The organism is Pseudomonas sp. F9001, assembly GCF_013385435.1.
Taxonomy (GTDB): Bacteria; Pseudomonadota; Gammaproteobacteria; order Pseudomonadales; family Pseudomonadaceae; genus Aquipseudomonas.
Genome location: NZ_JACAPX010000024.1, coordinates 106,185 through 163,855, shown reverse-complemented (window position 1 = coordinate 163,855; position 57,671 = coordinate 106,185). Strand labels below are relative to the sequence as shown.

Genomic DNA, 57,671 nt, shown 5'->3' with positions numbered 1-57,671 from the left:
GCGCGCGTTTCTTCGCCAGCAACATGTCCATCATTTCCGAGGTGGCGGCGAAATCTTCCAGGGTCAACTGCACCAGGCGCCGGGTGTTCGGGTCCATGGTGGTTTCCCGCAGCTGCGGCGGGTTCATCTCACCCAGGCCCTTGAATCGGGTGACCTGCGGCTTGCCGCGTTTCTTCTCGGCCACCAGGCGATCGAGGATGCCATCGCGCTCGGCTTCGTCCAGGGCGTAGAAAATCTCCTTGCCCAAGTCGATGCGGTACAAAGGCGGCATGGCGACATAGACGTGACCGGCATCCACCAACGGGCGGAAATGCTGGACGAACAGTGCACAGAGCAAGGTCGCAATGTGCAAGCCGTCGGAGTCGGCGTCGGCGAGGATGCAGATCTTGCCGTAGCGCAGCTGACTCATGTCCGCCGCGCCCGGGTCGACACCGATGGCCACGGCGATGTTGTGCACTTCCTGGCTGGCCAGCACTTCGCTGCCGTCGACTTCCCAGGTGTTGAGAATCTTGCCCCGCAGCGGCAGGATCGCCTGGAATTCCTTGTCCCGCGCTTGTTTGGCGGAACCGCCGGCAGAATCACCTTCCACCAGGAACAGCTCGGAACGCATCGGGTCTTGCCCGGCACAGTCCGCCAGCTTGCCAGGCAGTGCCGGGCCCTGGGTAATGCGCTTGCGTTCGACTTTCTTGCTGGCCTTCAGGCGACGGCCGGCGTTGTTGATCGCCAGCTCCGCCAGGGCCAGGCCCAATTCAGGGTGTTCGTTGAGCCACAGGCTGAAGGCATCCTTTACCACCCCGGAGACAAACGCCGCTGCCTCACGGGACGACAGGCGCTCCTTGGTCTGGCCGGAGAATTGCGGCTCCTGCATTTTCATCGACAGGACGAACGCGATCCGCTCCCAGACGTCTTCCGGCGCCAGCTTCACGCCGCGCGGCAGCAGGCTGCGGTATTCGCAGAATTCGCGCATGGCATCCAGCAAGCCCTGGCGCAAACCGTTGACGTGGGTACCGCCCTGGGCCGTCGGGATCAGGTTGACGTAGCTTTCCTGGACGCTGTCGCCACCTTCCGGCAGCCACAACAAGGCCCAGTCCACGGCTTCTTTATTACCCGCCAGGCTGCCGCAGAACGGCTCGTTCGGCAGGCGCTCGAATTCGCTGACAGAGTCTTCCAGGTAGGAACGCAGGCCGTCTTCGTAATGCCACTCGACCTTTTCGCCGGTGCCTTTGTCTTCAAAGCTGACCAGCAGGCCCGGGCACAGAACAGCCTTGGCCTTGAGCACATGCTTGAGGCGGCTGATGGAGAACTTGGGTGAATCGAAGTATTTCGGGTCCGGCGCGAAGTACACGCTGGTGCCGGTGTTGCGCTTGCCGACGGTGCCGATCACTTCCAGGTCGGTGGCCTTGTAGCCATCGGCGAAAGTCATCTGATACTCGTTGCCGTCGCGCTTGACCTTGACCCGTACGTGGTTCGACAGGGCGTTGACCACGGAAATACCCACACCGTGCAAGCCACCGGAGAACTGGTAGTTCTTGTTGGAGAACTTGCCGCCGGCGTGCAGCTTGGTGAGGATCAGCTCGACGCCCGACACACCCTCTTCCGGGTGAATGTCCACCGGCATGCCACGACCGTCGTCGGACACTTCCAGGGAATGGTCGGCGTGAAGGATGACTTGTACCGACTTGGCGTGCCCGGCCAAGGCTTCGTCGACGCTGTTGTCGATGACTTCCTGGGCAAGGTGGTTCGGCCGACTGGTGTCGGTGTACATGCCGGGGCGTTTGCGCACCGGGTCGAGGCCCGAGAGGACTTCGATGGCGTCGGCGTTATAAGAGCTAGCGCTGGGAGTGGCCATGGGGTCTCGTCGTGAGTCGTTCGATTAAAAAGTAACCTGCGGTTTCACAATGCGGTGAAATCGAAGGATTGGTACTGATCGGAGCCTATGCCGGCAAAACTCAACAGCGCCGGTAACTGTTGGGCGAAGCCCTGGTAACCGTGATCGCCACCGGCCTGGATGCGCAAGGCACAGGCCCGGTAATACTGCTGGGCGAGGCGATAATCCAGTGTTTCATCGCCGGTCTGCAACCACACCTGATAACGCTGGGCGTCCTGGGGCGCCGGCACTTCCAGCTCGGCCAGGGCCGCGACGTGGTCGTGGGTCAGCTCCCAGGTCTCATCGGTGTAGAGGTTCTTCTGGGTGCCCAGGTAACCGTCGAACATCCGATGAGGGCTGACTGCCGGGTTGACCAGCAAGGCGTTGAGGCCATGGCGTTCGGCAAGATGGGTTGCATAGTAGCCGCCGAGTGAGCTGCCTACCAGCAGTGGCCTTCCGAGGTCACGGATAGCCGCCTCCAACTGGGGGATCGCCTGGCGGGGGTGGTGATGCAGGGCCGGCACGCGCAGTTGGTCGGCCAGACCGAGGCTGTCCATCACGGTGATCAACTGGCTGGCCTTGTTGGAGGCTGGTGCGCTGTTGAAACCGTGGATATACAAGATCGATGCGGACATTCCGGGGCCTCTGTGGGTCAGCCAAAGAGGCGCAGTTTACAGGGAAATCTCAGTAGCCGTTGCTACCGTAATCCACCTGAAACGCGAAGCCCTGCACCCGCTCCACACCGGTTTCCAACCGCCCGTCGGCATGCAACCGCAGCCAGCGATACCCGGGTGCCTGCTCACTCACGCTGAAATCCTCACTCCCGGGAGCGAACTGAATACAGGTAGAAGGCGAAGCCAACAAACGCACCCCATTGCGCTCCCGGTCAATTTCCTGATGCACATGCCCCCAAAGCACCGCCCGCACCTGCGGAAACCGATCCAGCACCGCAAACAACGCCTCAGGATTGCGCAAACCGATGGGCTCCATCCAAGCGCACCCAATCGACACCGGATGATGGTGAAAACACACCAGATGATGCCGAGCCGGCGCCTCACTCAACGACTGCGCCAGCAATTGCAGCTGCTGATCCTGCAAATACCCCGGCACCGAACCCGGCACCGCCGAGTCCAGCAGGGTAATGCGCCAGTTGCCCACATCCACCACCGGTTCCAGCAACGCGCTGTTGACCGCCGCCTGCTGCATCACCTGCGGCTCATCGTGATTCCCCGGGATCCAGCGCGCCGGCGCCTGAATCTGCCGCGTCATGTCACGAAACGCCTGATACGACTCCAGCGTACCGTCCTGGGACAAATCCCCGGTGGCCAGCACCAGATCAATCTGCGGCTGCTGCACCAGCACCGTGTCGATCACCCGTTGCAGGCTCTCGCGGGTATTCATGCCCAGCAGGCCGCCGTCCGCCTCGGCAAACAGGTGACTGTCGGACAACTGCACCAGCAACGCCGAAGCGTCAGGGTTCAAGGCGGATACGCTCGGCAAGGCGTTCTCCCAGGGCGTGATCACAGGAATGGACATTTGAGGCGATTATGCTGGGGCAGGACACAAAGAGGAAACCCGTGAAGCGGACGCAGTTCACATCTATCGAACGACTTCGAACTCGTGGCCCAGGGCCAGGCAGTGACTCAACCATTCACCGAGGAACACATTGAGCTGTGCTTTCTCATCGGGTTGGTGCATGAACACGTTGGGGTAAGGATAGATGCTGCGAAAGCGTCGTGCATGTTCGGCGCTGATCACTTCGGCCATGCGTGCGTCGTGGTACACCTGCACTTCCAGCTGCGGCACCGGCAGCCACGGCAGGCTGTGCTCCTGACGCACCCGCAAAGTGGTGGTGTACGGGCAGTTCACGATCACTTCCAGGGTCAGCACGCCGAGCATCTGGTCGCCGTGGGTCACGGCAATGCGCCGCGCCTCGGGGGTGTGGCGCATGTCCGGCAGCAGCCGCATCAGCCGTGCATAGTTGGCCTCGCAGGCTGCTTGCAGCCCGATCAGGTCAACCCGATATCGCTCCCGTGCCTTTACTGCCATAACCCCCTCACTTCCGCGCGATTAAGCGCAAGCCATTGCAGGGCAATAATGCTCGCTGCGTTGGAAATTTTACCGTCACGTACCGCCTGCAGGGCGTCTTCAAAGGCCCAGACGGTGACGCGGATATCTTCGGCTTCCTCTTCCAGTCCATGGACGCCACCGGCCCCGGCGCTTTCGCAACGGCCCAGGAACAAGTGGACAAATTCGGTGCTGCCACCCGGCGACGGAAAGTACTTGGTGATCGGCCAGAGTGCGGAGAAGGTAAGGCCAGCTTCCTCCTCGGCTTCGCGGTGTGCAACCTCCTCCGGTTGCTCATCCTTGTCGATCAGGCCAGCGACCATTTCGATCAGCCACGGGTTGTCGGTACGCCCCATGGCGCCGACGCGAAACTGCTCGATCAGCACCACTTCATCGCGCTGCGGGTCGTAGGGCAGTACACACACGGCGTCATGACGCACAAAGACTTCGCGATTGAGTTCACGGCTCATGCCGCCATCAAACTTCTCGTGCCGCAGTTTCAGCCGATCCAGTTTGTAGAAGCCCTTGTAGGCATTGTCGCGCTGAACAATCTCGACCTTGCTCGGCGTCGATTTCGCTGTGTCCGTCATATCAACCCTCGTTTATTGCCTTGCGGTGTCGAGGCGGCCTCGACATCGCGCCATCCTAACGCGCTCGTGCCCCTTGATGCAGCCCCTTTCCGGTTGCCGGGATAGACGGCGGGCGTCAAACTCACTCTAATCAGCTTAGTGGCGAACTGACTGCCTTGTCGGGAGTCGAAGCTCCACATTTTCACCTTTCCTCGATTTATGAAGGACACACATGTCGCTTTTAAAAATCGCCTCCGTGGCCTGTATCGCCTTGACCCTGGGTGCTTGCCAGAGCCTGTTCCAGCCGAGCTACCTGAAGCCGCTGGACACCACCGCCGACGCCTCCGAGCAGATCAAACCCGGCTGCAGCAGTCCGGATTGCCCGCTGGTAAACATCGACACCGTGCACTTCCCGTCCGAGCCGCAACTGGACCAGATCATCGAACAGCGCCTGCTGCAGATGGCCCGCACTTCACCTGGCCAGGCCATGCCCGCCACCCTGAACGCCTACCGCGACAAGTTCTTGCGTGAGTCCCCGGACCGCAACAGCATGTACTTGCAGGCCAAGGTACGTGAGCAGCATGACGGACTGGTGATCATCGAAGTGTCCAGCTACCTGGACACCGGCACCGCCCACGGCGAGCCGGGCCGCGGCTTCATCAACTATTCACGCCTGCTGCACAAAGAGCTGAGCCTGACCGACATGCTGTTGCCGGGCCAGGAAGATGCATTCTGGAAGACCGCGAAAGTCGCCCACAACAACTGGCTGATCAACTCGCAGATGGACCGTGACCCGGAGTTCGTGAAGAACTGGCCGTTCCAGAAAACCCCGAATGTGGCGCTGACCAGCAATGGCGTGGTGCTCAAGTACAACGTGACCACCATCGCGCCGTACGCATTGGGGCTGATCGAAATGACCATCCCCTATGCGCGCCTCACCGGCGTGATCAAGCCTGAGCTGGTGCCCGCACGCCACTGAAGGCCCGGCCCAGGATAAAGTGCAACAGCCCTGCCAGCACCAGCGCCGGCAGGGTCGCGCCGACATCCGGGTACAGATTCGCCAACAGGTGATAGGTGCTGATCCCTCCAAGCCACGCCAGCAGTGCCGGCCAGCGCAGGTTGGCGGCAACACCATGGCCACGACGGCGCAGGATGAAGTGATCCACCAGCACCACGCCGAACAGCGGCGCGAACACCGAGCCGATCAGCAGCAGGAAGTTCTGGTACTGCGCCAACGGTGCAAAGCAGGCGATCAGCGTGCAGATAACGCCAATGGCCAATGCCAGGTGCTCGACTTTCAAGCGCAACAGAATCCCGCTGGACACCGCCGCCGAGTGAATATCGGCGAACGCGTTTTCTGATTCATCCAACAGGATCAGCAGCAGAGGAATCCCCAGGCCGGCTCCGGCCAATGCCAGCAGCAACGCATTCACTTCACCGCTCGGCGCAAACGCCAGGGTGTAGGCCACGCCAAGGCTCATCAGCCAGAAGTTACCGATGAAGAAACCCAGTGCCGTGCCGCCGAACACGTTTTTCGCGCGTTTGCCGAAACGTGAGTAGTCGGCAATCAGTGGCAGCCAGGACAGCGGCATGGCAATCGCGATATCGAAGCCAACGGCAAACGGCATCGAACCGTCACCAGCCTGGGCCCAGAGAGTGGCCAGGTCGGCCTTGGCAAACAGGTTCCAGGTCAGCCACAGGCAGGCGGCCAGCAGCAGCCAGATGCCCCACTTGCGCAGGATCTGCCGCACGAAGGTCAGCGGACCGCTGACGGCAAGCAAGGTCGCGAGGGCGCCGAATACCAGGGTCCAGAACAATGGGCTGGTCAGCAGGCTGCCTTCGCTGAACGCGCGGGCGCCCAACAGGCTGGCGGCGTCGCGCATCACGATGATTTCGAATGAGCCCCAGCCGATCAGCTGCAGCAGGTTCAGCAGCGCCGGCAGGCTTGCACCCTTGGTGCCGAGGCTGAGTTTCAGGGCGGCCATGGATGACAGGCCGGTATCGCTGCCGATCACGCCGACGGCGGCCAGCAACAGCACGCCGACCAAAGTGCCGAGGAAAATTGCCAGTAAGGAACCGGAGAGGCCCAGGCCCGGCGCCAACAGTGCACCGGTTTGCAGGACCATCAGGCCGATGCCCAGGGAGAACCACAGGGAAAAGAGATCGCGGGCGCCGAAGACGCGTTTGTCCAAGGGGACTGCGATGTCTGGGGAATAGGTGCTGGGTTGAATGCTCAAGGGTGTTATCTCAGAGGGACACTATTATTTGAATCAGCAAAGTCCCCTGTGGCGAGGGAGCTTGCTCCCGCTGGGCGGCGAAGCCGCCCCAAAACCTGCAACTGATCAGTGTCAGTTAAAACACCGATCCAGATTCCGGGAGCGCTGCGCACTCCAGCGGGAGCAAGCTCCCTCGCCACAGGTTCTGATTCAGACCTTTTTGTACAGCTGGCTACCTTCCTGCTTGAACCGCTCCGCCTGCTCCGCCAGTCCCTTGGCCACGTCCACATCCACCGCTTCAATGCGCTGGTTGGCCGCGTACTCACGCACTTCCTGGGTGATCTTCATCGAGCAGAATTTTGGCCCGCACATCGAGCAGAAATGCGCGACCTTGGCCGAGTCCTTCGGCAAGGTTTCGTCGTGGTACGAACGCGCCGTGTCCGGGTCCAGGCCCAGGTTGAACTGGTCTTCCCAGCGGAATTCAAAGCGCGCCTTGCTCAACGCGTTGTCACGAATCTGCGCCCCCGGATGCCCCTTGGCCAAGTCCGCCGCATGGGCCGCGATCTTGTAGGTGATGATCCCGGTCTTCACATCGTCCTTGTTCGGCAGGCCCAAATGCTCCTTCGGCGTGACGTAGCAGAGCATCGCGCAACCGAACCAGCCGATCATCGCCGCCCCGATGCCCGAAGTGATGTGGTCATAACCCGGGGCGATGTCGGTGGTCAGCGGACCGAGGGTGTAGAACGGCGCTTCGTCGCAGCACTCCAGCTGCTTGTCCATGTTCTCCTTGATCAACTGCATCGGCACGTGGCCCGGGCCTTCGATCATGGTTTGCACGTCGTGCTTCCAGGCAATCTTGGTCAACTCACCGAGGGTTTCCAGCTCGCCGAATTGTGCGGCGTCGTTGGCGTCGGCAATCGAGCCCGGGCGCAGGCCGTCTCCCAGGGAGAAGCTGACGTCGTAGGCCTTCATGATTTCGCAGATTTCGTCGAAATGGGTGTAGGTGAAGTTCTCTTTGTGGTGCGCCAGGCACCACTTGGCCATGATCGAACCACCACGGGACACGATGCCGGTGACGCGCTTCGCGGTCAGCGGTACATAGCGCAGCAATACGCCGGCGTGGATGGTGAAGTAGTCGACGCCCTGCTCGGCCTGTTCGATCAGGGTGTCGCGGAACAGCTCCCAGGTCAGGTCTTCAGCGGCGCCGCCGACTTTTTCCAGGGCCTGGTAGATCGGCACGGTACCGATCGGCACCGGCGAGTTGCGGATGATCCACTCGCGGGTTTCATGGATGTGCTTGCCGGTGGACAGGTCCATCACCGTGTCCGAACCCCAGCGAATGCCCCACGTCAGTTTCGCCACCTCTTCTTCGATGGACGAACCCAGGGCGCTGTTGCCGATGTTGCCGTTGATCTTCACCAGGAAGTTACGGCCGATGATCATCGGTTCCAGTTCGGTGTGGTTGATGTTGGCCGGGATGATCGCGCGGCCACGGGCGATTTCTTCGCGGACAAATTCCGGGGTGATGATTTTCGGCACGCTGGCGCCGAAGCTGTGGCCGGCGTGTTGCTGGTCCAGCAGGCCGGCGGCGCGGGCCTCTTCCAGCTTCATGTTTTCGCGGATGGCGACGTATTCCATCTCGGCGGTGATGATGCCTTTGCGGGCGTAGTGCATCTGGGTGACGTTGGCCCCGGCCTTGGCACGGCGCGGGTTTTTCACGTGGGCAAAACGCAGCGCGGTCAGCTCGGCATCGCTCAGGCGCTGTTGGCCGAAGTGCGAGCTCAAGCCCGACAGGCGCTCAGTGTCGCCGCGGGATTCGATCCACGGCGAGCGCACATCGCCCAGGCCTTTGCGCACGTCGATGATCACGTTCGGGTCGGTGTAGGGGCCTGAGGTGTCGTAGACCACTACGGGCGCATTGATTTCGCCGCCGAAGTCGGTGGGGGTCACGTCGAGACTGACTTCGCGCATCGGCACGCGGATATCCGGACGGGTGCCCTGAACGTAGATTTTTTGCGAGCGGGTAAACGGCTGCACGGAACCGGAGTCGACCTTGGCCGATTCACTCAAGTGCACGGTGTTTTTTGATTTTTGGCTTTTTAATTCGATGCTCATCACGGGCTCTCCAACTATCCAGGCGGTGGATTTTTGTCGGAGTGAACCTGTGACGGATGGACGCACTGTGACAGTGCTGTGCTTGGCGCACGGGCTGTTCGATTGTCGAACAACATCCCGGACGAAGCACAAGAGGACTCGCCGGGTGACGAGAAATCTTGTTCCCTACGCAGGCGCTAACCTGATCAGGTTCAACGGGATCCGGTATTTACCGATCTCAGCCTTCCAACAAGGCACCCCGACAAGAACGCGGCCAGTCTAGACCATGGAGCAGGCAAATTGCCAACGGCGGTGCATTCATCGTGATGAATGGCGTAATTACAGGATTGTTGTGCCGTGATAGCGCCACTACACTCGGTGACTGCCTGAGGTCTTGACGCCAGGAATGGGCCGCCTTAGCCTTGGGCACCAAATTATCGCCGTAATATTTAATCTAGGGATCGCCTCATGCTGCGCAAACTTTCACTGGCTCTCGCCGTGTCTTGTGCGACCAACGGACTGGTCTGGGCAGCTGAAGCGCCCCTGACGACCAAAACCGACCTGGTCAGCGTCTACCAGGAAGCGGTGGACAACAACGCCGACCTGGCCGCCGCCCGCGCCCAATACGGCGCGCAGAAAGAAGTGGTGCCCCAGGCCCGCGCCGGGTTGCTGCCGAACCTGTCGGCCGGTGCCGACATCAACAATGTGCGCACCCAGCTGGACCAGCCCGCCGCCACGGTCAACCGCGACGCCCATTCCTGGCGCGCGACCTTGAGCCAGCCGCTGTTCCGCGCTGATCGCTGGTTCCAGCTGCAAGCCGCTGAAGCCGTCAACGAGCAGGCCGCGCTGCAACTCTCGGCCACCGAACAGAATCTGATCCTGCAAAGCGCCGAAAACTACTTCGCCGTGCTGCGAGCCCAGGACAACCTGGCGTCCACCAAGGCCGAAGAAGCCGCGTTCAAGCGCCAGCTGGACCAGTCCAACGAACGCTTTGACGTCGGCCTGTCGGACAAGACCGACGTGCTGCAATCCCAGGCCAGCTACGACACCGCACGGGCCAATCGCATCCTGGCCCAGCGCCAGGTGGACGACGCCTTCGAAGCGCTGATCACCCTGACCAACCGCCAGTACAACTCGATCCAGGGCATCGTCCACACGCTGCCGGTGCTGCCACCGGCGCCGAACGACGCCAAGGCCTGGGTCGAAACCGCCGGCCGCCAGAACCTGAACCTGCTGGCCAGCAACTATGCCGTCACCGCCGCCGAAGAAACCCTCAAGCAACGCAAGGCCGGCCACGCGCCGACGCTGGATGCCGTGGCGCAATATGAAAAAGGTGACAACGACGCCCTGGGCTTCAGCAACCCGAGCGCCTTTGGCCAGCCGTATCACGGTGACGTGTCGCAACGCACCGTAGGCTTGCAGTTGAGCATCCCGCTGTACAGCGGCGGCCTGACCAGCTCGCAAGTGCGCGAATCCTATTCCCGCCTGGGCCAGACCGAGCAGCAGCGCGAAGGCCTGCGTCGCCAGGTGGTGGAAAACACCCGCAACCTGCACCGCGCGGTGAACACCGATGTGGAGCAGGTACAGGCGCGCCGCCAGTCGATCATCTCCAACCAGAGCGCGGTGGAAGCCACGGAAATCGGTTACCAGGTGGGCACGCGCAATATCGTCGATGTGCTGGACGCCCAGCGCCAGCTGTACACCTCGGTGCGCAACTACAACAACAGCCGCTACGACTACATCCTCGACAACCTGCGCTTGAAGCAGGCGGCGGGCACATTGAACCCGGGGGACTTGCAGGATCTGGCGCGTTACCTGAAGGCCGACTACAACCCGGACAAGGACTTCCTGCCGCCGGACCTGGCCAAGGCCGCCGCGGCGCAGCTGAAGGCTAACCCGGGTTATTAAAGACAACACATAACCCATGTGGGAGCTGGCTTGCCTGCGATTGCATCACCTCGGTCTGATTGATGTACCGAGGTGCCTGTATCGCCGGCAAGCCAGCTCCCACATTTGATTTGTGTTGTTAGACGTTAAGCAGTCTGCCCAACCCGTCCAGCAAACGCTTCAACGCCCCCTGATTGGCGCGCATCACCGCCAGCCCCGCCTGCCCCATCTTCTGCGCGTCCTGCGGCAGCTCGAACAAACGCTGCACCGCCACCGCCAAACCCTCGGCATCGTCCACTTCCTGCAACGCGCCGGCGTCGCGCATCATTGCGCTGATTTCCAGGAAGTTGAACACGTGGGGCCCGCAGATCACCGGCTTGGCCAAGGCCGCCGGCTCCAACGGGTTATGCCCCCCCGTGGCAACCAGGCTACCGCCGACGAACGCGCTGTCGGCCAGGGCATACAGAAACAGCAACTCGCCCATGGTGTCGCCCAGCAACACCGAGGTTTGCGCCGTCACCGCCTCGCCGCTGGAGCGACGCACCGTGGCGAAACCCTGTTGCTGGCACAGCTCGAACATCGGGTTGAAGCGCTCCTGATGGCGCGGCACCAGGATCAGCAACGCATTGGGATAACTGGCAAGCAACTGGCGATGGGCAGCGAGCACCACTTCGTCTTCGCCTTCGTGGGTGCTGGCGGCGATCCACACCGGGCGTTCACTGGCGTGCCACTGTTCACGCAACGCGGCGGCGCGCGCCAGCAGTTGCGGGTCGATGGCCAGGTCGAACTTGATCGAGCCGGTGACTTCGACAGTCTCGGGCCGTGCACCCAGGCTGCGAAAACGCTCGGCCTCGGTTTCGGTCTGGACCGCGAACAGGCTCATTTCCGCCAGCATCGGCGCGGTCAGCCTGGCGAAACGCCCGTAGCCCTTGGCCGAGCGAGCCGACAGCCGCGCGTTGGCCAATGCCACGGGAATCCCGCGTTTGGCGCACTGGTGAATATGGTTGGGCCACAGTTCGGTCTCCATGATCACCGCCAGTTTCGGCTGCACGCGATCGAGAAAACGCTTGGCCGCACAGGGCAAATCGTACGGCAGGTAGCAGTGCTGGATGCGCGGCTCGTTGGCGAACAACGCCTGGATGCGCTCGGAACCTGTAGGCGTCATGCAGGTGACGGTGATCGGCAGCTGTGGATAACGTTCCAGCAGCCCGCGAATCATCGGCGCAGCGGCGATGCTTTCGCCCACCGACACCGCATGCACCCAGATCCCGCCGGGTTGCATCACCGGCAAGCCCCAGGAGAAGCGTTCTCCCACGCGCTTCGCGTAAGCAGGCGCTTTGCGGGCTCGCAGCCACAGACGTAAAGCCACCAACGGCAGCGCCAGGTAAAACAGACAGCTGTAGAGAGTTCTATTCATGGCGGCGGAGTTTATCGGCTTTTTCAGTCGATCGCCTGCAAGCACTCGGCAAAACGTTCGGCGAGGAAACGCGCGGCCGGGCCGAGGGGCTCGTCGCGACGCCAGACCAGCTCCACCACCAGCGCCGGCGGGGTCCATTCGCTGTTCAGTTCGACCATCTGGTTCTGATAGGCCGGATACTGCACCACATGCCGCGGCAACCAGGCCCAACCCAGGCCGCGCGCCAGCCACTCGGCCAGCACGTAGAAACTGTCAGCCCGCCACACTTGCGGGCTGGCGGCCTCGCTGCCGGGATACACACTGGTCTGGGTCGCCATCAGCAATTGGCGAAACTGTGCCAGGCGCTGGCAATCCACGAACTGCTCCTTGGCCATGGGATGCCCGATACCGCACACGGTCACCATCTCCACACTGCCCAGCGCGCGGCGCTCCAACGCTTCGGGGATCTGATCGTGATAGAACAGCAGGCCCAGATCCGCCTTGCGCTCCACCAGCTTGCGCGCGACATCGCCTTGGGCGGCGCTGGACAACTGCACTTCCAGGCTGGGAAATTTTCCCGCCAGCGCTTCGAGGCTATCGAGCACCGGCTGATAGAGCATGGCTTCATCCTGGGCCAGGCGCAGGCGCGCCTCTTCACCGCGCATCAATGACAAGGCACGGCCATTCAGGCGCTCGCACTGGCGCAAGACTTCCCGCGCCTCCTCGAGCAACGCGGTGCCGGCCTCGGTCAAGCGGGGCTGGCGGCCGCTGCTGCGATCAAACAGGGATACGCCCAGGTCCGCCTCCAACAGGGCAATCCCATTGCTGACTGCCGATTGCGCCCGACGCTGGTCCCGCGCCACCGCCGAAAATGAACGCTGCTCGGCGACGCTGACAAACAGGCGCATTTGCTCAAGACTCCACTGCACGCTCATGGCTCAACCCATCTTCAATTCGGATAGGTAATGACTTTACCGCATCTGACAAGTCTCTAAAATGCCAACCTTATCAAGCGACCCTGTACCGAGGATTTACCCCATGAACGCCGCTTACTATTACCTGGCCATTGCCATCTGCTCGGAAGTGATCGCCACCGTTTCCATGAAAGCGATCAAGGGTTTCAGCACGCCAATCCCGTTGTTGCTGGTGATCGTCGGCTACGGCGTGGCCTTCTGGATGCTCACGCTGGTGGTGCGCACCGTGCCGGTGGGTGTCGCGTATGCAGTGTGGGCCGGGATGGGCATCGTGATGGTCAGCATCGCCGCGCTGTTTATCTACGGGCAGAAACTGGATATCCCGGCGATGCTGGGCATGGGCCTGATTGTGCTGGGCGTGGTGGTGATTCAGTTGTTCTCGAAAACGGCCGGGCACTGAGCGTTCACGCGAGATTCAATTGAGGCCGAAACTCGCAGCCTCGTTCCACTCGACAGCTCCTGCGGTGCGTCTGTCATCCGGGAGCGTTGGGGCGAAGATTCACTTCATGAGCCTGTATACTGCGCAGCCTGTCTTGAACACTGAGGTCGCTGCATGCCATCCGTTATTTCCACCGACGTTCTGATTGTCGGCGCCGGGGTTGCCGGCCTCTGGCTCAATGCGCGCCTGCGCCGCCAGGGCTTTTCCACGGTATTGGTGGAAAGCGCCACCCTCGGTGGCGGGCAAAGCGTGAAGTCCCAGGGGATCATCCACGGCGGCGCCAAATATGCACTGCACGGCGCCCTGACCGGTGCCTCCGAAGCCATCGCCGACATGCCCCGCCGCTGGCGCGAAGCCCTGGCGGGCAACGGTGAACTGGATCTCTCCGGTGTGCGCCTGCTGTCCGAAGCCCACTATTTGTGGTCGCCGGGCACCATCGCTGGCAACCTCACCAGTTTCTTCGCGAGCAAGGCCGTGCGTGGCCGCGTGGATCAAGTGAAGGGCGATGACCTGCCACCGGCCCTGCAAGATCGCCGCTTCAAGGGCAAGGTCTATCGCCTGGCCGAACTGGTGATCGACGTCCCAAGCCTTATCGAACGCCTGGCCCAACTGGCCGGCGACGGTTTGCTCGCGGGCAAACAGATCGAACCCTTGCTGGAACAAGGCACACTGGTCGGCCTGAAGGTCGATGGCCGTGAGATCCGCGCCCAGCGTATCGTCATCAGCGCCGGCGGCGGCACCGCTGACCTGCTCGGCGCCCTGGGCCTGAGCCAGCCCGCCATGCAACGCCGACCTCTGCACATGATCATCGCCAAGGGCCCCGGCCTGAAGCCGCTGTACGCCCACTGCCTGGGGGGCGGCACCAAGCCGCGCATCACCGTGACCACGCATCCCGCCGCCGACGGCAATTGGGTGTGGTACCTGGGCGGCGATATCGCCGAAGCCGAAGGTGTGGCCCGTACCCCGGAGCAACAGATCGCCACCGCCCAAAAAGAGCTGGGGCAGTTGCTGCCCTGGATCGACATGAGCCAGACCCAATGGGCCACCTTGCGCGTCGACCGCGCCGAACCATTGCAGTCAGGCCTGACCCGCCCGGACAACGCGTTCCTCGCCGAACAGGATCGCCTGTTGGTGGGCTGGCCGACCAAGCTGGCATTGGCACCGGATTTCGCCGATCGAGTGATCAACGCACTGGAACGTGACGGCATCAAGCCCGGAACTACCGAAAAACTGCCCGAGCTGCCGAAACCCGCCATCGCCCAACCTGCCTGGGAGCAACTGCTGCCATGACCCTGCCGACTCTGCACGACCTCCACCGCCCGCTGGGCAGCACCGGCCTGCTGGTCTCGCCGCTGGGCCTGGGCACCGTCAAGCTGGGCCGCGACCAAGGGGTGAAATACCCCAGTGGCTTCCAGATTCCCGATGACGATGCGGCGCGGATGCTGTTACGCCAGGCCCGGCAATTGGGCATCAACCTGATCGACACTGCGCCCGCCTATGGCCGCAGCGAAGAACGCCTGGGCCCGCTGTTGCGCGGCCAGCGCCAGGAATGGGTAATTGTCAGCAAGGTGGGCGAAGAATTTGCCGAAGGCGTATCCCATCACGACTTCAGCGCAGCCCACACCCGGCTTTCGGTGGAGCGCAGCCTGAAACGACTGGAAACGGATTTTATCGACCTGGTGCTGGTGCACTCCGACGGCAACGACCTGCATATTCTCAATGATTGCGAGGTTTACCAGACCCTGGAAGACCTCAAGCGCGAGGGCAAGATCCGTGGTTTCGGCTTCTCCGGCAAAACCGTCGAGGGCGGTGTAAAGGCTCTGGAACAAGGTGATTGCGCCATGGTCACCTACAATTTGAACGAACAGGCCGAGAAAGCCGTCATTGATTATGCCGCCGCACACGGCAAGGGCATCCTGGTGAAAAAGGCACTAGCCAGTGGCCATGTCTGCCTGGAATCCGGAGTGGATCCAATTCACGCCAGTTTCATGCTGTTGTTTGCGCAAACTGGCGTTGCCAGTGCTATTGTCGGGACCATTAATCCGCTGCACCTCGCCCACAACGTGGCGACCGCTGCCAAGGTCATTCGCCAACTCTGATGCCGCCGACGCGGCCGACCCCGACGCAAGAAGGAGCCGACATGCCGCGAACGCTCATAAGAAAGAACCCCAGCAACTTCAAGACACTGCCGCTGCACGTCGAAGCAACCCCCGAAGGCTTGAGCTACCAGAGCGTCGGCATGCCGCTCAACTTCGCCCAGACCCTGCAACGGCGCAAGCCGGTGGAGGTGAAAGACACCGAGCGTTTCGTGCTGGAGCTGGCCAACCTTGGGGTCTCGGTGCGCCTGACGCTGCACTGGCAGAACCGCGATTACTGGGTGCTGGTGCGCCAGCGCCGACAAGACCGTGGCGACGTCGTGCTCAAGCTGATCTCCGGCTATGTGCCGGCCCACGAACTGAACCTGCCACTGCACACCGCCATCCAGGAAATCGCCGAGGAATGCCTGCTGGAAACCCCGGAAGGCTGGCTGGGCGGTCGTTTCAATGACACCTGGCTGCCGGCGCCCTACTCGTCGGCCCTGCACTACCGCGAAGCGTTGCCGTTCCGTCTCTCACCGCTGTCCGGGGCCGCGCGCCCGGTGCGCTGCGCCACCATGCAATTGATTGAACGGCCACGCGCCTACGTGCACCTGCCCACGGCTTCGCTGCAGTTGATTTATGACTTGCGCCTGGAAGTGCCCAAGGAGGCGAAGTCCCTGAGCCTGTTTCATGTGGACGAGCGCCTGGAGGGCGACCAATTGGTGGCCCGCCTGGACCGCCAGCGCCCGGACCTGTACCTGATGCCGCTGAAGGACGGGCAGCCGTGTGCGGAGCTGTATACCTTGAAGAAGGATCAGCTGTATCCGGCGAGTACGCGAGGGTTGTATCTGGCTGAAAGCTTTGCCCAGCAGGAAGGCTGGATCGTGCGGGATGAGCGGATCCGCTGGAAGGACTGGCTGCGCCAGCAAGGGCTGAGTGCGCCGGAGAAAGAATCGAAATTGAAGCGCTTGACGGGTAAGGCGCGGCAGATCTTGCGCAAGATCGTGCCGAAGAAAAAAGCCAACCGGTAACCGGACATCAGGTCGCGGCGGTCGAATGTGGGAGCGGGCTTGCTCGCGAAGGCGGTGTATCAGTCACTGCATCTGCCAGCTGACCCACCGCTTTCGCGAGCAAGCCCGCTCCCACACAAGCCCGCTCCCACCATCAGTTATTGCGGATCTTCTCGACAATCGCCGTGGTCGAGCTGTTTTCCACCAGCCCCAGCACTTTGACCTTGCCACCGTAGGCACTGACGATATCGGCACCCACCACCTGGTCGACGGAATAATCACCGCCCTTGACCAGCACGTCCGGCTTGACCTGGGCCAGCAGGTTTTCCGGGGTCGCCTCGGCAAAGCTGATCACCCAGTCCACCGCACCCAAACCTGCCAGCACCGCCATGCGACGGTCCACACTGTTGATCGGCCGGCCTGGCCCCTTGAGGCGGCTGACCGACGCATCATCATTGACTGCCACGATCAAGCGATCGCCCTGGGCCCGCGCCTGCTCCAGGTAGGTCACGTGACCGGCGTGGAGGATGTCGAAGCAACCGTTGGTGAAGACAATGCTCTCGTTATGGGCACGGGCATCGTCAATCGCCAGCAACAGTTGCTCAAGGCTCAACACACCGCGCTCCGAGCCTTCGGATCGCTGGATGGCGCGGCGCAGCTCAGGTGCACTGATGGCCGCCGTACCGAGCTTGCCGACCACGATACCTGCAGCCAGGTTGGCCAGGGCCACCGCATGGGGAAGTTCCTCGCCCGCCGCAATTGCCGCGGCCAGGGTGGAAATCACGGTGTCACCGGCACCGGTCACGTCGAACACTTCACGGGCCCGCGCCGGCAGGTGCATGGCCGGGTGATCAGGACGCAGCAAGGTCATGCCGTGTTCGCCACGGGTCACCAGCAAGGCACCCAGGTCGAGGTCGGCCATGAGTTGGGCGCCTTTGGTCACCAGCTCGTGCTCATCGACACAACCGCCGACGATGGTTTCAAATTCGCTGAGGTTCGGCGTGATCAGGCTGGCGCCCCGATAAATCGAGAAGTCCTTGCCCTTGGGATCTGCCAGCACCGGAATGCCCCGGGCCTTGGCGGCCTGGATCAGTACCTGATGGTTTTTCAAGGCGCCTTTCCCGTAGTCGGACAGCACCAGCACCTTGATGCCTTCGAGCATCTCGTCGACCTGGGCGCTGAGCACCAGGGCGTCGGTGGCGAAGGGTTCTTCAAAATCGATACGCAGCAATTGCTGGTGCCGGCTCATGACCCGCAGCTTGACGATGGTCGGCTGGTGGGGAATACGCTGGAACAGCGCACGCACACCCGCACCCTTCAGGCTGTTGGCCAGGCTGTCGGCAGCCTCGTCGTCGCCGGTCACACCCACGAGGGATGCCGGGGCGCCGAGGGCGGCAATATTGAGGGCAACGTTGGCAGCGCCACCTGGACGGTCTTCGATTTGCTCGACCTTGACTACCGGTACCGGTGCCTCAGGGGAAATCCGTGAGGTACCGCCATGCCAGTAACGGTCGAGCATGACATCGCCGACCACCAAGACAGGGGCTTGATCGAATCGCGGCATGGACAACTTCATGGAGCAACCCACATACAAAATGAACAGGGGCGCGATATTACCACAGGGTTGTCAAAGGCTTGTGCAATGTAGGAGCCGGCTTGCCGGCGATGCGGCCACCGCGGTTTTTCAGTGCAACCGCGGTGGCCATCGCCGACAAGCCGGCTCCTGCAGATCAGGTGATGTCGGCCGGGATCGGCGCGTCCAGGCCCATGGCATGCAGCCGGGCGTAGTAACCGTTTTGCGCCAGCAATTCGCCGTGGGTACCGCGCTCGACTATCCGGCCATCGTCCATCACCAGGATCAGGTCGGCTTTCTCGATGGTCGACAGGCGGTGAGCGATCACCAGGGTCGTGCGGCCTTGCATGACCTTGTCCAGGGCGGCCTGGATATGGCGCTCCGATTCGGTGTCCAGCGCCGAGGTGGCCTCGTCGAGGATCAGCAATGGCGCGTTCTTGAGCAAGGCCCGGGCGATTGCCAGGCGCTGGCGCTGGCCGCCGGACAGCAGCACGCCGTTTTCGCCGACCTGGGTGTCGAAGCCCTTGGGCAACTGGTCGATGAAGTCCTTGGCATAGGCATCGGCCGCTGCCGCCTCGACATCGGCCCGCGGTGCGCCGGCCAGGTCACCGTAGGCGATGTTGTTGGTCACGGTGTCGCTGAACAGGGTCACGTGCTGGGTCACCTGGGCGATGTGCCGACGCAGGTTGAGCAGGCGATAGTCTTCGATTTCCACGCCGTCGAGCAGGATCTCACCGCTCTCATGGTGGTAGAAACGCGGGATCAGGCTGGCCAGTGTCGACTTGCCGCTACCCGAACGCCCCACCAGGGCAACCATCTGCCCGGGCTCTGCGGTAAAGGTGATGTCCTTGAGCACATGGCGCTCGGTGCCCGGGTAGGTGAAGTTCAGGTTGCGCACTTCCAGGCGGCCGCTGACCTTGTCGCGCTCGATGGTGCCGCGATCGATTTCCACGTCTTCGTCCAACTGCTCGAAAATACTTTCGGCACCGGCCACGCCTTTCTGGATGGTCGAGCTGACTTCGGACAGCTGGCGGATTGGCTTGGGCAACAGGCCGGCCAACGTGATGTAGGCCACCATGTCACCCGCCGACGCATCACCGCGAAGGTACAGGACCAGGAACATCAACACTGCCATGGCGCTGTAGATCACCAGTTGCAGCGCCGGCGTATAGATCGCGCCGGTGCGGGTCATGCGCAGTTGCTTGTTGGTGTTGCTCAGGCTCGCCTTGAGGAAGCGCTTCTGCTCATACACCTCACCGCCGAAGCTGCGCACCACGCGGTAGCCCTGGATGGTTTCCGAGGCAACGTGGGTCACATCGCCCATCGCAACCTGGATCTTCTTGCTCTGCTTGCGGAATTTCTTGCTTGCGGTGCTGACCATCACGGCAATCAACGGCAGGATGGCGATCATCACCAGGGTCAGCCGCCAGTTCATGAACAGCAGCGAGGCGAACAGGAAGATCACCGTCATGCCTTCGCGAATCACCACCTTGATGGCATCGGTCGCAGCACCGGTGACCATGGTCACGTTGAAGGTGATGCGGGAGATCAGGTGCCCGGAGTTGTGATTGTCGAAATAGCGGTTCGGCAGGGTCAGCAGGTTGTTGAACAACTGCACCCGCAGGTCGTGGACCAGGCCCAGGGAAACCTTGGCCAGCAGGTAGTTGCCCAGGAACGAACCGAGGCCCTGCCACGCGGCGATCAGGATGATCAGCAACGGCACGGCCTGCAGCAGTTGCAGGTCACGCAGGAAAGGCACCGTGGGGAACAACACCGCTTCAGGGTTGGACAGGCCATCGACAAAGTACTTGAGGATGTAGCCCAGCATCGGCTGGGTCGAAGCGAAAATCAGAAAGCCGACGATACTCAGCGCGAACAAGCCGGCATAGGGCTTAACGTAGCTGAGCAGGCGGAAGTATATTTTCAAGCTCGAAGGGCTTGCGCTCGGACTGGAGTCGGTCATATCACGCGGCGGTTTTGAAAAAGGAGGCTGACTTTAGCACAGCTTCTCTGTTGTACTTGCACGCGGCACAACCGCAGCCCCGTTGGATCCAACGGACGACATTATATAGCCACTGCTTTAGTATGGTCGGCTTTCTTTATTCTGGAACGGCTTTTCTGTATGCACTCCAAGCGCCTTACCTATGGCTCAAATCGCGTTTTCGACTTCCTCTGTTTGTGGATTCTGCCCATCGGCTTGTTGTTGCTCCTGAGTTCGCTGTTCTTCGTCACCAATCGAAACGTGCTGCACAGGTTCTACTACCTGCTGTTCGCAGCGCCGACACTGTTGCTGCTGTGCCTGCGCCCGACGGAATTCAAGCAGGTATTGCGCGAGCCCCTGGCGATTGCCTTCCTGGTTTTCTCGGGCTGGGCGCTCACCAGCCTGCTCTGGAGCCCTGAGGCTACGACAGACTCCGACCTGTTCAAGCGGCCACCGAATACCTTCACGTTGTTTGTCGGCTTAGGACTGTTGCTGCATTACCGCAGCGAACTGTTCAAGCCGATCTTCTTCTGTGCCGCGCTGATTGCGCTGATATCGAGCGCCTGCAGTCTGGTGGCTTTTGCTCCCCACCTCTCGGATGGCTCGCGAATGATCGGCGGGCGTGGCGCTCTTGATAATCCGCTGCTGAGCTCTCACGTATTCGGATTCTTCTGCATTTACTGGCTGTACGTATGCATGACCACCAAGCGTGCGCACGTACTCTGGTTCAGCGTTCCGGCACTGGCAATCATGGGCGCTGCAGTGATGGCCACCGGCTCGAGAACGCCGCTGGTTGCCCTGCTCCTTGCCGTGCTCTGGATGAGTTTCATCACTCGCAATCGGCGCTCGGCCCTGCTGATCGCCTGTATGGCGCTGGGGGCCGCGGCGCTGCTGCTGCTCTATCCCGAACTGATCACCAATCGTGGCAGCTCGTCCCGCTTCGAACTCTGGAGCATGTCGCTTGAGCGTATTGCCGAACACCCCTGGATCGGCCACAGCTACGACTCAGAGTTGTACCTGACACTCGCCGACGGCAATCAACTGCGCGAACCCCACAGCTTTGCCCTCGGCGTGCTCTATTACGTCGGCATCATCGGCTTCATCCCGTGGATATTCATGCTCGGCTGGGGCCTGTACAAAAGCCTCAAGGAACGTGCGCAGCCATTGTTCATCCTGGCCTCCTCCCTGCTGGCCTATGGCATCGGTGCCGGCCTGACCGAAGGCGGCGGCATTCTCTCGCGACCAAAAGAGCACTGGTTCCTGCTGTGGATCCCGCTGGCACTGATCGCCGGCCTGAGCATCGCCCAGCGTCGCCGCAGCCTGCTGCGCATGCCGGTTCAACGCCTGAAATCGCAAGACTTCGAACAGCTGTGCGCCAACGCCCACGTGATCGAAGCCGATGGCCTGGGGCCCAAGGTCCTGCGCCTGGAGGATGGCAGCTTCCTCAAGCTGTTCCGCCCTCGTCGCTGGTACACCTCAGGCAGCTTCAATCCCTATTCAGAGCGCTTTGCCAGCAACAGCGAGCAACTGCGTGCATTGGGGATTCCATCACCGGTCATCCTCAATCTCTATCAGTTAAAGGATGCGAGCAGCGCCGTACGTTATCAGCCGCTGCCCGGCCTGACCCTGCGCCAGGCCCTGCAAAGCCTGGACAGCAGCCTGCGGGAATCGCTGATCGAACGTTTCGGCCGGTTCATGGCCCAGCTCCACGAGCGCGGCGTGTACTTCCGCTCCCTGCACCTGGGCAACGTACTTTTGATGGATGATGGCGAGTTCGGCCTGATTGACGTGGCAGACATGCGCATCTACCCATCGCCGCTGCGTAACGCCCTGCGCCAGCGCAACCTGCGGCACATGCAGCGTTATCCCCAGGACCGCAACTGGTTGTTCGAAACCCACTTTGAACAACTCGCCGCTGGCTACGCTTCGGCAGCATCGCCAAGCGCCACGGCGAAGATCCGTGACCAGGTGTCCAGGCTCAATCGTCCGGTTGCGCAGGTAGCGAACCCGGCCAAGTGATGGTTTGAAGCGCCGGGGTTGCAGGCCCCGGGCCATTGCGGTGAACGCAATGGCCCGGCCGAAGCCCTATGAGCTGCGCTGCGGCGCCAGGTACAGCCGCACCAACCCACGCAAGGTCTTGCGACCCCAGAACTTCAACGGAATCTGCTTGAGGATCTCCCGCGCCAGTGGGCGGTCACGGTCGGCGGTCTTGAGGAACATCGAGTTCAGGAAGTTGTAGCGAACCTGATCGTAGGCTGGATGATCGCTGAACAACCCGTAGGTCTTGAGGATGTTCTGGATCATGTAGCGGTGATTCTTGTAGGTGTTGGTCGCGTGCTGGCGATAGCGCGCCATCACCACGTTCAACACGTCGATGGTGTACCCGGCGTGGGTGATCTTCAATTCGATCAGCAAGTCTTCCAGCGGAATCAGCGGATCGAACCCTCCGACCTCTTCCAGCGCCTGCCGACGGATCATCAGCGTCGGTGCCGGCGGAAAGGGCTTGCGATCGAGGAACAGGTCATCGAAATCCAGGCTGCGAAACGGCAAGTCGCGGCGCTGCTTCTTCTCCGGGTATGGCTTGCCGTCCCCATCAATCAACTCGATATTGCCGGCGCAAATACCCACCTTCGGCTTGCCTTCCATGTAGGCAACCTGGGTGGCGATGCGCTCGGGCAGCATGATGTCATCGGAGCCGAATGGCGCGATCAGGCTGCCTTTGGCGCGAGCGATGGCACCGTTCAGGGTATTGGTCAGGCCCTGGTTCTGCTGCACCTGGAAATCAAACCCGTGTTCGGCCTGCAAGCGCTGGATGCGCTCCACGCTGTCATCCCTGGAGCCATCGTCTACCACCAGCAACTCGATGTTGGGGTAGGTCTGGCCGAGCACACTGAGAATGCTCTGCTCGATGTACGGCCCGTGGTTGTAGGAGGCGATGATCACAGTGACCAGGGGTTGCTGCAGACTCATGCTTTACCTACTTCACGCAGACCGGTTTCGATCAGGTTCAAATACTTGTGCCGGAACTCGTCCAGGGTGTGGTTTTCTTCCAGGTAGCGGAACACTTGCTCACCCTTGGCGCGCAGTTCTTCGTCGCTCAGCGCCAGGTAAGTGTCCAGTGCTGCCGCCAACTGCTCGACATTGCCCGGATCATGGGAGAGGCCGCCGGCACCTTGCACCAACGGCAGCATCGCCGGGCCATTGGAGGCGATGACCGGCAGATGGCCGCTCATGCCTTCCAGCAGCGCCAGGCCCAGGCCTTCGAACAACGACGGCATGGTCCAGATGTCGAAACCGCGCACATACTTCATGCCATCTTCGCGAAAGCCCAGCAGGTGCGCACGGCCGGTCAGGCCCAGGCGCTCGATATCGGCGCGCAGGTCTGCTTCGGCGCGGCCGGAGCCGATGATCCCCACCTGGGCCTCAGGGTATTTGTCCTTGAGGGTGGCGAACGCTTGCAACAAATGGGTGTGGCCCTTGATCGGCACCAGGCGGCCCAGGGCGCCAATCATCCGCGCATCCAGCGGCAGGCCCAGGGCCTTGCGCGCTTCATCCCGTGGCAACTGCAAGGCTTCGGCCTGGGGGATGTCGATGGCATTGGTGACAAAGGTGGTGTTTTCGCGGGTGAACCCGCAGTTGAGGTCCACCAGGTAATCCCTGACCGCTGCCGACACCCCGACGAATCGCCACGCCGGGCTGACCCACTTCTGCGTCTGGCGCCGGCGGTAGCCCCGGGCGTACTCGCCAAAACCGTGGGAGATGCCGATGCACAGGGGGATCTTCAACCAGCGGTTGAGCGACAGCATCATGTTCACCGACTTGAAGCGGTTACAGATGACCACGTCGAATTTCTGCTCGCGGCAATATTTGTAGATCTGCCACATCGCGCCGAAACGAATGCCCTTGAGGGACTTTTCCGGCAACTCGAAATAATGGGAGTGCTCAGCCACGCTCAGGGGCTGGCCGGGCAGCGGGCGGCCGCTGAGGAACCCGGATGTGACCTCGAAACGTTCAGCCGGCAAGGCCTTGACGATCTGCTCGCCGAGGTCGGCGAAGTCGTGGGTCTTGACGTTGTAGTCCGGCTGTAACTGCAAAACCTTGAAACGAGGTTTCATAACTCTCCATGCTGCAATCTGGCTGCGGGCGCGCAGCCCGGCGAAAAGGGGCGGCAGGCGCTGCAAGCCTGCCTTCAATAAGGTCTCAATCCTGCTTTAAAACCCAGAGCAATTCATGGCGGCGCACCGCCTTGCGGAAGAATTCATTCTCTCCATAAGGCGATGGACTACGGCCCGCCAATAATTGCTGCAACCACCTGCGCACGCGGCGCTTGAACGGCGCCCGCGGCTGCAAGTCGTGCATCATGCCCAGGGCCATGGCCTTGTCCTGCTGCTGGCTGAGCGTCAGCGGCAAGCTGCAAGGCACAAGTTCACGGGAGGCATCAAAACGCGGCGGCAAGGCCACGCCAGCGCCCGAATCCCCCATGGGCCAACGATCGTTATCATGCAGGTGGTTGGCGTAGCCGAGCAACGTGCCCGGTTGCCACTCCAGGCCTTGCAAGGCTTCGAGAATCGCGGCGTGGGCGCAGATGTGATCCGGGTGCGGATCCAGCAACGGCGTTGGCAACACGATCACCTGCGGGCGCGCCTTGAGCAGCAATGCCCGCAGGTCGGCAATCAGGTTATTCCAGGTCGGGGCGCCGTCCACATCCCCGGGCAAGGCCAGGGCATTGAACTGGCGAAACAGCCGCGTATCGTCCAACTGAGCTTCCCGGGAAGCCTGGGGCTGATCCGGTGCGGCCTGCATCGCTGCAAGCTGCATGCAGAAGTACCCCAACTGCACGCACTGCGCTTCGGGAACGCCCGCCCAACGCGGCACGGTGACGCTGTCCCAGGCACGCAGGCGGCCTTTGAGTCGTGCGGCATCGGCCTTGGGCATGCCCATCTGCTGATAGTGATCGGCTTCGATTTCGCCCGCCGTCAGGGTGACGATCCAGCTCTCGTCGGCTTGGCTGTACAGGCTGAAAGCGGCCAATTCGGCATCGTCGGCATGGGGCGCGATGACCATCACCCGTTGGCGACGGTAGTCCGGCTGGCGGAACAACCAGAGCGTCGGCTGCCCCTTGATCCGGCAGAAGCGCCCGCGCAAGCGCAGCTTACCGCCGGCGAGTGCTTCGCCCATGCCCGTCAGGTTGAGGTAACGCCGGCCTGAAAGACCACGCTCGAAGACTTGCCGGTCGGGTGCATCCAGGCCCGACACGTCCACCGCCGGGTCGAGAAAACGCCCGAGCCAAGAGCTTTTGAGTTCAATCCCGACGATCAGGGTTTCATCGCCCACCAGAGGCGTGTCCAACAGCAGGCGCCCGGCTTCAAGACGCAGGCCCGTGCACTCGCTCCCTTCAGGAAACGCGTACTCATAGTCGTCTTTAGGCGAGTAGAACAGATGATCGGCAAACCAGGCCTCATGCGCGGCCCACAGCACCACGGCCAGCACCAGCGGCAACCACCAGGCCACCAGCACACCGACAGCCACCAACAGCAACAGGCCCACCACCAGCGCAATACGCTTGTTGCGCCGGTGCTGCTTGAGCAATTGCTGTTTGCGACTCATACGCTGAACACCGGCACCGGGTTGCACCAGCGCTCCTTGTATTCACGGTCGGAACGCCCGAAGGAGAAACGCAGCGGCTTGTCGCTCGCTCGCGCTTGCTCCCAGGCACTTTGGGTATTGAGGAAACTCAGCACGCTGCCGGGGCTGAACGCCTTGGTTTCAGGGTCGACACCGCCGTTGACGTATTCGGCGCTGACCCACTGCGGCGCCTGCACCTGATACACCAGTTGCACGGCAATCGCAGCGTCATTGAGAAACAGCACCGAGCCGAACAGGAATTCCTTGAGCAACTCCAGCACCTCGGCCAAGCGCTCGGCACCCGCCGCCGGGAAACCCCAGCGCCGCTGAAACAGGTCGCAGTAAATCGCCGCCAGTTCGCGGCTGGAAAACTCGCCGACCGCCCGCACCACGCCGCCCGCATCTTCCAGCAAACGCAATTCACGGCGCTGGTTGTAGCGAAACTTCTTCGACAACTCTTCCGGTGTGCGCGCCATGGCCAACTGCTCGGCCTGGGGCTTGAGGGTGCTTACGCGCCCCTCATTCAGTGCAGAGAGATAACGCGCGCGATGGCGCAATGGCACCTGCGCATCGGCGGCAATCGGCAGGATGATCTCGGCATTACCCAGATCAAACAGGCCTTTTTTGCCTTTGCGCTTGAGCACGTCCTTGGACAGGGCCAGGTCGCGCCCCCAGGTAGCAATTGCGCCCTTCAGCTCACCGTCCTGCTCCCAGCCCAGGTAGCGCACCGGAATCTGCGCCAGGTGCGCCAGCCGCTCGACGATCTGCGGATGAGTCGCCACGCTGCCGCCAAAACGCTGCCAGGCCTGGGCGTAAACCTCGGCCTCGACAGGCGTCCAGCCACGTTCACGCCAGCCCTGGAAGCGGTTCAGCATTTAGACCACGGCGTCATAAGGGTCCACGCCGTCCTTGACCACGAGGATGTCTTCCATGATCAGGTACTGCAGGTCGGAACCGAAGAACATGTTCAGCGCGTCGGTCGGCGAGCAGATCATCGCTTCGCCACGACGGTTGAGCGAGGTGTTCAGCGACACACCATTGCCGGTCAGTACTTCCAGTTCTTTCATCATGTCGTAGTAGCGCGGGTTGTATTCGCGCTTGAGCACCTGGGCACGGGAGGTACCATCTTCATGGACCACTTCCGGCACGCGGGTTTTCCACTCTTCCGACACTTCAAAAGTGAAGGTCATGAACGGCGCCGGGTGATCGACCTTGATCATCTGTGGCGCAACGGTGTCGAGCATCGACGGGCAGAAAGGCCTCCAGCGCTCGCGGAACTTGATCTGGTGGTTGATCCGGTCAGCCACGCCGGTGGCGCTTGGGCAACCGATGATCGAACGACCGCCCAGGGCACGCGGGCCAAACTCCATGCGGCCCTGGAACCAGGCCACCGGGTTGCCGTCGACCATGATCCTGGCGATGCGCTTGGGCATGTTTTCAATCTTGCGCCAGGCCGGCTTGCTCTCGTGCTTGGCGCACGCCGCGATCACGTCTTCGTTGCTGTAGGACGGGCCGAGATAGACGTGTTCCATCTTCTCAACCGGTACGCCACGGGCGTGAGACACGTAGGCGGCTGCACCCACCGCAGTACCGGCATCGCCGGACGCCGGCTGCACGAACAGCTCCTTGACGTCGTCGCGGGCAATGATCTTCTGGTTCAGCTTGACGTTCAGCGCACAGCCGCCGGCAAACGCCAGCTTGCCGGTGTCTTTGAGGATGTCGCCCAGGTAATGGTCGATCATCTGCAACGCCAGCTTCTCGAACAGCGCCTGCATGCTGGCCGCGTAGTGGATGTACGGCTCGTCGGCGATATCGCCTTCGCGCTTCGGACCCAGCCACTCGATCAGTTTTGGCGAGAAGTAGAAACCCTTGCCCTTCTCTTTGTAGCGACGCAGGCCGATGACGTTGGCGTAGTCGGTGTTGATCACCAGCTCGCCGTTTTCAAAGGAGGCCAGGCGCGAGAAATCGTACTTGCTGGCATCGCCATACGGCGCCATGCCCATGACCTTGAACTCACCGTCGAGCATCTCGAAACCGAGGAACTCGGTGATCGCGCCATACAGGCCGCCGAGGGAGTCCGGATCGTAGAATTCCTTGATCTTGTGGATCTTGCCGTTTTCGCCGTAGCCGAAGAAGGTGGTGGCGTACTCGCCCTTGCCGTCGATCCCGAGGATCGCGGTCTTCTCCTGGAAGCCCGAGCAGTGATAGGCGCTGGAAGCGTGGGCCAGGTGGTGTTCAACCGGTTCGATCTTGATTTTCTTCGGATCGAAGCCCAGTTGCTCCAGGCACCAGACGATCTTGTTGCGATAGCGCTTGTAGCGACGGTTGCCCATCAGGATCGCGTCGAGGGCGCGGTCCGGGGCGTACCAGTAACGCTTGGCATAGTGCCAGCGGGCCTCGCCGAACAGGCTGATGGGGGCGAACGGAATCGCCACCACATCAACGTCGGAAGGCTTGATACCGGCTTGTTCCAGGCAGAACTTCGCCGATTCGTAGGGCATGCGGTTCTTTGCATGTTTGTCGCGTACGAAGCGCTCTTCTTCGGCGGCCGCGATCAGCTTGCCGTCGATGTACAAGGCTGCGGAAGGATCATGGCTAAGGGCGCCGGACAGGCCAAGAATCGTCAATGCCACAGGGGTCTAGCCTCTTTTAGTCTGCATGCAGGCGCGTCACGCCTGAAAAAAGTGTGCTCCCCGCCTGGGCGAGAAACAGCTAAAGGGCGGGATTATAGCGTAAACACGGCGCGGGATGATCTAGGGATTGTGGCGACCGGTTGTCACTGCAGGCCTAGCGGAAAATCTCGATGCTGCCGTCCCTGTTCTGGCGGTAGACCGTGTAGGGCAGCACAAGGGTGTCGAGCAAGCCGGAGGCCACGAGCTCGGCGGCGAAGATCGGCAGGGAGCCGGAGGCATCGCGCGTGTGCTCTTTGGTGGTGTCGGGGGCGCCGTTCAAGGTGCAGAAACCGTAGATCACCCCACTGTAGATGCGCGGCACGTTTTCACAATAACTGCGCGATTCCTTGAGGTTCTGGCTGGCAACGGCGTCCGGGCGAAACACCGTGTTGATGGTGCCGCAACCGGTGGTGGATACCAGTACAGCGGCGAGAAGAAATCTGGTTGCAAGACTCACGGACAACTCCATTTGGCATAAGTGTGGGCATTCATCCCTGCCCCATACACCCCTACTGGATCCGTTTATGAACCCGGGCGCCAATAAATACTGATGTTGCCATCGGTACCTTGGCGATAAACCGTGTAGGGCAGGACCACTGTATCAACAATGCCCGAGACCGTTATATCCAATAGAACGAACGGCACCAGTATTCCAGTAGGGTCCGGCACGGCATGCAGCAGGCAGAAATCGAAGGCGACGCCACTGTAGACACGAGGAATCGACTGACAATAGGTTTTTTGCTTTCTGAGTTCACGTGCCGCTGCCGCATCCTCGCGCAATACCGTATTGGCCGTTCCACAGCCGCTCAACACAAGGATTCCAATGCTTAGCGCAGCAGTCATTTTTAGCGTCATGGCCAGCCCTCTGAATGGTCAGCAACGCTAACATCGGCCCTGTTCGTGCCCCAGACCCCGTGCACCGCCGCGCCATGTAGGAGGATTCCGAAATGGTAAAAGCTGGCTGAATCGTTAAACTCGCGCACTTTTGTGCGTCATGGATGCTGGTTTACTCATGAAAGTTGTTGCCCCCAAACGCTTCGCCCTGTTGCTTCCCGGCCTTCTGGGCCTGTGTAACGGCGCCCAGGCCGACGAGGCTCCGCTGGTCCTCGACCCCAGCGTGGTCACCGGTTCGCGCAGTGCCAGCCCGTCGTTTGACCTGCCGTATTCGGTGGACAGCATCAGCCGCGAGCAAATCAGCGATGGCCAACTGGGCATCAATGCTTCAGAGGCACTGTCCCGCGTGCCCGGCCTGGTGGTTCAAAATCGCCAGAACTACGCCCAGGACTTGCAGATTTCCTCCCGTGGCTTCGGTGCTCGCTCGGCATTTGGTGTGCGCGGTATCAAGCTGATCGCCGACGGCATACCCGCCAGCACCCCGGACGGTCAGGGCCAGGCGGCGACGTTCAACCTCGACACCGCCGAGCGCATCGAAGTCCTGCGCGGCCCGGCCGCCACACTGTATGGCAGCAATGCCGGCGGCGTGATCCAGATGTTCTCCCGCAACGGCGAAGGCCCGCCGCGCATCGGTGCCGAGACGCTGGTGGGCAGTGACGGCCTGAGCAAGAACCACCTCACCGCCGAAGGCGCGGCAGACGGCGCAGGCTTCGTGCTGGACGCCTCGCGCATGGACACCGACGGTTATCGCGACCACAGCAGCGCCCGCCGCGACCAGACCTTTGCCAAGCTCAATTTCGAGCCCGATGAAGACAGCAAACTGGCGCTGATCTACAGCAGCCTGGAACAGAACGGCACGCAGGATCCGCTGGGGCAGGCGTGGGATGCGTACAAGGCCGACCCGCGCTCGGTCAGCAGCGCCGCCGAGCTGTACAACACCCGCAAAAGCATCGACCACCAGCAACTGGGGATGAATTACGAGCGGTATTTCGGTGACGCCACACTGCAGGTGAATGCCTATACCGGGCGACGGAGCGTGATTCAGTACCTGTCGATTCCCAAGGGAACGCCCGCCAACGAACGCGGCGGCGGCGTGGTGCAGTTCGACCGCAAGTTCTACGGCGGCTCCGTGCGCTGGATGCAACCGGTCGACAGCGTGCCGGGCGAGCTGATGATCATCACCGGCCTGGATTTCGACCAGAGCGAAGACAGCCGCCACGGCTACCAGAACTACAGCGGCAACACCCTTGGCGTAAAAGGCCAGTTGCGCCGGGATGAAATCGACACCGCCCGCAGCCTCGACCCCTACATCCAGGCCAACTGGGCCATCAATCGCTGGACCCTGCAAGCCGGGGTACGCCACAGCACCATGGAACTGGATGTCGACGACCAGTTCCTGAGCAACGGCGACTCCAGCGGCAACAAGACCTATCAGAAGAACACACCGTCCGTGAGCGTGATGTACGCCTTCACGCCCGACCTGCACGGCTACGTCAGTGCCGGCAAGGGGTTCGAGACGCCAACCCAGGCGGAACTGGCGTACGCGCCGGGCAACATCGAAGGGTTCAACTTCGGCCTGAAGCCGTCGGAAAGCACGCAGTATGAAGTGGGCTTGAAGGCACAGTTGAACGACACCCGGGTCAACGCCGCTGTCTTCCAGATCACCACCGAGGACGAGCTGGTGGTGGACCAATCGATCGGCGGCCGCACCAGCTACCAGAACGCCGGCCGCACCCTGCGCCGCGGCTTCGAACTGGGCATCGAAAGCCAGCTCAGCGAGCAGTGGAGCACCAACATCGCCTACACCCGCCTGCAAGCCACCTACGACAGCGACTTCATCGGTGGCGGCAAACCGGTGGACAAAGGCAACTACCTCCCCGGTGTGCCGCAAACCACACTGTTCGCCGAGCTCAACTGGAAACCCCGGGACTGGGTCAGCACCGCCGTGGAAGGCATGTACCGCAGCAAGGTCTACGTCGAAGATACCAACCAGCAACACGCGGCACCGGGCTACAGCGTGTTCAACTGGCGTGCACGCTTTGAGCAGAAGGTGGAGCACTGGACGTTCCACCAGACCCTGCGCCTGGATAACTTGCTGGATCGCCAGTACGTAGGGTCGGTCATCGTCGGAGACGGCAACGGCCGCTATTACGAAGCAGCGCCGGGACGCTCCTGGTACGCCGGCGCAGGCGCCGAGTACACATTTTAGAAACTGACCATTGAACTTGTGGCGAGGGAGCTTGCTCCCGTTGGGCCGCGCAGCGGCCCTAAACCCCTAGCCCACTGCCTTTGGCAACCGCTGATCAATCACCCGATACAACGCACTGCTCTCAGGCCAGTTACGCATAAACCTTGCCCGATCCCTGGCATATGCCGGAGCGAAGCTGCTCAAGGACGTGTGCTGACACATCGAATCCAGGTCGATCAGCGCCCAGCGATCCGTGTGCCAGAACAGGTTATGCCCCTTGAAATCCCCATGGCTGATGCGCTCGCGGATCAACTCTGCGAACAAATTATCCAGGGCCTGCAATTCGGCCTCGGGTGCCTCGCCACTCTCAACATACGGCGCGAACCGCTCGATGATGTCCGGCCCCGGCAGGTACTCGGTCACCAGATACGCGCGGCTGCGCAGCCACAGGAAGCGCTTTTCCAGCAACGCCAGCGGCTTGGGCGTGGCGATGCCGAGGAACGCCAGGCGATTGCCTTCGCGCCACGAATGCCAGGCCCGGCTCGGGCGCCAGAAGCGCTTGAGCCAATGGGCAAAACCCTTGATGTTGTAGCGCTTGATCACGAGTGGTCGACCGGCCACCTCGACCTTGGCGACACTGGCCGCCCCACCGGTTTTATACAGGTGGCCCTGGTCGAGCAGCGCATCGGCCTGCGCCAGCACCGGCAGCATCGCCGCTTCTTCCTCACGACGAGTCGCGCGCAGGGCGAACGGCCCGCGCACGACGCTGAACAGCGTGCACTCCCGGCCAACCTTGCTCAGGAAATCCTTCAAGCGCCAGACGCTGACCTTGCGTACCTGCTTCTGCAACGCTTCGAGCGGCAACGCGTGTTCGCCATTGCTCAGCAGGTAATACACCAGCAACTCTTCGGTAAACGGCTCGAGGTTTTTCGGCAACTGCGCGAAAAACACCCCAAGGTTTTCCAGGACCCGGTTGCGCGACAGCGGTTTGCCCGCCTCTTCGACACAGATCCCGGCGCCGTCGATCAAATACAGTTTGCCGTCCTGACGCAGCAGGTTGTCCAGGTGCAGGTCTTCCTGCCACAGGCCCTTGGCGTGCATCTGCGCAATCGCACCCAGCGCTTCGGCGAGCACCGCTTGCTGCTGGTCAGCCAGCGGCGGCAGGTGTTCAACAGTCTGCCACGCATCAGCCAGGCTGTCGGCGCCTTCAAGAAACTCGAACAGCAGCCAACCGCCCTCACCCTCTTGCAGACCATCGGCCAGCAACAGCGGTGTGGTCAGGCCTTGTTCGGCCAACAACCGCACGCCCTTGAGTTCACGCTGAAAATGCCGCGCCGCCTTGCTGCCCACCAACAATTTGGCCAGCACCGGGCGCCCGCGCCACACAGCTGCGCCGACATAACGCTGGCCCGGCAATACCCGCAGCAGGCTCAGCAGTTGCAACTGCCCAGGCCCGGCAGCGTCTGCCAGTTCGATGCTCAGGGGCAGGCTTGGCGTGCGGCCGGCATTTTTCAGTTCGGACAAACGCATCAGCGGTTCTCCTTGTGACTGCGCCGGGCCGCCAGGCGCTGGTGCCAGGTGGCAACCAATGCGCTGTCCTGCGGCTGGTCCAGGTAGGCCGCCAACAGCTGGCGAACCTGATCGTCCGACCACTGCGGCGCACGGCGCAACAGCGGTTCCAGGTCCTTGACCCGGTCACGCCAGCCGAACAGCAGCGGGCGGGTTTTCTCCAGGTCGATCAACTGCGCCGCGTACCCGTCGCCGGTGGCCTGCAGGAAAATATGCTTGGGATAAAAACAGCCATGCACCTGGCCCACGCTGTGCAGGCGGCGCGCCAACTGACCGCAGGCCAGCAGGATCGCTCGCTGCTGTGCATCGCTCAATTCAGGCCATTGCTCCAGCAGTGAATCCAGGTCATTCCAACCATCCAGCGCGCGGGTCAGCAACATCGCCCGATGCTCTCCGGCCACTTTGCGCTCACCGAAAAACGCTGCCTGCAATGCCGGGATACCCAATTGCCGATAGCGGCTGATGTTACGAAACTCGCGAGCAAAGCTCGGCTCGCCAAACGGACGGTGCAAGGTGCGCGTCAGGTAGTTGCTCTGGCGCTTGAGGTAGTAGCCCTGGCCTTCGAGTTCGAGGCGAAACACGCTGCTCCAGCCGCCGCGGCTGGTATTGGGCTCGTCCACCGCATCCAGTTGCTTGGCCCATAGCGCGTCGAAAGTGCCGAGGCCGTTGCGCTCAAGCAATGCTCGATCTTCGGCCGCCAGGAAATCACTCATTCTCGCCCCTCGAAAAACTTCACCACGTGGCGAATTCGCTGTTTGTCCGCCGCACTCAAGTGTTTGCGCTGACGGTATTGCATGTAGAAGCGCAGGCGCTGGGTAGCCGACAAGTGATACTTGGCGACTTTGTCCAGGCAGGCCAGGTCCTTGGTAATGCGGTACTTGAGCCAGAACCCGCGCCAGAAATCGCCATTGGGGCAATCGATCAGGTACAGGGTTTGCTGGTCGTCTACCAACAAGTTGCGCCACTTCAAATCGTTGTGGGTAAACCGGTGGTCGTGCATGGTCCGCGTGTATTCAGCGAGCTGGCGACTGATCTTGTTGACCCACACCGGGTCTGACAGTTGCGGGTCATTGCGCTCGGCCAATGCCGACAAGTCTTCAGTCTTCGGCAGCTCGCGCGTGATCATCGCCCCGCGGTGATACGCCAGGCCTTTACGCTCCAGACCCCAGGCGATCACATCGGCGGTGGGTATGCCCCACTTGGCGAAGCGCTTGAGGTTCTGCCATTCGGACTTGACTCGTGGCTTGCCCAGATAGCGGCGCAACCCCTTGCCTGCACCGACGTAGCGCTTGACGTAATAGTTGACCCCGCCGCGCTCCACGCGAATCACTTCGGACAACGGATCGCGGGTCAGCCGCTCGCCTTGCAGGGCGAACACGGCTTCCAGGCTACCAAAGTCATCCGCCAGGGCGGCGTAAGCGGGTTCCAGGTTCCAACCCGCCATCAGAGCGCATCCCCGTATCGTTGCTTGCGTGCGTAAAGCTTGGCGGCCATGCGTTCCAGCGCCGACAGCAGCGCGCTTTGCTCGCCCAGGATCTGGCGCAAAGGCTGCTGGAAGTACGCCTTGAGAAACCGCAGTTTGTCGCGCCGGGTCAAACCGATCTCCAGGGCGGAGTAGTAAAGCCCCGCCAGGTCCTTGTCACGCCAGCGCCGGGGAATCTTCGAACGCACCTGGGCACGGTGCAGGTCGATCACCGAGAGCTTGATGTTGTGCACGGTAACCGGTTGGTCGGTGTGCAACAGGAAGTGGCACAGGTAGCAATCACGATGGTTCACGCCCCCCCGGTGCATCGTGCCCAGGGTGCGCGCAAGCTCAACGGTCAAGGCATGCCGAATCGCCGGCACGGGCGGCTGTTTGACCCAGTCCATGGTCAGGTCTTCAAGGCTGACGATAGGCGCCAGCTCTTCAGTGACGATGAACGAGTGCTGGTCGGCCGGGTTGCTGCCCTTTTCACCAAAGGCCACGCCGGTCATGGTGGGCACGCCGAGTTCCTGCAGACGCTGGATCGCGTCCCACTCCTGGCCCGCGCCCAAGACAGGCAACTTGGCCGTGATCAGGTTCTTGAGGATTTCACCCCAGCCAATTCCCCGGTGGATCTTTACAAAATAATGGCGGCCTTCCACTTCCGTACGCAGGGTACGGCGCGCGGCCAGCTCACGAAACACCTGGCCGTCCAGCTTCTCGACTTCGGCGAACGCATCGCGTCCGGCCCACAGGGTCTTGAACGGTTCGGCAAGAATCAACTTCATCGGTTTGGCTCCGCCAGAATCAGGTCCGCAGCGTACTGCGGCATGCTATAGAGGTCGGCCGTCTCAGCGAAGGCCAGACCATTGCGGCTCCACGCCGCGCGCGCTTGTGGATCGTCGAGCATATCCACCAGGTACTGGTTGAGCTGCGCCTGCTCGAACGGTTCGTCCAACACCCGCCCACTCTGGGCCTTGTCGATGTAAAACGCGTAGCCGCAGACCTTGCTCACCAGCACCGGGAGGCCGGCGACCACCGCTTCGATCAGCACCATGCCGGCCGCCTCGTTGTACGCGGGGTGGATCAACAGGTCAGCGCCCAGCAGAAAGCGCGGGATATCGCTGCGGCCCTTGAAGAACTGCACCTGGTCGCCCAGGCCCAGCGCAGCACTCTGCAATTGGAATACTTTGGGGTCGTCCTGGCCGATTACAAATAGCCGGGTGCGTTTCTTCAGGCTCGACGGCAGCGCGGCCACGGCCTTGAGGCTGCGATCGACGCCCTTGGTCTTGAAGCCCGAGCCAATCTGCACCAGCAGCAAATCATCGTCGGCCAGGCCGAATTCGCGACGAAACTCGGCGCGGATCTCGGCAGCATTGGGCGGCGCGCGGCGGTCGCGGGCGATGCCCGGCGGCAACAAATGAAAACGCTCGGCCTGGGTCCCGTAATACTGGGTGAACAGCTGCTGCTGGTGTTCGGACAGCACCATGATCTGCGTCTTGGCGTCTTTGTCGAACACTGCACGCTCGTATTCGGCAAAGTGCTTGTACCGGCCGAACCAGCGATACATCGGGTTGCGCAGGTTCTGCGCCTTGTCTTCGAACACGCCGTCGGCGGCGAAGTACAGGTCCAGCCCCGGCATCTTGTTGAAGCCCACCACGCGGTCCACCGGGCGCTTGGCCAGGTCGGCCTGGATCCAGGCGTAGAGCTTTTCATTGCGCCGATGGTTGACCAGCGCCTTGACCGGCGCCACCAGTACTTCAAAGCCCGGCGGCACGTCACCCTCCCAGATCAGCGTATAGACGCGAATCTGATGCCCGCGCTGCTGGCACTCCAGGGCAATGCGCATGAAGTCGCGCTGCAGGCCACCAAAGGGGAAGTATTTGTAGAGGACAAAAGCCAGTTGCATCAGTGTTCCTCAGCCAGTAACAACGTGCTTAAACGAGTTGCGACACGCTCAGGGTTCAGGCGAGTGAAGCACAGGGGCCACTCGCGCTTGAGATCGAACCGACGCTGGTCTTCGGCAGTCGGTTGATAAGTGCATTTCTTTTGCAGGCATGGCGCACACGGGAAGTCGCTGGCCAGGTGAATCTGCGCCTTGCCATAAGCCCCGGTCAGGCCGGGATTGGTAGGGCCGAACAGGGAAATCGTTGGCACATCCAGCGCTGCGGCCAAGTGGCCAAGGCCGGTGTCGACCGCAACACACGCCTTCGCACCCGCCAGCACTCGGGCCACGCCCGCGAGGTTCAGCCTGGGCAGCACTTCGGCGTTTTTCAGGCCCTGGGCCAGGCGTTCAGCCCGGGCTTTTTCGGCGGCATTGCCCCACGGCAACTTCACGTCCACGCCAAAGCGGTCCATGCGTTCGGCCAGGTCGCGCCAGTAGGCTTCCGGCCAGTGCTTGGTGTCCCAGGTGGTGCCGTGCAGCAGCAGTACAAACGGTTTTTTCGGCGGCAGGCCCAGCAGCTTGTCGACACTGAGGCCGTAGTCGCCCAGGCCTTTTGGCAGGTCATAACCGAGGGCGACGGCAAACAGCTGGCGCAAGCGCTCCACCGCGTGCTGCCCACGGGCCACGGCCAGGCGCCGGGAATAGAAGTGCGCCGCCAATGGCTCGCGAACCGACTGTTTGTCGAAACCGGCCACCGGGGCACGTACGTAGCGGGTCAGCCAGGCACTTTTCAGCAGGCCCTGGGCGTCGATCACCAGGTCATATTTGGTCGACTGCACGCTCTTCTTGAAGCGCCGCCATTCGCCACTCTTGAAGGTCTGCCAGAGGTTCTTGCGCCAGCGGCGGATCGCCACCGGGATCACCTTGTCCACCGCCGGGTGCCAGGTGGGAATCTCGGCGAAGCCTTCTTCCACCACCCAGTCAAACCGGATGCCCGGGATCGCCCGCGCCGCGTCGGTCAACGCCGGCAAGGCATGAATCACATCGCCCAGGGATGAGGTCTTGATTACCAGAACCCGCAACTTAACGAACCTCGACCACAGTGCCCTGCAACCGCTGCAACGCGTCGCTGACAGGTTGCGGCAGCAACTGGCGCAGGCAGTTGTAGTGGCCGAAGCGGCAGGTGCGATCAAAACACGGGCTGCAATCCAGGCCCAGGCGCACCACTTCGACCTTGTCGGCCAGCGGCGGGGTAAACCCGGGAGACGTCGAGCCATACACTGCCACCAGCGGGCGGTTCAGCGCCGCGGCCACGTGCATCAGGCCGGAGTCGTTGGACACCACCGAGTCGGCACAGGACAGCAAGTCGATAGCCTCGGCCAGGGACGTGTCGCCGCTCAGGTTGACCGCCTCTTCGCGCAGCCCCGGGATCAAGCGCTGGCGAATATCCTCGCCCACCGAATGATCGTTTTTCGAGCCGAACAACCAGACTTGCCAGCCCTCGCGAATCTTCATCTCCGCAACCTTGGCGTAATGCTCCGAAGGCCAGCGCTTGGACTCGCCAAACTCGGCGCCAGGGCACAGCGCCAGCACCGGACGGTCCAGCTCCAGGCCGAACTTGGCCAGGGCGGCGTCGCGGGTGACCGGGTCGATTTGCAGGCTCGGGCGCGGATAAGGCGTCGGCAACTCGGCTCCCGGCGCGTAGGCCAGGGCCATGAAGCGCTCGATCATCAGCGGGTAACGGGCCTTGTCGAGCTTGCGCACATCGTTGAGCAGGCCATAGCGAAACTCGCCACGCCAGCCGGTGCGTTTGGCAATACCGGCGAAGAACGGCACCAGTGCCGACTTCATCGAGTTGGGCAACAGGATCGCCTGATCGTACTGGCCAGCCAGGGACTTGCCGATGCGTCGACGGGTCGCCAGCTCCAGCGCGCCGTGGCCGAGCGGGAAGCTCAAGGCCTGACGCACCTCGGGCATGCGCTCAAGGATCGGCCGGCTCCACTCGGGGGCGAGCACGTCGATTTGGCAGTCGGGATGACGTTGCTTGAGGCACTGGAACAGTGTCTGCGCCATCACCATGTCACCGACCCAACTGGGCCCAACGATCAGAATATTCATGTAGTTTCCACAAACGATACGGGGAGGCTCATGCCTCCCCGCCTTATATAGTGTTTCAGCTTAACCCCAGTTCATGCCAGATTCGCTGCACCTGGCGCCGTTCGTCAGCGAACTGGTCCCCGGCCACCGTACCGGCCTCGTTCTGCAGGGCCTGGCGGTGAGCGGCGGAACGGTAGGCTTTATACACCTCGCGCAGCAAATGGGCATCGGCGGCGGGCATCAGCCCGACCTGCTCCAGGCCTTCCAGAATGCGGATATTGTCGGTGTAGCGCAGCAACGATGGATGTTGCGCAGACCACGCCAGAGCCGCGTATTGCACCATAAATTCAATATCGACGATACCTCCGGCGTCCTGCTTGAGGTCGAACGACGCCGTGGGTTCGAAGGCATTCGCCGCCGTTCCCGCCGCCGTGGACTTGGTGCCGAGGTTGTCGCGCATCTTGGCGCGCATCTCGCTGACCTCCTGGCGCAGCTTGTCCAGGTCCTGCGCGCGGCCCAGCACTTGCGCCCGTACCTGCTCGAAAGCACGGCCCACATCCTGACTGCCTACCAGCACTCGCGCACGCACCAGCGCCTGGTGCTCCCAGGTCCAGGCTTCGTTTTCCTGATAACGCGCAAATGCGCCCAGGGAACTCACCAGCAAACCGGATGCGCCCGAAGGCCGCAGGCGCATGTCCACTTCATACAACTGGCCCGAGTTGGTCTGGGTGGTCAGCAGGTGAATGATTCGCTGCCCCAGCCGGGTAAAGAACTGCGCGCCGTCGATCGGCTTGGCACCGTCGGTTTCGGCCTGGGGGTCACCGTCATGGATAAACACCAGGTCCAGGTCCGAACCATGCCCCAATTCGATGCCGCCGACTTTCCCATAACCGACAATGATGAAGCCAGGATCGCACAAGGTGCCGTCCACCCGTTGCGGCGAGCCGTAGCGGGCAACCGTCTGGCGCCAGGCCAGGGCCAGCACTTGTTCGAGGATGGCTTCGGCGAGCCAGGTCAGGTAGTCGCTGACTTTCATCAGCGGCAGGCTGCCGGCGATTTCCGAGGCGGCCACCCGCAGGCGGTGGGCCAGCTTGAAGTGGCGCAGGGCTTCCATCTGCTGCTCAAGGTCGTCTTCGGGAATACGCGTCAGGCGTTCGCGCAATTCGGCGGCCAGTTCCGGCGCCAGCGGCGGCTTGAACAGGCGGCCTTCGTTGAGCAGTTCGTCCAGCAGCAGCGGGAAGCGGGTGATCTGCTCGGCAATCCACGGGCTGGCGGCGCACAGGGTCAGAAGGCGACGCAGGGCGTCGGGGTTTTCCGTCAGCAACACCAGATAAGCGGAACGCCGGGCGACGGCTTCGACCAAGGGCAGGACGCGCTCCAGTACCAGGTCCGGGTTGGCATGTTCGACGGCCTGGGCCAGCAAGCGCGGGATAAATGCATCCAGACGCTCGCGACCCAGGCGCTGCATGGCACGCAATTGCGGACTGCTGCGCAGGCCGGCCAGGGTTTTCAAGGCTTTGGGCGCGTCGGTAAAACCGCCTTCCTGCAACTGACGGCAAGCGGCTTCCTCGTCCTGGGACTCTTCCCACAACGGCAACCACTCACCGCCCACCATCAACTCGCTCTCTTCGCCCTCTTCTTCATCCGGATCGGCAATCACCTGGCGGAAATGCCAGTCCACCCGGCCACGCCAGTACATCAGGCGCTCATGAAACGCGGTCCAGTCCGGAAAGCCCAGCATGAAGGCAATCCGCGCCTGGTCTTCGGTGCCATCCGGGAGCATCTGCGTCTGGCGATCGGCGATCGCCTGGATCGCGTGCTCGGTGTAGCGCAGGAATTCATAGCCATCGCGCAGCTCGGCGACCACCGCCGGCGGCAGGTAACCCTGGCCTTCCAGGGTACCCAGCACTTTTAACAGTGGGCGCTGCTGCAGGCTCAGGTCACGGCCACCGTGGATCAGCTGGAACGCCTGGGCGATAAATTCGACTTCACGGATGCCGCCCGAGCCGAGCTTGATGTTCTCGGCCATGCCCTTGCGCCGCACTTCCTGCTGGATCAGCTGCTTCATGGTGCGCAGCGCTTCGATGGCGGAGAAGTCCAGGTAACGCCGGTAGACAAACGGTCGCAGCATGTCGAGCAGTTGCGCACCGGCCACCTGGTCACCGGCCACCACTCGCGCCTTGATCATGGCGTAGCGTTCCCAGTCGCGGCCCTGGTCCTGGTAGTACTGCTCCAGCGCGTTGAAGCTGAGCACCAGCGCCCCGGCTGAGCCGTAAGGTCGCAGGCGCATGTCGACCCGGAACACAAAGCCGTCGACGGTCATCGGGTCCAGGGCCTTGATCAGTTTTTGACCAAGGCGGATGAAGAACTCCTGGTTGTCCAGCGAGCGCTTCACCCCGACCGTATCGCCGCCTTCGGGGTAGGCGAAGATCAGGTCGATGTCGGACGACAGGTTCAGCTCCACTGCGCCGAGCTTGCCCATGCCGAGGATGACCATGTGCTGCGGTTCGCCGCTGCGACGGCCCGTGGGTGTGCCGAACAATACGCAGTGGCGCTGGTACAACCACTGATAGGCCTGGTCGATGCTGGCGTCGGCCATGTCCGATAGATCACGGCAGGTTTGCACCAGGTCCGCCTGTCGGGTCAGGTCGCGCCAGATGATCCGCACCTGCTGGCGGGTGCGCTGGCGGCGCAGAACCCGGCCCAGTTCGTCTTCTGTCTCGGCTTGTTGCACGGCCGTCGCAATCTGTCCGCACAGCTCGCCGGGGGCAAAGCTGCGGTCCAGTTCGCCCCAGGCCACCAGCTCGAGCAACATCAAAGGGTCACGAACACTCTGTTCAATGACGAAATCACTGGCGGCGCACACACGGGCGAAGTCAGCCCAACGTTGCGGCGTCCACTCAGAAAGGCCATTATCGCCGTCCAATCCGGCCACGGCGTCACGAAATGACTGCTCGGCCCGCTTGGCAAATGGAAGCAGGATGGCCGGGAGTTCGGCCTGCATTGGAAGGCTCATGGTCTATCCTTGATCGGCGCGTAAAGGGCTTGTAGCTGTGAACGCAAGAACCACGCTCGGTGAAGGACTGTCGAACAAAGGTTAGAAATAGCTGAAAATTTTTCTTTTTTGGCAGTCAACATCAAATCTCTACCCTTTCTTGTTCGCAAAAGATCAACAATAACGATTATGCTCGCCAGCTAGACCGAGCAATCCGCTCAGTCTTGTGTAGTTTTACTACTCGTATATACATTCGAAAGGCTGAAATGGCCGACGATTTGTAGTAAAACTACAGGACGCCGAAGCAACCTTCGGCCATCCAAGAATTTATGTCGTCTGCCCACAAGGCCAGTCGCAAACTTCAGGCAACCGATTCTGGTAGCCTTTCCGCCCTGGAGCAAGCCATGCAAGACCTCGATCCCGTCGAAACCCAGGAATGGCTGGACGCCCTGGAATCGGTTCTCGACAAAGAAGGCGAAGACCGTGCTCACTACCTGATGACCCGTATGGGCGAACTCGCGACCCGCAGCGGCTCGCAACTGCCCTACGCCATCACCACGCCGTATCGCAACACCATCCCGGTAACCCACGAAGCACGCATGCCTGGCGACCTGTTCATGGAACGCCGCATTCGCTCGCTGGTACGCTGGAACGCCATGGCGATGGTAATGCGCACGAACTTGAAAGATTCTGACCTGGGCGGTCACATCTCCAGCTTCGCTTCCAGCGCAACCCTGTATGACATCGGCTTCAACTACTTCTTCCAGGCCCCGACCGAAGAACATGGCGGCGACCTGATCTACTTCCAGGGCCACACCTCGCCAGGCGTCTACGCCCGTGCGTTCATGGAAGGCCGCATCACCGAAGAACAAATGAACAACTTCCGCCAGGAAGTCGACGGCCAGGGCCTCTCGTCCTATCCGCACCCTTGGCTGATGCCTGATTTCTGGCAGTTCCCGACGGTATCCATGGGCCTGGGCCCGATCCAGGCGATCTACCAGGCACGCTTCATGAAGTACCTGGAAGCCCGTGGCTTCATCCCTGAAGGCAAGCAGAAAGTCTGGTGCTTCCTGGGCGACGGCGAGTGTGACGAGCCGGAATCCCTGGGCGCCATCTCCCTGGCCGGCCGCGAGAAGCTGGACAACCTGATCTTCGTCATCAACTGCAACCTGCAGCGCCTCGACGGCCCGGTTCGCGGCAACGGCAAGATCATCCAGGAACTCGAAGGCGTGTTCCGTGGTGCTCAGTGGAACGTGACCAAAGTCATCTGGGGCCGTTTCTGGGACCCACTGCTGGCCAAGGACGTCGACGGCATCCTGCAACGCCGCATGGACGAAGTCATCGACGGCGAGTACCAGAACTACAAGGCCAAAGACGGCGCGTTCGTACGTGAACACTTCTTCAACACGCCTGAACTCAAGGCAATGGTTGCAGACCTGTCCGACGACGAGATCTGGAAACTCAACCGTGGCGGCCACGACCCGTACAAGGTCTACGCGGCGTACCACGAAGCGGTCAACCACAAAGAACAACCGACCGTCATCCTGGCCAAGACCATCAAGGGTTATGGCACCGGTGCCGGCGAAGCGAAGAACACTGCGCACAACACCAAGAAAGTCGATGTCGACAGCCTGAAGTTGTTCCGCGACCGCTTCGACATCCCGGTCAAGGACGAAGAGCTGGAGAACCTGCCGTTCTTCAAGCCGGAGCCAAACAGCGCCGAAGCCCGCTACCTCAGCGAGCGTCGCACTGCACTGGGCGGTTTCGTGCCTCAGCGCCGCGCCAAGAGCTTCAACATCCCGACTCCGCCACTGGATACCCTCAAGGCAATCCTGGACGGCTCGGGCGACCGTGAAATCTCCACCACCATGGCCTTCGTGCGGATCCTCGCGCAGCTGGTCAAGGACAAGGAAATCGGCTCGCGTATCGTGCCGATCATCCCGGACGAAGCCCGTACCTTCGGTATGGAAGGCATGTTCCGTCAGTTGGGCATCTACTCCTCCGTCGGCCAGCTCTACGAGCCAGTCGATAAAGACCAGGTGATGTTCTACAAGGAAGACAAGAAGGGCCAGATCCTCGAAGAAGGCATCAACGAAGCGGGCGCCATGAGCTCCTTCATCGCTGCCGGTACTTCGTACTCCAGCCACAACCAGCCGATGCTGCCGTTCTACATCTTCTACTCGATGTTCGGTTTCCAGCGTATTGGCGACCTGGCTTGGGCAGCAGGCGACAGCCGTACCCGTGGCTTCCTGATCGGCGGTACTGCCGGGCGGACCACGCTGAACGGCGAAGGCCTGCAACACGAAGACGGTCACAGCCACATCCTGGCGGGCACCATCCCGAACTGCCGCACCTTTGATCCAACCTACGGCTATGAGCTGGCGGTGATCATCCAGGACGGCATGAAGAAGATGACCGAAGAGCAGCAGGACGTTTTCTACTACATCACCGTGATGAACGAGTCCTACCAGCAGCCAGCCATGCCGGCCGGTGTCGAGGAAGGCATCATCAAGGGCATGTACCTGCTCGAAGAAGACACCAAGGAAGCCGCTCACCACGTGCAACTGATGGGCTCCGGCACCATCCTGCGCGAAGTGCGTGAAGCTGCAAAAATCCTGCGTGAAGAGTTCAACGTCGGTGCTGACGTATGGAGCGTTACCAGCTTCAACGAACTGCGTCGCGACGGCCTGGCCGTAGAGCGCAGCAACCGCCTGCACCCAGGCCAGAAGCCTGCGCGCACCTACGTCGAAGAGTGCCTGGCTGGCCGTAAGGGTCCGGTTATCGCCTCTACCGACTACATGAAGCTGTTTGCTGAACAAATTCGTCAGTGGGTACCGTCCAAGGAATTCAAAGTCCTGGGCACCGACGGTTTCGGCCGTAGTGACAGCCGCAAGAAGCTGCGTCACTTCTTCGAAGTCGACCGTCACTTCGTGGTGTTGGCAGCCCTGGAAGCCTTGGCTGACCGTGGTGAAATCGAACCCAAGGTGGTAGCAGACGCTATCGTCAAGTTCGGGATCAACCCGGAAAAACGCAACCCACTGGACTGCTGAGGAGACTTTCTGTGAGCGAACTCATTCGCGTACCTGACATCGGCAGCGGTGAAGGTGAAGTAATTGAACTGTTTGTGAAGGTCGGCGACACCGTCGAAGCCGACCAGAGCATCCTGACCCTGGAATCGGACAAGGCGAGCATGGAAATCCCTGCTCCCAAGGCCGGCGTGGTCAAAAGCCTGAAAGTGAAGCTGGGCGACCGCCTGAAAGAAGGCGACGAACTGCTTGAGCTGGAAATCGAAGGTGCCGCTGATGCGGCCCCTGCGGCGGCCGCTCCTGCTGCTGCCCCGGCTCCTGCCGCCGAGAAGCCTGCCGCTGCTGCCGAGGCCCCTGCGGCTCCGGCGGCTGCACCTGCCGCCGAAACAGTCCAGGACATTCATGTTCCGGACATCGGTTCGTCGGGCAAGGCCAAGATCATCGAGCTGCTGGTTAAAGTCGGCGACACCGTCGAAGCTGATCAATCGCTGATCACCCTGGAGTCCGACAAGGCCTCCATGGAAATCCCTTCGCCGGCTGCCGGTGTGGTGGAAAGCATTGCCGTGAAGCTGGAAGACGAAGTCGGCACTGGTGACTTCATCCTCAAGCTGAAAGTAGCGGGCGCTTCGGCTCCTGCTGCTGCCGCTCCGGCCGCCGCTGCTCCGGCCGCCGCTGCTCCGGCCGCCAAGGCTGAAGCCGCACCGGCTGCTGCCGCGCCTGCGCCTGCTGCAAAAGCCGAGGCCGCACCGGCTCCGGCGGCTGCACCTGCGCCAAGCGGTGCCAAGGTTCATGCCGGCCCTGCCGTGCGCCAACTGGCCCGTGAATTCGGCGTCGAGTTGAGCGCGGTAACCGCCAGCGGTCCTCACGGTCGCGTGCTCAAGGAAGACGTGCAGGTTTACGTCAAATCCATGATGCAGAAGGCCAAGGAAGCTCCGGCTGCCGGCGCTGCTACCGGTGGCTCGGGCATTCCGCCGATCCGCACCGTCGACTTCAGCCGCTTCGGCGAAATCGAAGAAGTGCCGATGACCCGCCTGATGCAAATCGGCGCGGCCGGCCTGCACGCCAGCTGGCTGAACATCCCGCACGTGACCCAGTTCGACCAGGCCGACATCACCGACCTGGAAGCATTCCGCGTTGCGCAGAAAGCCGTGGCCGAGAAGGCCGGCGTGAAGCTGACCGTGCTGCCCCTGCTGCTCAAGGCTTGCGCACATTTGCTCAAGGAGCTGCCGGACTTCAACAGTTCGCTGGCGCCAAGCGGCAAGGCGATCATTCGCAAGAAGTACGTGCACATCGGCTTTGCCGTCGACACTCCGGATGGCCTGCTGGTACCGGTCATCAAGAACGTCGACCAGAAGAGCCTGCTGCAGCTTGCCGCTGAGGCTGCTGCACTGGCTGCCAAGGCCCGCGACAAGAAGCTCACCCCGGACGACATGCAGGGCGCGTGCTTCACCATCTCCAGCCTCGGGCACATTGGCGGCACTGGCTTCACGCCAATCGTCAACGCGCCGGAAGTAGCGATCCTGGGTGTTTCCAAGGCCACTATCCAGCCTGTGTGGGACGGTAAAGCGTTCCAGCCGAAGCTGATGCTGCCACTGTCGCTGTCCTACGATCACCGTGTGATCAACGGCGCGGCTGCCGCACGCTTCACCCAGCGCCTGAGCCAGTTGCTGAACGACATCCGCACCATCCTGCTTTAAGCCACAACAGGTCTTCTGCCCATGCAGAAGACCTGGCTTCAACGATTTCCGAGCGCCACGCTCGTACCTCAACCCCGCCAATTGGCGGGGCTTTTTTTGCCTGCTTTCCAGGGAAAACCTGGACACGGAAATCGAGGTTGTACACCGCCCATCACCCCGGTTGCAGAAAACCGCTCGCTGGCCGATAACCCACTTATAGCACTTAGCCTTCATCCTCTCTTGTCAGCCTGTGCTGCATGATGCAACCTTGCCGCAGGCAACAGTAAAGAGGGCGTGAGCCCGGCGCGATGCGCATTTTTCCAAGCGAGTTTCCCCATGAAAAGCCAACCCGATGTCGCCCGTACGGCGGCCGAGGTAGTGACGCAATTACCGGTGCCTTCGCGCCTCGGTATGCTGCGTTTCGAGCGGCTTAATGAGGCTAGCTGGGCCCTGCTGTACCTCGACCCCAATTGCGAACGCCAGTTCGGCCTGCCCGCGATGGAACTGTGCGCCCTGATCGGCTCGCCCTACGCCAGCCTGATGGAGCCCCAGGCGCGCTATCAGCTGCATGATGCGATCCAGGAACAGCTGACCATCAGCCCGCATTACCTGGTGCGCTACACCCTGCACACCAACGACGGCCCGTTGAGCCTGCTGGAACTGGGTGAAGCCTACAAACAACACAATCGTCACCTGCTGCGCGGCTACCTGATGGTGGTCGACGGCCTGTTCAGTGATCTCCCACCGGCCCCTGCGGCAGACCTGGAGAGCCAGAACAGCCGCTTGCAGATTGCCCTGGAACTCAACCAGCGCGCCCAGCAGGAACAACTGCAACACCTTGAGCGGGTACGCGCCCAGCAGGAATTGATCCTGCTGCTGGCCCGCCAGCGCTACAGCACCAACAACTCGCTGCAGGAAGCCGCCGAGCTGATTACCCGCAGTGCCTGCGATATCTACCAGATCGACTGCGCGAGCATCTGGAACCTCGAAAACCAGCATCTGGTGCCGATTTCCGCTTATCACCGCGCCGATCAGCAGCACCACCTGCCAGAGCCTATCGATGCCAGTGGCTTCCCGGATTACCTGGAAGCCCTGCAAACCAGCCGTGCGATCGACGCCACCAACGCCATGCGCGACCCACGCACGCGTGAAATGGCCGAGAGCCTGCGCCCGCGGGATATCCACGCCATGCTCGACGCCAGCATCCGCGTCGATGGCAACGTGGTCGGCGTGTTGTGCCTGGAGCAAAGTGGCAGCACCCGCGTCTGGCAGTCCGACGAGATCGCCTTTGCCGGCGAGCTGGCCGACCAGTTCGCCCAGGTGATCAACAACCACAACCGCCGCACCGCCACCAGTGCCCTGCACTTGTTCCAGCGAGCCGTGGAGCAAAGCGCCAATGCGTTCCTGCTGGTCAATTGCGACGGCGTGGTGGAATACGTCAACCCCAGCTTTACCGCGATCACCCAGTACAGCACCGATGAAGTCCACGGCCACCAGCTGTCGGAACTGCCGGCGCTGGAGAACCTAAGCGAGCTGCTGTTCGACGCGCCTTCAAGCCTGGCCAAGAGCAACAGTTGGCAAGGCGAGTTCAAGAGCAGGCGCAAAAACCTCGAACCCTACTGGGGCCAGTTGTCGATCTCCAAGGTTTATGGCGATAACCGTGAGTTGACCCATTACATCGGCATCTACGAAGACATCACCCAGACCAAGCTGGCCCAGCAGCGCATCGAGCGGCTGGCCTACACCGACAACCTGACCAACCTGGGCAACCGCCCGGCGTTCATCCGCAACCTGGACGAACGCTTTGCCCGGGACAGCGACAGCCCCATCAGCCTGCTGCTGGTGGACATCGACAACTTCAAGCGGATCAACGACAGCCTCGGCCACCAGACCGGCGACAAGCTGCTGATCAGCCTGGCCCGGCGCCTGCGCAACAGCCTGACCGCCAGTGGCAGCCTGGCGCGATTTGCCAGTAACGAATTTGCCGTGCTGCTGGACGATACCGACCTTGAAACCGGCCAGCAGGTCGCCAGCCAGTTGCTGGCCACCCTCGACAAGCCGATGTTCGTCGACAACCAGCTGATCAGCGTCACCGGCTCCGTGGGCCTCGCCTGCGCGCCGCTGCATGGCCGCGACCCGCAGACCCTGATGCGCAACGCCGGCCTGGCGCTGCACAAGGCCAAGGCCAACGGCAAACACCAGGTGCAGGTATTTACCGAAGCGCTGAATGCCGAAGCCAGCTACAAACTGTTCGTGGAAAACAACCTGCGCCGCGCCCTGACCCAGAACGAACTGGACGTGTTCTACCAGCCCAAGCTGTGCCTGCGCAGCGGTCGTCTCCTGGGGATGGAAGCGTTGTTACGCTGGAACCATCCGGAAAAGGGCATGATCCGCCCCGATCAATTCATCAGCGTGGCGGAAGAGACCGGGCTGATCATCCCCATCGGCAAATGGATCGCCCGCCAGGCCTGCCGCATGAGCCGACAGCTGACCGCCGCCGGCATGGGCAACCTGCAAGTGGCGATCAACCTGTCGCCCAAGCAGTTTTCCGACCCGGACCTGGTGGCCTCGATTGCCACGATCCTCAAGGAAGAACAGTTGCCGGCCAACCTGCTGGAACTGGAGTTGACCGAAGGCCTGCTGCTGGAAGCCACCGAAGACACGCGCCTGCAACTGGACCAACTGAAGAGTTTCGGCTTGACCCTGGCGATGGATGACTTCGGTACCGGTTACTCGTCGCTGAGCTACCTGAAAAAATTCCCGATCGACATCATCAAGATTGATCGCAGCTTCATCCATGAAATCCCGGACAACCAGGACGACATGGAAATCACCTCGGCGGTGATCGCCATGGCCCACAACCTCAAGCTCAAGGTGGTGGCCGAAGGCATCGAGACCGCCGAGCAGCTGGCGTTCCTGCGCCGCCACCGTTGCGACGTCGGCCAGGGCTACCTGTTCGACCGGCCAATCCCGGGGGCCGAGCTGATGACGATGCTTAAACGCTATCCTCGCGGGCCAATCGCCTGACAGCGCGGTAACACTCGGGCACACTGGCAGTCTGAACTCTTACTTGTAACTCAATCTGACTGAGAGGACTGATCATGGTCTTGCGCTCGGAAATCCTGGTGAATAAAAACGTGCTTCCCACTCAAGAACAAGCTTTGCCTGGCCGTGAAACCCCGATGTCGCTGCCCGAGACGCACTTCGTCAACGGCAACCCGCTGCTGGGCCCCTTTGTCGACAACGTAGAGTTTGCGATCTTCGGCCTGGGTTGCTTCTGGGGTGCAGAGCGTCGTTTCTGGCAGCGCGACGGTGTGGTCAGCACGGTGGTGGGCTATGCCGGCGGCTACACGCCGAACCCGACGTATGAAGAAGTCTGCTCGGGCCTGACCGGCCACAGCGAAGTGGTGTTGGTGGTGTTTGACCAGGACAAGATCAGCTACGAAGAGCTGCTGAAAATGTTCTGGGAACTGCACAACCCGACCCAGGGCATGCGCCAGGGCAATGACATCGGCAGCCAGTATCGTTCGGTGATCTACGCGGTCAAGCCGGAGCACCTGGAGGCGGCGAAGGCCAGCGCAGAGGCTTATCAGGCGGAATTGACCAAGGCCGGCCTGGGCACCATCACCACCGAAATCGAAGAAGCGCCGACGGTGTATTTCGCCGAGGCGTACCACCAGCAGTACCTGGCGAAGAATCCGCAGGGTTACTGCGGAATCGGCGGCACCGGCGTGACCTGCCCGATCTAAGAGCGACACCGATAAAAATGTGGGAGCGGGCTTGCTCGCGAAAGCGGAGTGTCAGTCACTGAATGTGTTTCTGATACACCGCTTTCGCGAGCAAGCCCGCTCCCACATTGGGTCTTCAATACCTTGCGATTGTCTTACTCGGCGATAAGCCAATCCATCTGCCAGCCACCCTGGGTTTGCCCAAGCTGCTTGGACAACCACGGCAGCAGCTCACGCAACTCCTCCTCCAGCCCCCACGGCGGATTGGCAATCGCCAGACCCGAACCGGTCAGGGTGTTGGGCGTGTCCAGCGGATGCACCAGCAATTCCACCCGCAGCAACTTCGGCGCACCGGTACCGGCCAGGTCCTGGTAGAAGCGGCGCAGCATGCGCTGGTCCTTCACCGGGTACCAGATCGCAGCCACCGTCTGGCGCATCCGGCTCACGGCTTCCTTGAGGGACGCGGCGCAGCGCTGCATCTCGTCGAGCTTCTCGAACGGCGGGTCTATCAACATCAACGCACGCTTTTCCGGCACCGGCAGCAATGCCCGTGGCACGTGCCAACCTTCGCCAAGGTGGACTTTCACCCGACGATCACCCTTCATGTTGTCCTTGAGCAGCAGGCCGTCTTCCGGGTGCTTTTCGTTGAGCAATACGCGGTCCTGAGGACGAGTCAGGCGTCGCGCCAGCTCCGGCGAACCCGGGTAGTAGCGCAATTCGCCATCCGGGTTCATCTCGTGCAGCACACGCATGTAATCGGCGGTCAGCGGCGGCAGGTCGGCCTGGCCCCACAGGCGGGCGATGCCTTCCAGGTATTCACCGGTACGGTTCGCCTGGTCGCCCTGCAGGTCGTACAGACCAATGCCGGCGTGGGTGTCGAGATAGGCAAACGGCTGCTCCTTGCGCGACATCAGGGCGATGAGGCGGGTCAAGGTCAGGTGTTTGAAGACATCGGCGTGGTTGCCGGCGTGATAGGCGTGACGATAATTCATGGTTGCTCCTGCGCAGGGGGCGAAGTTTACCTTTTACGCAGGCAAAGGTGCAGGGCTGCGCGTCAGGTGGCGCTTATGCCGCAAACACAGGGGCGCTGCCGAAAATAGTCTAATTGGCGGTGCGAAAGCGGATTTATTGTGGCGAGCAATTATCCATGGAGGTCATAACAACTCATGAAAGACGCCACCATCGCTTTGCACCATGGCTTCAAGTCGGACCCGACTACCAAGGCCGTCGCCGTGCCGATCTACCAGAACGTCGCTTTCGAATTCGATAACGCCCAGCACGGCGCCGACCTGTTCAACCTCGACGTGCCCGGCAATATCTACACGCGCATCATGAACCCCACCAACGACGTGCTGGAGCAACGCATCGCGGCGCTGGAAGGCGGCATCGCGGCCCTGGCGGTGTCGGCCGGCAGCGCGGCGATCCACTACGCGATCCAGACCCTGACCCGTGCCGGTGACAACATCGTCACCACCCCGCAGCTGTACGGTGGCACCTACACCCTGTTCGCCCACTTGCTGCCGAGCTTCGGCGTTGACGTGCGCTTCGCCCGTGACGACTGCGCCGAAGCCATCGCCGAGCTGATCGATGACAACACCAAACTGGTGTACTGCGAGAGCATCGGCAACCCGGCAGGCAATATCATCGATATCGAAGCCCTGGCCAACGTCGCCCACGCCCGTGGCGTGCCGCTGATGGTGGACAACACCGTGGCCACGCCAATCCTGTGCAAGCCGATCCAGTTCGGCGCGGACATCGTCGTGCATTCGGTGACCAAATACGTGGGCGGCCACGGCAACTCACTGGGTGGCGTGATCGTCGACAGCGGCACCTTTCCCTGGACCCAGTACCCGGAGAAATTCCCCGGCCTCAACCAGCCGGAGCCGGCCTATCACGGTGTGGTCTACACCGAAAAATTCGGCCCGGCGGCGTTCATTGCCCGCGCCCGTACCGTGCCGCTGCGCAACACCGGCGCGGCCCTGGCGCCGATGAATGCATTCCTGCTGCTGCAAGGCCTGGAAACCCTGGCCCTGCGCATGGAGCGCCACACCGAAAACGCCTTGAAGATTGCCCACTTCCTGCAAGACCACGCACTGGTGGAGTGGGTCAGCTACGCCGGCCTGCCGGATCACCCCCACCACCACCTGGCGCAGAAATACATGCAGGGCAAACCGTCGGCGATTCTGTCCTTCGGCCTGAAGGGTGGTTATGAGGCGGGCGTGCGTTTCTACGATTCGCTGCAGATCTTCAAGCGCCTGGTGAACATTGGCGATGCCAAGTCCCTGGCCTGCCACCCGGCGTCCACCACCCATCGCCAGATGAATGAACAGGAGCAGGCGAAGGCCGGGGTGAAGCCGGAGATGATTCGCCTGTCTGTCGGCATTGAGGCGATTGAGGACCTGATCGAAGACTTGCAGCAGTCGCTGGCCTCAACCCAGCTCTGAGGCCAGCCAGGCGGCCAGCGCCTGATGGCTGACATCCGGCCGGCGCACGAAGTAGGCGACCTTGTGCTTCAAGGTCGCCGGCACAAAGGCGCTGTACAGGTCCGGGCGCTGTTCTTCCAGCCATTGCAACAGGTTGTCCACCTGCGTAACGCTCGATTGCTCACCCAGGCGCTGGAGAACATGCGGCGGCACTTGCCACCATGGGCCGGGCTTTGCCGCTCCCGCCGCCGTAACCGCTACCTCATGCTGGCGACCATTGATCCAGTAGCGACTGAACACCGGGAGCAACTCCTTTGCCTGTGGCCCCAGCGCCTGCAACACAGGCAGGACATAAGCACCGTCCCAGAAGCGAAAGAACACCGCCGGCCCTTCCGGCAACAGTACCTTGGTCAGGCTGCGCAGATGCTCGACGACGGTGTGCAAGGAACAGGACGATACCGCCAGCCAACCCCAGTCGATACCTTCGCATTCGGCGGCCCATTTCAGAAAAGCGCTGTCCACGGCGACCACCGCGACGTAGGGCATGACCTCCTCCCACGCTGCATACTCGCTGCCCGCCCAGATGGGGCTAAGTGCACGCCCGTCGGTACGCCGCCACGCATCGAGCGGTTTGCAGTCGCTGGCATTGCCCATCACCGCAAACAACTGCTCGCCCGCCTGCAACGGCGCAGCCTCAAGCCACTGCCCGGGAGAAATCATGGCGCACCCGCGGGCAGTGATGTATTGCGATGCAGGGGCGTATTGCACACGCCATTCCTGCAGCGCTCGCACTCTTCGCAAAAGGGTGCGCTGCGCTTCAGGCTTAACACCTGGACGGCACTCAACGGTGCAGGTATTACCGCCAGCAACTTTTCCTGCAGCCCCGGCGTCAGCGGCGCTCCCGCCGGTGCCGGGGCGCCGCCAAGCTGGATTTGCGTGCTGCTGAAAATCCCGCCCGCCGAAACGTTGATCCACTGCCCACCGGCCTGGAGGGTCACGCTGGCACCCGCATCAATAACGACGTTTTGCCCGGCACCGATGTGAATGGTCAACCCGGCACGTACCTGCTGGGAGCCCGCGACCATCAGGTGATCGTCCTGCTTGAGTTCGGTCAGGCGGTTGCCGTGGGTGGTGCGCTGTTCTTCGCCCTGAAGCTCGTGACGATCAAGGCCTTTGACGATCACATCGCGCTGGTTGTCGACCTGCACGTGCTGGTCGTGCAGTACATGCTGGGTCCAGTTGCGCTGGGCGCGCAGGTAGATTTCCTCGGCACCCTTGCGGTCCTCGATGCGCAGCTCGTTGTAGCCACCGCCGCCGGGGCTGGTCTGGCTACGGAAGATGCTGCGGGTCTTGTCGGCTGGCAGGTCCAGCGGCACCGGCGTGGCGGCATTGGCCAGGCAACCGACCACCAGCGGTGTGTCGGCGTCGCCGTCGACGAAACCCACCAGCACCTCCATGCCCACCCGCGGGATCAACACCGAGCCGTAGTGCTCATGGGCCCAGCCACTGGCCACCCGCAGCCAGCAACTGGAATGTTCGTCGTGCTCCCCGGCGCGATCCCAGGCCATCTGCACCTTGACCCGGCCATACTCGTCACAATGGATCTCGCTGCCTGCCGGCCCTGTAACCACGGCGTTTTGATAGCCAGACACCGGCGGTCGCGATACCAGCAGCGGTGTTCGAAACGGCACCTCCCATGGCGTTACGACAAAGTGATTGCTGTAGCCCTGAGCCGATTCATCACCTGAGGCGTCGATGGCCGACTCCTCCAGCACCTGAGGCTGGCGCCCTGCATGCGTCACCTGGGTGACCAGCCACAAATCATTCCATTCCTGGCGAGGATGCCCTTCCATCCTCAGGAACTGCCCGCTGACCAGGGACGGCTGGTCGCTATGGCCACTGGCCTGGCGAAAGTCACCGCGATGGCGCTCCAACCTACGTTGCGCCAGGTATTTACCATGAACGCGATCCGTAAAATTCCCGGGATAACACTGTTCCTCCAGCATGGGACGCTGGCCGCCGGACACCGTGCTTTCCAAGCTCAGGCGTGGCTTTCTGAAGTCGTAGTCCCGCAGATTCACATCGCTGGTACGGGTCTTCAACCGCAGGGTAAAACGCTTGATCACCGGCGTGTCGGCAACCATCCCCGAACCCGCCGCGTATTGAGTGGCTTGCTCAGGCTGGGCGAACACGCTCTGGTCATCGCCGAACACCAAAAGGTGGCGCTCGGGGTGGTGCTGGAAGTGGTAGTGAATGCCCGACTCGGCGCACAAGCGCTGGATGAACGCCAGATCGGTTTCGCCAAACTGAACGCAGTACTCACGCTCGGGGTACACCCCGCTCAGTTGAAACGAGAAGGCATCCGCCTGGATACCCTGCCCTTCCAGCACCAGTGCAATGATCTGCGGCACCGTCCGGTTCTGGAAAATCCGCTGGTGAGCGCTGTGCTCAAGATAAGCCAACTGCGGAACCAGCGTGATCTGATAACGCGTCAGGCGCTTGCCCGAGTCGCCTTGCGCCACCCGATAGACCTGGCCATGAATACCATGGCCATGCGCATCAAACCCCAGGAACGCCTGGCGATGCATCAAGCTTTCCAGGTCAAGGTCGGGTTGCTCGCTGACCAGTTCAAGGTCAAAGCGATAGGGCAGGCTGATGAATTCATCGCCCGTGAACTCACGTACCTTGAGATCACTGGGCACACCGTCGAGGGTCAGGCTAAAGGCACTTTGATTGGCAGGAGCGAACATCCGGTGTTTCTCTGCGAGTAGTGGGTGGCCGATTCTGCACCAGCTGTTTGCCGAGCTGAGTGCGCTGCAGGCAAATCAGTAAATCCCTACATCGCAGGCGCTTTAATCTTCATGTATCAGGCATCGAAGCCCTACCACCAGCGTGCTAGCGTATTCGTCCCCCGTCGCCCCATGACAATGGAAAAAACATGGCCACCCGCTACGCAAAAATCGTCCTGACCCTTGCCCTGGCAGCCTTCGCCACACTCGTGGCCTTCAGCAACATCACCGACTACGGCTCCAACTTTGCCTTCGTCAAACATGTGCTGAGCATGGACACCACCTTCCCCGGCAACGCCGCGATGTATCGCGCCATCACCACCCCATGGCTATGGCACGGTGCATATTGGCTGATCATCGCCGGTGAAGCACTGACGGCCGTGCTGCTGGCGCGTGGAGCACTGGCCTTGTGGCGGGCTCGTCGTGCCACAGGTATCGACTTCAATCGCGCCAAGAAAAGCGCAATCGTCGGGCTGACCCTGGGTTTCGTGGTGTGGTTCTTCGGCTTTATGGTGATCGGCGGCGAGTGGTTCCTGATGTGGCAATCCCATCAGTGGAACGGCCAGGAAGCGGCGTTCAAGTTCTATATGGCGATCCTGGGTGTGCTGATTTTTCTCAACCAGCCGGACACTGACCACGACTGAAAAACCACGAATTCAAAATCGGTGGATGCCCTTTCACAAACTACTGTCAGATAGCTGACGGTAGTTTGTAGCCCTTTTCCCAAAGTATAAAAACCGCCTCACATTCAACGCTCACAGCCACCAGGCGAGCGCTTACATTGGCCGTTTACTTCAGTGATCATCTGAACCTGTGAAAACAACACTGCGAAATCTGGAAGGCAAAAAAAACGGCCCGTCATCCAAAAGATGCGGGCCGTTTTCACTTCAGCGGGCATTCAAGCCCCCGCCGATTACTTGTTGAGGTTGTAATCCGCCTCGGCTGCGTCAAACCGCTGAAGCATGCCAGCCGTCGGAGCACCCAGCTTGCTCACAAAGTAAATCGCCAGGCTGGCGAAGATGAAGCCCGGGATGATTTCGTACAGGCCAAACAGGCTGAAGTGCTTCCACACGATCACGGTGATCGCACCCACCAGGATGCCGGCCAATGCGCCATTACGCGTCATGCCTTTCCACAGTACGGAGATCAGTACCACAGGACCGAACGCAGCACCGAAACCGGCCCAGGCGTAGCTCACCAGGCCCAGTACGCGGTTTTCCGGGTTGGCGGCCATGGCGATGGCAATCAGCGCCACCAACAGCACCATGGCGCGACCGACCCATACCAGCTCGACCTGGGAGGCGTTTTTACGCAGGAAGGTTTTGTAGAAGTCTTCGGTGAGGGCACTGGAGCACACCAGCAACTGGCAGCTCAGGGTGCTCATTACCGCCGCCAGGATGGCCGACAGCAGCACACCGGCAATCCATGGGTTGAAGAGCAGCTTGGCCAGCTCGATGAACACACGCTCGTGGTTCTCGGTCACGGGACCGGCGACTTCCGGGTGCGCCGAGAAGTAGGCGATACCGAAGAAGCCCACCGCCACGGTGCCGCCCAGGCACAGGATCATCCAGGTCATGGAGATGCGACGTGCGTTGGCAATAGATTTCACCGAATCCGCCGCCATGAAACGCGCGAGGATGTGCGGCTGGCCGAAGTAACCCAGGCCCCAGCCCATCAGCGAAATGATGCCGATGAAGGTGGTGTTTTTCAGCATGTTGAAGTTGTCAGGGTTCTGCGCTTCGATCGCCAGGAAGGTGGTGTCGACGCCACCGGTGGCCAGCAGCACGATGATCGGGGTCAGCAACAAGGCGAAGATCATCAGCGTGGCTTGCACGGTGTCGGTCCAGCTCACGGCCAGGAAACCACCGACGAAGGTGTAGGCAATGGTTGCGGCAGCACCGGCCCACAGCGCGGTCTCGTAGGACATGCCGAAGGTGCTTTCAAACAGACGGGCGCCAGCCACGATGCCGGAAGCGCAGTAGATGGTGAAGAACACCAGGATCACCACCGCAGAGATGATTCGCAGCAGGCCGCTTTTATCTTCGAAACGGCTGGAGAAGTAATCCGGCAGGGTCAGGGCGTCGCCGTTGTGCTCGGTCTGCACCCGCAGGCGGCCGGCTACAAACAGCCAGTTCAGGTAGGCACCGACGATCAGGCCGATGGCGATCCAGCTTTCCGACAGGCCAGACATGTAGATCGCGCCGGGCAAGCCCATCAGCAACCAGCCGCTCATGTCCGAGGCACCGGCCGAAAGCGCGGTAACCACGCTGCCGAGGCTGCGACCGCCGAGGATGTAGTCGGAAAGGTTGTTGGTGGAGCGATAGGCCATGAAGCCGATCAGCACCATGGCAGCGATATAGATCACAAATGTGATCAGGGTAGGATTACTTACGCTCATTGAGTTACGCCCTGGCTTTGTTTTTATGTAGCGGCGGTCTGTCCGGACGGCCATCCACTTTGCTAGTGGATAGACGAAGCCTGGCGCCGCGCA

The 57,671-nt window shown here is 61.6% G+C and carries 44 protein-coding genes and 1 riboswitch (1 of these 45 only partly in view); of the genes, 14 read left to right on the top strand and 30 right to left on the bottom strand.

Annotated elements, in window-relative coordinates; translation table 11 throughout:
- The 5 genes from parE to HX818_RS22370 form a co-directional block, all read right to left on the bottom strand.
- Positions 1-1,849, bottom strand: partial view of a DNA topoisomerase IV subunit B gene (parE, locus tag HX818_RS22390; protein WP_003209518.1) — the 5' portion only. The gene continues 56 nt to the left of window position 1, outside the view; only the first 1,849 of its 1,905 coding nucleotides appear in the window; its start codon is at positions 1,847-1,849; its stop codon lies off the left edge, out of view.
- A 44-nt stretch (positions 1,850-1,893) separates the two neighbouring features.
- Positions 1,894-2,502 carry a YqiA/YcfP family alpha/beta fold hydrolase gene (locus tag HX818_RS22385; RefSeq protein ID WP_003209516.1) on the bottom strand — a complete coding sequence of 203 codons (609 nt, stop codon included), beginning with the start codon at positions 2,500-2,502 and terminating at the stop codon, positions 1,894-1,896.
- A 49-nt stretch (positions 2,503-2,551) separates the two neighbouring features.
- A complete protein-coding gene (gene cpdA / locus HX818_RS22380) occupies positions 2,552-3,367 on the bottom strand; it encodes a 3',5'-cyclic-AMP phosphodiesterase (protein WP_102370213.1) in 816 nt (271 codons plus the stop codon).
- A 99-nt stretch (positions 3,368-3,466) separates the two neighbouring features.
- Complete coding sequence (locus tag HX818_RS22375) at positions 3,467-3,916, bottom strand: DUF1249 domain-containing protein (protein WP_003209507.1); 450 nt, start codon at positions 3,914-3,916, stop codon at positions 3,467-3,469.
- Positions 3,907-4,524: an NUDIX domain-containing protein gene (locus HX818_RS22370; protein WP_003209505.1), complete on the bottom strand. Its 618-nt coding sequence runs from the start codon at positions 4,522-4,524 to the stop codon at positions 3,907-3,909. Before HX818_RS22370 ends, HX818_RS22375 begins: the two co-directional genes overlap by 10 nt.
- Before the next feature lie 211 nt (positions 4,525-4,735).
- Between HX818_RS22370 and HX818_RS22365 the strand changes: the two genes are divergently transcribed.
- Positions 4,736-5,482, top strand: coding sequence for an RsiV family protein (locus HX818_RS22365; RefSeq protein ID WP_003209503.1), 747 nt, complete (start codon positions 4,736-4,738; stop codon positions 5,480-5,482).
- On the opposite strand, the gene cytX is transcribed toward HX818_RS22365, so the two are convergent.
- Positions 5,451-6,740 carry a putative hydroxymethylpyrimidine transporter CytX gene (gene cytX, locus HX818_RS22360; RefSeq protein ID WP_177008312.1) on the bottom strand — a complete coding sequence of 430 codons (1,290 nt, stop codon included), beginning with the start codon at positions 6,738-6,740 and terminating at the stop codon, positions 5,451-5,453. The genes HX818_RS22365 and cytX overlap by 32 nt on opposite strands.
- 189 nt (positions 6,741-6,929) lie before the next feature.
- Positions 6,930-8,834: a phosphomethylpyrimidine synthase ThiC gene (thiC, locus tag HX818_RS22355; RefSeq protein ID WP_008439122.1), complete on the bottom strand. Its 1,905-nt coding sequence runs from the start codon at positions 8,832-8,834 to the stop codon at positions 6,930-6,932.
- 145 nt (positions 8,835-8,979) lie between these two features.
- Positions 8,980-9,085: riboswitch (TPP riboswitch) on the bottom strand.
- A 196-nt stretch (positions 9,086-9,281) separates the two neighbouring features.
- Between thiC and HX818_RS22350 the strand changes: the two genes are divergently transcribed.
- Complete coding sequence (locus HX818_RS22350; RefSeq protein ID WP_102604279.1) at positions 9,282-10,721, top strand: TolC family outer membrane protein; 1,440 nt, start codon at positions 9,282-9,284, stop codon at positions 10,719-10,721.
- Between the two features lie 118 nt (positions 10,722-10,839).
- Here HX818_RS22350 and waaA read toward each other — a convergent pair whose 3' ends face one another.
- Both waaA and HX818_RS22340 read right to left on the bottom strand, forming a co-directional pair.
- Positions 10,840-12,117 carry a lipid IV(A) 3-deoxy-D-manno-octulosonic acid transferase gene (gene waaA, locus HX818_RS22345; protein WP_177020761.1) on the bottom strand — a complete coding sequence of 426 codons (1,278 nt, stop codon included), beginning with the start codon at positions 12,115-12,117 and terminating at the stop codon, positions 10,840-10,842.
- A gap of 23 nt (positions 12,118-12,140) precedes the next feature.
- A complete protein-coding gene (locus tag HX818_RS22340) occupies positions 12,141-13,031 on the bottom strand; it encodes a LysR family transcriptional regulator (protein ID WP_177020760.1) in 891 nt (296 codons plus the stop codon).
- A gap of 103 nt (positions 13,032-13,134) precedes the next feature.
- Between HX818_RS22340 and HX818_RS22335 the strand changes: the two genes are divergently transcribed.
- The 4 genes from HX818_RS22335 to HX818_RS22320 all read left to right on the top strand — a co-directional run bounded on the left by HX818_RS22335 (position 13,135) and on the right by HX818_RS22320 (position 16,618).
- Positions 13,135-13,470 carry a multidrug efflux SMR transporter gene (locus tag HX818_RS22335; RefSeq protein WP_003209492.1) on the top strand — a complete coding sequence of 112 codons (336 nt, stop codon included), beginning with the start codon at positions 13,135-13,137 and terminating at the stop codon, positions 13,468-13,470.
- 153 nt (positions 13,471-13,623) lie between these two features.
- Positions 13,624-14,799: an FAD-binding oxidoreductase gene (locus HX818_RS22330; RefSeq protein WP_003209491.1), complete on the top strand. Its 1,176-nt coding sequence runs from the start codon at positions 13,624-13,626 to the stop codon at positions 14,797-14,799.
- The gene (locus HX818_RS22325) at positions 14,796-15,608 is read left to right on the top strand and encodes an aldo/keto reductase (protein ID WP_003209490.1); all 813 of its coding nucleotides are present in this window, start codon (positions 14,796-14,798) and stop codon (positions 15,606-15,608) included. Before HX818_RS22330 ends, HX818_RS22325 begins: the two co-directional genes overlap by 4 nt.
- Before the next feature lie 41 nt (positions 15,609-15,649).
- Positions 15,650-16,618 carry a hypothetical protein gene (locus HX818_RS22320; protein ID WP_008439131.1) on the top strand — a complete coding sequence of 323 codons (969 nt, stop codon included), beginning with the start codon at positions 15,650-15,652 and terminating at the stop codon, positions 16,616-16,618.
- A gap of 133 nt (positions 16,619-16,751) precedes the next feature.
- Here HX818_RS22320 and hldE read toward each other — a convergent pair whose 3' ends face one another.
- Together hldE and msbA are read right to left on the bottom strand one after the other, a co-directional pair.
- A complete protein-coding gene (gene hldE, locus HX818_RS22315) occupies positions 16,752-18,173 on the bottom strand; it encodes a bifunctional D-glycero-beta-D-manno-heptose-7-phosphate kinase/D-glycero-beta-D-manno-heptose 1-phosphate adenylyltransferase HldE (RefSeq protein ID WP_003209486.1) in 1,422 nt (473 codons plus the stop codon).
- A gap of 154 nt (positions 18,174-18,327) precedes the next feature.
- Positions 18,328-20,133: a lipid A export permease/ATP-binding protein MsbA gene (gene msbA, locus HX818_RS22310; protein WP_003209481.1), complete on the bottom strand. Its 1,806-nt coding sequence runs from the start codon at positions 20,131-20,133 to the stop codon at positions 18,328-18,330.
- A 159-nt stretch (positions 20,134-20,292) separates the two neighbouring features.
- On the opposite strand from msbA, the gene HX818_RS22305 reads away from it, so the two are divergent.
- The gene (locus HX818_RS22305; RefSeq protein WP_177020759.1) at positions 20,293-22,170 is read left to right on the top strand and encodes an O-antigen ligase family protein; all 1,878 of its coding nucleotides are present in this window, start codon (positions 20,293-20,295) and stop codon (positions 22,168-22,170) included.
- A gap of 66 nt (positions 22,171-22,236) precedes the next feature.
- On the opposite strand, the gene HX818_RS22300 is transcribed toward HX818_RS22305, so the two are convergent.
- The 7 genes from HX818_RS22300 to HX818_RS22270 all read right to left on the bottom strand — a co-directional run bounded on the left by HX818_RS22300 (position 22,237) and on the right by HX818_RS22270 (position 29,303).
- Positions 22,237-23,121 carry a glycosyltransferase gene (locus tag HX818_RS22300; protein ID WP_102604281.1) on the bottom strand — a complete coding sequence of 295 codons (885 nt, stop codon included), beginning with the start codon at positions 23,119-23,121 and terminating at the stop codon, positions 22,237-22,239.
- The gene (locus tag HX818_RS22295) at positions 23,118-24,266 is read right to left on the bottom strand and encodes a glycosyltransferase family 4 protein (RefSeq protein WP_008439138.1); all 1,149 of its coding nucleotides are present in this window, start codon (positions 24,264-24,266) and stop codon (positions 23,118-23,120) included. Before HX818_RS22295 ends, HX818_RS22300 begins: the two co-directional genes overlap by 4 nt.
- 85 nt (positions 24,267-24,351) lie before the next feature.
- Positions 24,352-25,758 carry a PIG-L deacetylase family protein gene (locus HX818_RS22290; RefSeq protein WP_177020758.1) on the bottom strand — a complete coding sequence of 469 codons (1,407 nt, stop codon included), beginning with the start codon at positions 25,756-25,758 and terminating at the stop codon, positions 24,352-24,354.
- Positions 25,755-26,651, bottom strand: coding sequence for a GNAT family N-acetyltransferase (locus HX818_RS22285; RefSeq protein ID WP_177020757.1), 897 nt, complete (start codon positions 26,649-26,651; stop codon positions 25,755-25,757). Before HX818_RS22285 ends, HX818_RS22290 begins: the two co-directional genes overlap by 4 nt.
- Positions 26,652-28,409, bottom strand: a complete 1,758-nt coding sequence (locus HX818_RS22280; RefSeq protein ID WP_177020756.1) for a carbamoyltransferase — start codon at positions 28,407-28,409, stop codon at positions 26,652-26,654.
- A gap of 154 nt (positions 28,410-28,563) precedes the next feature.
- Positions 28,564-28,917 carry a YceK/YidQ family lipoprotein gene (locus HX818_RS22275; RefSeq protein ID WP_003209459.1) on the bottom strand — a complete coding sequence of 118 codons (354 nt, stop codon included), beginning with the start codon at positions 28,915-28,917 and terminating at the stop codon, positions 28,564-28,566.
- A gap of 53 nt (positions 28,918-28,970) precedes the next feature.
- Positions 28,971-29,303, bottom strand: coding sequence for a YceK/YidQ family lipoprotein (locus HX818_RS22270; protein WP_003209457.1), 333 nt, complete (start codon positions 29,301-29,303; stop codon positions 28,971-28,973).
- 157 nt (positions 29,304-29,460) lie between these two features.
- Here HX818_RS22270 and HX818_RS22265 point away from each other — a divergent pair, with 157 nt between their 5' ends.
- A complete protein-coding gene (locus tag HX818_RS22265) occupies positions 29,461-31,551 on the top strand; it encodes a TonB-dependent receptor (RefSeq protein WP_177020755.1) in 2,091 nt (696 codons plus the stop codon).
- A 66-nt stretch (positions 31,552-31,617) separates the two neighbouring features.
- Here the strand turns inward: HX818_RS22265 and HX818_RS22260 are convergent, their stop codons facing one another.
- From HX818_RS22260 to glnE, 8 genes are read right to left on the bottom strand one after another with little or no spacing between them, the layout of a single operon-like run.
- On the bottom strand, positions 31,618-33,060 hold the full coding sequence (locus tag HX818_RS22260; RefSeq protein ID WP_177020754.1) for a lipopolysaccharide kinase InaA family protein: 1,443 nt from the start codon (positions 33,058-33,060) through the stop codon (positions 31,618-31,620).
- Positions 33,060-33,812, bottom strand: a complete 753-nt coding sequence (locus tag HX818_RS22255) for a lipopolysaccharide kinase InaA family protein (protein WP_177020753.1) — start codon at positions 33,810-33,812, stop codon at positions 33,060-33,062. The genes HX818_RS22260 and HX818_RS22255 overlap by 1 nt, the downstream gene beginning before the upstream one ends.
- Complete coding sequence (locus HX818_RS22250) at positions 33,809-34,543, bottom strand: lipopolysaccharide kinase InaA family protein (RefSeq protein WP_003209451.1); 735 nt, start codon at positions 34,541-34,543, stop codon at positions 33,809-33,811. The genes HX818_RS22255 and HX818_RS22250 overlap by 4 nt, the downstream gene beginning before the upstream one ends.
- On the bottom strand, positions 34,543-35,349 hold the full coding sequence (rfaP, locus tag HX818_RS22245; protein ID WP_134325629.1) for a lipopolysaccharide core heptose(I) kinase RfaP: 807 nt from the start codon (positions 35,347-35,349) through the stop codon (positions 34,543-34,545). The genes HX818_RS22250 and rfaP overlap by 1 nt, the downstream gene beginning before the upstream one ends.
- A complete protein-coding gene (locus HX818_RS22240) occupies positions 35,346-36,470 on the bottom strand; it encodes a glycosyltransferase family 4 protein (protein WP_003209448.1) in 1,125 nt (374 codons plus the stop codon). Before HX818_RS22240 ends, rfaP begins: the two co-directional genes overlap by 4 nt.
- Positions 36,470-37,528 (bottom strand): lipopolysaccharide heptosyltransferase I, encoded by a 1,059-nt coding sequence (waaC, locus tag HX818_RS22235; RefSeq protein ID WP_177020752.1) that lies wholly within the window; start codon positions 37,526-37,528, stop codon positions 36,470-36,472. Before waaC ends, HX818_RS22240 begins: the two co-directional genes overlap by 1 nt.
- 1 nt (position 37,529) lies before the next feature.
- Entirely contained in the window at positions 37,530-38,564 is a 1,035-nt protein-coding gene (gene waaF / locus HX818_RS22230) for a lipopolysaccharide heptosyltransferase II (protein ID WP_102604286.1), read from the bottom strand.
- A 55-nt stretch (positions 38,565-38,619) separates the two neighbouring features.
- Positions 38,620-41,559 carry a bifunctional [glutamate--ammonia ligase]-adenylyl-L-tyrosine phosphorylase/[glutamate--ammonia-ligase] adenylyltransferase gene (gene glnE / locus HX818_RS22225; protein WP_032899861.1) on the bottom strand — a complete coding sequence of 980 codons (2,940 nt, stop codon included), beginning with the start codon at positions 41,557-41,559 and terminating at the stop codon, positions 38,620-38,622.
- 383 nt (positions 41,560-41,942) lie between these two features.
- On the opposite strand from glnE, the gene aceE reads away from it, so the two are divergent.
- The 4 genes from aceE (at position 41,943) to msrA (ending at position 49,989) form a co-directional block, all read left to right on the top strand.
- The gene (aceE, locus tag HX818_RS22220; RefSeq protein ID WP_003209439.1) at positions 41,943-44,588 is read left to right on the top strand and encodes a pyruvate dehydrogenase (acetyl-transferring), homodimeric type; all 2,646 of its coding nucleotides are present in this window, start codon (positions 41,943-41,945) and stop codon (positions 44,586-44,588) included.
- Positions 44,589-44,599: 11 nt separating this feature from the next.
- On the top strand, positions 44,600-46,261 hold the full coding sequence (gene aceF / locus HX818_RS22215) for a dihydrolipoyllysine-residue acetyltransferase (protein WP_177020751.1): 1,662 nt from the start codon (positions 44,600-44,602) through the stop codon (positions 46,259-46,261).
- Between the two features lie 315 nt (positions 46,262-46,576).
- Positions 46,577-49,267, top strand: a complete 2,691-nt coding sequence (locus HX818_RS22210; protein ID WP_177020750.1) for a bifunctional diguanylate cyclase/phosphodiesterase — start codon at positions 46,577-46,579, stop codon at positions 49,265-49,267.
- Between the two features lie 74 nt (positions 49,268-49,341).
- Entirely contained in the window at positions 49,342-49,989 is a 648-nt protein-coding gene (gene msrA / locus HX818_RS22205; RefSeq protein WP_003209436.1) for a peptide-methionine (S)-S-oxide reductase MsrA, read from the top strand.
- Positions 49,990-50,123: 134 nt separating this feature from the next.
- Here msrA and HX818_RS22200 read toward each other — a convergent pair whose 3' ends face one another.
- Positions 50,124-50,960, bottom strand: a complete 837-nt coding sequence (locus HX818_RS22200; RefSeq protein WP_003209435.1) for a 23S rRNA (adenine(2030)-N(6))-methyltransferase RlmJ — start codon at positions 50,958-50,960, stop codon at positions 50,124-50,126.
- Positions 50,961-51,134: 174 nt separating this feature from the next.
- Between HX818_RS22200 and HX818_RS22195 the strand changes: the two genes are divergently transcribed.
- Positions 51,135-52,412 carry an O-acetylhomoserine aminocarboxypropyltransferase/cysteine synthase family protein gene (locus HX818_RS22195; protein WP_008439168.1) on the top strand — a complete coding sequence of 426 codons (1,278 nt, stop codon included), beginning with the start codon at positions 51,135-51,137 and terminating at the stop codon, positions 52,410-52,412.
- Here the strand turns inward: HX818_RS22195 and HX818_RS22190 are convergent.
- Together HX818_RS22190 and HX818_RS22185 are read right to left on the bottom strand one after the other, a co-directional pair.
- The gene (locus HX818_RS22190; RefSeq protein ID WP_177020749.1) at positions 52,398-53,111 is read right to left on the bottom strand and encodes a DUF4123 domain-containing protein; all 714 of its coding nucleotides are present in this window, start codon (positions 53,109-53,111) and stop codon (positions 52,398-52,400) included. The two genes, HX818_RS22195 and HX818_RS22190, sit on opposite strands and share 15 nt — an antisense overlap.
- Positions 53,108-55,141 carry a type VI secretion system tip protein VgrG gene (locus HX818_RS22185; protein ID WP_177020748.1) on the bottom strand — a complete coding sequence of 678 codons (2,034 nt, stop codon included), beginning with the start codon at positions 55,139-55,141 and terminating at the stop codon, positions 53,108-53,110. The genes HX818_RS22190 and HX818_RS22185 overlap by 4 nt, the downstream gene beginning before the upstream one ends.
- Before the next feature lie 188 nt (positions 55,142-55,329).
- Here HX818_RS22185 and HX818_RS22180 point away from each other — a divergent pair, with 188 nt between their 5' ends.
- Positions 55,330-55,824 carry a DUF2165 family protein gene (locus HX818_RS22180; protein ID WP_008439179.1) on the top strand — a complete coding sequence of 165 codons (495 nt, stop codon included), beginning with the start codon at positions 55,330-55,332 and terminating at the stop codon, positions 55,822-55,824.
- Between the two features lie 269 nt (positions 55,825-56,093).
- Here the strand turns inward: HX818_RS22180 and putP are convergent, their stop codons facing one another.
- Positions 56,094-57,578 (bottom strand): sodium/proline symporter PutP, encoded by a 1,485-nt coding sequence (gene putP / locus HX818_RS22175; protein ID WP_003209422.1) that lies wholly within the window; start codon positions 57,576-57,578, stop codon positions 56,094-56,096.
- Between the last annotated feature and the right edge of the window lie 93 nt (positions 57,579-57,671).

Bases quoted from the DNA above. Each gene is read 5' to 3' on its own strand.
- HX818_RS22385 (WP_003209516.1), bottom strand. From the start codon at position 2,502: ATGTCCGCATCGATCTTGTATATCCACGGTTTCAACAGCGCACCAGCC.
- HX818_RS22375 (WP_003209507.1), bottom strand. From the start codon at position 3,916: ATGGCAGTAAAGGCACGGGAGCGATATCGGGTTGACCTGATCGGGCTG.
- HX818_RS22370 (WP_003209505.1), bottom strand. From the start codon at position 4,524: ATGACGGACACAGCGAAATCGACGCCGAGCAAGGTCGAGATTGTTCAG.
- HX818_RS22365 (WP_003209503.1), top strand. From the start codon at position 4,736: ATGTCGCTTTTAAAAATCGCCTCCGTGGCCTGTATCGCCTTGACCCTG.
- thiC (WP_008439122.1), bottom strand. From the start codon at position 8,834: ATGAGCATCGAATTAAAAAGCCAAAAATCAAAAAACACCGTGCACTTG.
- HX818_RS22350 (WP_102604279.1), top strand. From the start codon at position 9,282: ATGCTGCGCAAACTTTCACTGGCTCTCGCCGTGTCTTGTGCGACCAAC.
- waaA (WP_177020761.1), bottom strand. From the start codon at position 12,117: ATGAATAGAACTCTCTACAGCTGTCTGTTTTACCTGGCGCTGCCGTTG.
- HX818_RS22340 (WP_177020760.1), bottom strand. From the start codon at position 13,031: ATGAGCGTGCAGTGGAGTCTTGAGCAAATGCGCCTGTTTGTCAGCGTC.
- HX818_RS22335 (WP_003209492.1), top strand. From the start codon at position 13,135: ATGAACGCCGCTTACTATTACCTGGCCATTGCCATCTGCTCGGAAGTG.
- HX818_RS22330 (WP_003209491.1), top strand. From the start codon at position 13,624: ATGCCATCCGTTATTTCCACCGACGTTCTGATTGTCGGCGCCGGGGTT.
- HX818_RS22325 (WP_003209490.1), top strand. From the start codon at position 14,796: ATGACCCTGCCGACTCTGCACGACCTCCACCGCCCGCTGGGCAGCACC.
- HX818_RS22320 (WP_008439131.1), top strand. From the start codon at position 15,650: ATGCCGCGAACGCTCATAAGAAAGAACCCCAGCAACTTCAAGACACTG.
- hldE (WP_003209486.1), bottom strand. From the start codon at position 18,173: ATGAAGTTGTCCATGCCGCGATTCGATCAAGCCCCTGTCTTGGTGGTC.
- msbA (WP_003209481.1), bottom strand. From the start codon at position 20,133: ATGACCGACTCCAGTCCGAGCGCAAGCCCTTCGAGCTTGAAAATATAC.
- HX818_RS22305 (WP_177020759.1), top strand. From the start codon at position 20,293: ATGCACTCCAAGCGCCTTACCTATGGCTCAAATCGCGTTTTCGACTTC.
- HX818_RS22300 (WP_102604281.1), bottom strand. From the start codon at position 23,121: ATGAGTCTGCAGCAACCCCTGGTCACTGTGATCATCGCCTCCTACAAC.
- HX818_RS22295 (WP_008439138.1), bottom strand. From the start codon at position 24,266: ATGAAACCTCGTTTCAAGGTTTTGCAGTTACAGCCGGACTACAACGTC.
- HX818_RS22290 (WP_177020758.1), bottom strand. From the start codon at position 25,758: ATGAGTCGCAAACAGCAATTGCTCAAGCAGCACCGGCGCAACAAGCGT.
- HX818_RS22285 (WP_177020757.1), bottom strand. From the start codon at position 26,651: ATGCTGAACCGCTTCCAGGGCTGGCGTGAACGTGGCTGGACGCCTGTC.
- HX818_RS22275 (WP_003209459.1), bottom strand. From the start codon at position 28,917: ATGGAGTTGTCCGTGAGTCTTGCAACCAGATTTCTTCTCGCCGCTGTA.
- HX818_RS22270 (WP_003209457.1), bottom strand. From the start codon at position 29,303: ATGACGCTAAAAATGACTGCTGCGCTAAGCATTGGAATCCTTGTGTTG.
- HX818_RS22265 (WP_177020755.1), top strand. From the start codon at position 29,461: ATGAAAGTTGTTGCCCCCAAACGCTTCGCCCTGTTGCTTCCCGGCCTT.
- HX818_RS22260 (WP_177020754.1), bottom strand. From the start codon at position 33,060: ATGCGTTTGTCCGAACTGAAAAATGCCGGCCGCACGCCAAGCCTGCCC.
- HX818_RS22255 (WP_177020753.1), bottom strand. From the start codon at position 33,812: ATGAGTGATTTCCTGGCGGCCGAAGATCGAGCATTGCTTGAGCGCAAC.
- HX818_RS22250 (WP_003209451.1), bottom strand. From the start codon at position 34,543: ATGGCGGGTTGGAACCTGGAACCCGCTTACGCCGCCCTGGCGGATGAC.
- rfaP (WP_134325629.1), bottom strand. From the start codon at position 35,349: ATGAAGTTGATTCTTGCCGAACCGTTCAAGACCCTGTGGGCCGGACGC.
- HX818_RS22240 (WP_003209448.1), bottom strand. From the start codon at position 36,470: ATGCAACTGGCTTTTGTCCTCTACAAATACTTCCCCTTTGGTGGCCTG.
- waaF (WP_102604286.1), bottom strand. From the start codon at position 38,564: ATGAATATTCTGATCGTTGGGCCCAGTTGGGTCGGTGACATGGTGATG.
- glnE (WP_032899861.1), bottom strand. From the start codon at position 41,559: ATGAGCCTTCCAATGCAGGCCGAACTCCCGGCCATCCTGCTTCCATTT.
- aceE (WP_003209439.1), top strand. From the start codon at position 41,943: ATGCAAGACCTCGATCCCGTCGAAACCCAGGAATGGCTGGACGCCCTG.
- HX818_RS22210 (WP_177020750.1), top strand. From the start codon at position 46,577: ATGAAAAGCCAACCCGATGTCGCCCGTACGGCGGCCGAGGTAGTGACG.
- msrA (WP_003209436.1), top strand. From the start codon at position 49,342: ATGGTCTTGCGCTCGGAAATCCTGGTGAATAAAAACGTGCTTCCCACT.
- HX818_RS22200 (WP_003209435.1), bottom strand. From the start codon at position 50,960: ATGAATTATCGTCACGCCTATCACGCCGGCAACCACGCCGATGTCTTC.
- HX818_RS22195 (WP_008439168.1), top strand. From the start codon at position 51,135: ATGAAAGACGCCACCATCGCTTTGCACCATGGCTTCAAGTCGGACCCG.
- HX818_RS22190 (WP_177020749.1), bottom strand. From the start codon at position 53,111: ATGATTTCTCCCGGGCAGTGGCTTGAGGCTGCGCCGTTGCAGGCGGGC.
- HX818_RS22185 (WP_177020748.1), bottom strand. From the start codon at position 55,141: ATGTTCGCTCCTGCCAATCAAAGTGCCTTTAGCCTGACCCTCGACGGT.
- HX818_RS22180 (WP_008439179.1), top strand. From the start codon at position 55,330: ATGGCCACCCGCTACGCAAAAATCGTCCTGACCCTTGCCCTGGCAGCC.
- putP (WP_003209422.1), bottom strand. From the start codon at position 57,578: ATGAGCGTAAGTAATCCTACCCTGATCACATTTGTGATCTATATCGCT.